The organism is Neisseria sp. Dent CA1/247, assembly GCF_022870825.1.
Lineage (GTDB): Bacteria > Pseudomonadota > Gammaproteobacteria > Burkholderiales > Neisseriaceae > Neisseria > Neisseria zoodegmatis.
The window spans coordinates 2357074-2414744 of record NZ_CP091522.1 but is presented as its reverse complement, the minus strand read 5'-3'; the positions used below and the strand labels follow the sequence as shown (position 1 = coordinate 2414744).

General features: G+C 53.1%; 53 protein-coding genes and 2 pseudogenes (1 of these 55 running past the window's edge). 17 read left to right on the top strand and 38 right to left on the bottom strand.

From position 1 onward, the window contains the following. Positions 1-173: 173 nt before the first annotated feature. On the top strand, positions 174-968 hold the full coding sequence (locus LVJ85_RS11845) for a thymidylate synthase (RefSeq protein WP_244739979.1): 795 nt from the start codon (positions 174-176) through the stop codon (positions 966-968). A gap of 127 nt (positions 969-1095) precedes the next feature. On the opposite strand, the gene LVJ85_RS11840 is transcribed toward LVJ85_RS11845, so the two are convergent. The 7 genes from LVJ85_RS11840 to LVJ85_RS11810 all read right to left on the bottom strand — a co-directional run bounded on the left by LVJ85_RS11840 (position 1096) and on the right by LVJ85_RS11810 (position 6671). Then, positions 1096-1812 carry a hypothetical protein gene (locus tag LVJ85_RS11840; protein WP_244739977.1) on the bottom strand — a complete coding sequence of 239 codons (717 nt, stop codon included), beginning with the start codon at positions 1810-1812 and terminating at the stop codon, positions 1096-1098. 96 nt (positions 1813-1908) lie between these two features. After that, complete coding sequence (locus LVJ85_RS11835; protein WP_054600441.1) at positions 1909-2691, bottom strand: acetoin reductase; 783 nt, start codon at positions 2689-2691, stop codon at positions 1909-1911. A gap of 187 nt (positions 2692-2878) precedes the next feature. Beyond that, positions 2879-3196 (bottom strand): biotin/lipoyl-containing protein, encoded by a 318-nt coding sequence (locus LVJ85_RS11830; protein WP_085363362.1) that lies wholly within the window; start codon positions 3194-3196, stop codon positions 2879-2881. A gap of 164 nt (positions 3197-3360) precedes the next feature. Next, positions 3361-4380 (bottom strand): alpha-ketoacid dehydrogenase subunit beta, encoded by a 1020-nt coding sequence (locus LVJ85_RS11825; RefSeq protein WP_244739975.1) that lies wholly within the window; start codon positions 4378-4380, stop codon positions 3361-3363. Positions 4381-4407: 27 nt separating this feature from the next. Next, on the bottom strand, positions 4408-5388 hold the full coding sequence (locus tag LVJ85_RS11820; protein WP_244739974.1) for a thiamine pyrophosphate-dependent dehydrogenase E1 component subunit alpha: 981 nt from the start codon (positions 5386-5388) through the stop codon (positions 4408-4410). A 54-nt stretch (positions 5389-5442) separates the two neighbouring features. Further along, a complete protein-coding gene (locus LVJ85_RS11815; protein WP_244739972.1) occupies positions 5443-5604 on the bottom strand; it encodes a hypothetical protein in 162 nt (53 codons plus the stop codon). Positions 5605-5615: 11 nt separating this feature from the next. After that, on the bottom strand, positions 5616-6671 hold the full coding sequence (locus LVJ85_RS11810; protein ID WP_244739970.1) for an NAD(+)/NADH kinase: 1056 nt from the start codon (positions 6669-6671) through the stop codon (positions 5616-5618). A 342-nt stretch (positions 6672-7013) separates the two neighbouring features. Here LVJ85_RS11810 and LVJ85_RS11805 point away from each other — a divergent pair, with 342 nt between their 5' ends. From LVJ85_RS11805 to LVJ85_RS11790, 3 genes are all read left to right on the top strand, one after another. Beyond that, a complete protein-coding gene (locus LVJ85_RS11805) occupies positions 7014-8285 on the top strand; it encodes an O-acetylhomoserine aminocarboxypropyltransferase/cysteine synthase family protein (RefSeq protein ID WP_244739968.1) in 1272 nt (423 codons plus the stop codon). A gap of 761 nt (positions 8286-9046) precedes the next feature. After that, a complete protein-coding gene (locus LVJ85_RS11800; RefSeq protein WP_244739967.1) occupies positions 9047-9541 on the top strand; it encodes a pilin in 495 nt (164 codons plus the stop codon). Between the two features lie 201 nt (positions 9542-9742). Beyond that, on the top strand, positions 9743-10204 hold the full coding sequence (locus LVJ85_RS11790) for a pilin (RefSeq protein WP_304653902.1): 462 nt from the start codon (positions 9743-9745) through the stop codon (positions 10202-10204). An 853-nt stretch (positions 10205-11057) separates the two neighbouring features. On the opposite strand, the gene istB is transcribed toward LVJ85_RS11790, so the two are convergent. The 3 genes from istB to LVJ85_RS11775 form a co-directional block, all read right to left on the bottom strand. Next, entirely contained in the window at positions 11058-11786 is a 729-nt protein-coding gene (gene istB, locus LVJ85_RS11785) for an IS21-like element helper ATPase IstB (protein WP_370686940.1), read from the bottom strand. After that, positions 11773-13305, bottom strand: a complete 1533-nt coding sequence (istA, locus tag LVJ85_RS11780) for an IS21 family transposase (protein WP_182073206.1) — start codon at positions 13303-13305, stop codon at positions 11773-11775. Before istA ends, istB begins: the two co-directional genes overlap by 14 nt. Positions 13306-14566: 1261 nt before the next feature. Continuing rightward, positions 14567-15859: a valine--pyruvate transaminase gene (locus LVJ85_RS11775; RefSeq protein WP_244739966.1), complete on the bottom strand. Its 1293-nt coding sequence runs from the start codon at positions 15857-15859 to the stop codon at positions 14567-14569. A 261-nt stretch (positions 15860-16120) separates the two neighbouring features. Here LVJ85_RS11775 and LVJ85_RS11770 point away from each other — a divergent pair, with 261 nt between their 5' ends. The 4 genes from LVJ85_RS11770 to LVJ85_RS11755 are packed head-to-tail and all read left to right on the top strand — an operon-like array spanning position 16121 to position 19618. After that, on the top strand, positions 16121-17002 hold the full coding sequence (locus tag LVJ85_RS11770) for a metal ABC transporter substrate-binding protein (RefSeq protein ID WP_244739964.1): 882 nt from the start codon (positions 16121-16123) through the stop codon (positions 17000-17002). After that, positions 17002-17931, top strand: coding sequence for an ATP-binding cassette domain-containing protein (locus LVJ85_RS11765; protein ID WP_304653901.1), 930 nt, complete (start codon positions 17002-17004; stop codon positions 17929-17931). Before LVJ85_RS11770 ends, LVJ85_RS11765 begins: the two co-directional genes overlap by 1 nt. Positions 17932-17934: 3 nt before the next feature. Beyond that, positions 17935-18798, top strand: a complete 864-nt coding sequence (locus LVJ85_RS11760) for a metal ABC transporter permease (protein ID WP_244739962.1) — start codon at positions 17935-17937, stop codon at positions 18796-18798. Next, a complete protein-coding gene (locus LVJ85_RS11755; protein WP_107687707.1) occupies positions 18791-19618 on the top strand; it encodes a metal ABC transporter permease in 828 nt (275 codons plus the stop codon). Before LVJ85_RS11760 ends, LVJ85_RS11755 begins: the two co-directional genes overlap by 8 nt. A gap of 461 nt (positions 19619-20079) precedes the next feature. On the opposite strand, the gene dnaE is transcribed toward LVJ85_RS11755, so the two are convergent. Beyond that, positions 20080-23514 (bottom strand): DNA polymerase III subunit alpha, encoded by a 3435-nt coding sequence (gene dnaE / locus LVJ85_RS11750; protein WP_244739960.1) that lies wholly within the window; start codon positions 23512-23514, stop codon positions 20080-20082. A 70-nt stretch (positions 23515-23584) separates the two neighbouring features. Between dnaE and LVJ85_RS11745 the strand changes: the two are divergent. Beyond that, positions 23585-23722: pseudogene (locus tag LVJ85_RS11745) on the top strand (lipoprotein signal peptidase); the annotation flags it as partial. Positions 23723-23789: 67 nt separating this feature from the next. Here the strand turns inward: LVJ85_RS11745 and LVJ85_RS11740 are convergent. Further along, on the bottom strand, positions 23790-24128 hold the full coding sequence (locus LVJ85_RS11740; protein WP_244739959.1) for a PepSY domain-containing protein: 339 nt from the start codon (positions 24126-24128) through the stop codon (positions 23790-23792). A gap of 107 nt (positions 24129-24235) precedes the next feature. Between LVJ85_RS11740 and LVJ85_RS11735 the strand changes: the two genes are divergently transcribed. Next, a complete protein-coding gene (locus LVJ85_RS11735) occupies positions 24236-24382 on the top strand; it encodes a lipoprotein signal peptidase (RefSeq protein WP_244739957.1) in 147 nt (48 codons plus the stop codon). An 86-nt stretch (positions 24383-24468) separates the two neighbouring features. Here LVJ85_RS11735 and LVJ85_RS11730 read toward each other — a convergent pair whose 3' ends face one another. From LVJ85_RS11730 to LVJ85_RS11655, 16 genes are all read right to left on the bottom strand, one after another. Further along, positions 24469-24744 (bottom strand): DUF805 domain-containing protein, encoded by a 276-nt coding sequence (locus tag LVJ85_RS11730; RefSeq protein ID WP_244739956.1) that lies wholly within the window; start codon positions 24742-24744, stop codon positions 24469-24471. 218 nt (positions 24745-24962) lie between these two features. After that, complete coding sequence (gene prmC, locus LVJ85_RS11725) at positions 24963-25802, bottom strand: peptide chain release factor N(5)-glutamine methyltransferase (RefSeq protein WP_244739954.1); 840 nt, start codon at positions 25800-25802, stop codon at positions 24963-24965. A gap of 126 nt (positions 25803-25928) precedes the next feature. Next, entirely contained in the window at positions 25929-26546 is a 618-nt protein-coding gene (locus LVJ85_RS11720; protein WP_244739952.1) for a hypothetical protein, read from the bottom strand. Positions 26547-26626: 80 nt separating this feature from the next. Then, positions 26627-27250 (bottom strand): TIGR01621 family pseudouridine synthase, encoded by a 624-nt coding sequence (locus LVJ85_RS11715; RefSeq protein WP_244739950.1) that lies wholly within the window; start codon positions 27248-27250, stop codon positions 26627-26629. A 10-nt stretch (positions 27251-27260) separates the two neighbouring features. Continuing rightward, positions 27261-27833: a TMEM165/GDT1 family protein gene (locus tag LVJ85_RS11710; protein WP_244739949.1), complete on the bottom strand. Its 573-nt coding sequence runs from the start codon at positions 27831-27833 to the stop codon at positions 27261-27263. A 219-nt stretch (positions 27834-28052) separates the two neighbouring features. Further along, positions 28053-29600: an MFS transporter gene (locus tag LVJ85_RS11705; protein WP_244739948.1), complete on the bottom strand. Its 1548-nt coding sequence runs from the start codon at positions 29598-29600 to the stop codon at positions 28053-28055. Between the two features lie 343 nt (positions 29601-29943). Further along, positions 29944-30825, bottom strand: coding sequence for a VacJ family lipoprotein (locus LVJ85_RS11700; RefSeq protein WP_244739947.1), 882 nt, complete (start codon positions 30823-30825; stop codon positions 29944-29946). Continuing rightward, the gene (locus tag LVJ85_RS11695; protein ID WP_244739946.1) at positions 30822-31100 is read right to left on the bottom strand and encodes a lipid asymmetry maintenance protein MlaB; all 279 of its coding nucleotides are present in this window, start codon (positions 31098-31100) and stop codon (positions 30822-30824) included. The genes LVJ85_RS11700 and LVJ85_RS11695 overlap by 4 nt, the downstream gene beginning before the upstream one ends. A gap of 3 nt (positions 31101-31103) precedes the next feature. After that, on the bottom strand, positions 31104-31703 hold the full coding sequence (locus tag LVJ85_RS11690) for a phospholipid-binding protein MlaC (RefSeq protein ID WP_085363383.1): 600 nt from the start codon (positions 31701-31703) through the stop codon (positions 31104-31106). Between the two features lie 34 nt (positions 31704-31737). Then, positions 31738-32247: an outer membrane lipid asymmetry maintenance protein MlaD gene (mlaD, locus tag LVJ85_RS11685; protein WP_115134343.1), complete on the bottom strand. Its 510-nt coding sequence runs from the start codon at positions 32245-32247 to the stop codon at positions 31738-31740. 18 nt (positions 32248-32265) lie between these two features. After that, on the bottom strand, positions 32266-33042 hold the full coding sequence (gene mlaE / locus LVJ85_RS11680) for a lipid asymmetry maintenance ABC transporter permease subunit MlaE (RefSeq protein WP_115134766.1): 777 nt from the start codon (positions 33040-33042) through the stop codon (positions 32266-32268). A 59-nt stretch (positions 33043-33101) separates the two neighbouring features. Then, positions 33102-33686: a cold-shock protein gene (locus LVJ85_RS11675; RefSeq protein WP_244739945.1), complete on the bottom strand. Its 585-nt coding sequence runs from the start codon at positions 33684-33686 to the stop codon at positions 33102-33104. 61 nt (positions 33687-33747) lie between these two features. Beyond that, positions 33748-34554 (bottom strand): ABC transporter ATP-binding protein, encoded by an 807-nt coding sequence (locus tag LVJ85_RS11670; protein WP_244739944.1) that lies wholly within the window; start codon positions 34552-34554, stop codon positions 33748-33750. Positions 34555-34867: 313 nt separating this feature from the next. Beyond that, complete coding sequence (locus tag LVJ85_RS11665) at positions 34868-36175, bottom strand: HAMP domain-containing sensor histidine kinase (RefSeq protein ID WP_244739943.1); 1308 nt, start codon at positions 36173-36175, stop codon at positions 34868-34870. 309 nt (positions 36176-36484) lie between these two features. Continuing rightward, on the bottom strand, positions 36485-37798 hold the full coding sequence (gene argA, locus LVJ85_RS11660) for an amino-acid N-acetyltransferase (RefSeq protein ID WP_244739942.1): 1314 nt from the start codon (positions 37796-37798) through the stop codon (positions 36485-36487). Position 37799: 1 nt separating this feature from the next. Further along, a complete protein-coding gene (locus tag LVJ85_RS11655) occupies positions 37800-38285 on the bottom strand; it encodes an MJ0042-type zinc finger domain-containing protein (protein WP_244739941.1) in 486 nt (161 codons plus the stop codon). Between the two features lie 371 nt (positions 38286-38656). Here LVJ85_RS11655 and polA point away from each other — a divergent pair, with 371 nt between their 5' ends. Together polA and LVJ85_RS11645 are read left to right on the top strand one after the other, a co-directional pair. Continuing rightward, entirely contained in the window at positions 38657-41440 is a 2784-nt protein-coding gene (gene polA, locus LVJ85_RS11650; protein WP_244739940.1) for a DNA polymerase I, read from the top strand. A gap of 138 nt (positions 41441-41578) precedes the next feature. Then, positions 41579-43234, top strand: a complete 1656-nt coding sequence (locus LVJ85_RS11645) for a pentapeptide repeat-containing protein (protein WP_244739939.1) — start codon at positions 41579-41581, stop codon at positions 43232-43234. 189 nt (positions 43235-43423) lie between these two features. Here the strand turns inward: LVJ85_RS11645 and lysA are convergent, their stop codons facing one another. Both lysA and LVJ85_RS11635 read right to left on the bottom strand, forming a co-directional pair. Further along, positions 43424-44644 carry a diaminopimelate decarboxylase gene (gene lysA / locus LVJ85_RS11640; RefSeq protein WP_244739938.1) on the bottom strand — a complete coding sequence of 407 codons (1221 nt, stop codon included), beginning with the start codon at positions 44642-44644 and terminating at the stop codon, positions 43424-43426. 2 nt (positions 44645-44646) lie between these two features. Then, positions 44647-44808 (bottom strand): lipoprotein, encoded by a 162-nt coding sequence (locus LVJ85_RS11635; RefSeq protein WP_244739937.1) that lies wholly within the window; start codon positions 44806-44808, stop codon positions 44647-44649. A gap of 75 nt (positions 44809-44883) precedes the next feature. On the opposite strand from LVJ85_RS11635, the gene cyaY reads away from it, so the two are divergent. Continuing rightward, on the top strand, positions 44884-45210 hold the full coding sequence (gene cyaY, locus LVJ85_RS11630) for an iron donor protein CyaY (RefSeq protein WP_244739936.1): 327 nt from the start codon (positions 44884-44886) through the stop codon (positions 45208-45210). Between the two features lie 153 nt (positions 45211-45363). Here cyaY and LVJ85_RS11625 read toward each other — a convergent pair whose 3' ends face one another. The 8 genes from LVJ85_RS11625 to def form a co-directional block, all read right to left on the bottom strand. Beyond that, positions 45364-46659 carry a PHB depolymerase family esterase gene (locus LVJ85_RS11625; RefSeq protein ID WP_244739935.1) on the bottom strand — a complete coding sequence of 432 codons (1296 nt, stop codon included), beginning with the start codon at positions 46657-46659 and terminating at the stop codon, positions 45364-45366. Between the two features lie 417 nt (positions 46660-47076). Next, positions 47077-47562 (bottom strand): DUF4112 domain-containing protein, encoded by a 486-nt coding sequence (locus LVJ85_RS11620; protein ID WP_244739934.1) that lies wholly within the window; start codon positions 47560-47562, stop codon positions 47077-47079. A 262-nt stretch (positions 47563-47824) separates the two neighbouring features. Further along, positions 47825-49111, bottom strand: a complete 1287-nt coding sequence (locus LVJ85_RS11615; RefSeq protein WP_244739933.1) for a sigma-54 dependent transcriptional regulator — start codon at positions 49109-49111, stop codon at positions 47825-47827. Between the two features lie 5 nt (positions 49112-49116). Beyond that, positions 49117-51228 (bottom strand): PAS domain-containing sensor histidine kinase, encoded by a 2112-nt coding sequence (locus LVJ85_RS11610; protein ID WP_244739932.1) that lies wholly within the window; start codon positions 51226-51228, stop codon positions 49117-49119. A gap of 3 nt (positions 51229-51231) precedes the next feature. Further along, entirely contained in the window at positions 51232-51825 is a 594-nt protein-coding gene (locus tag LVJ85_RS11605) for a DUF4390 domain-containing protein (protein WP_244739931.1), read from the bottom strand. Further along, positions 51791-53050 carry a 16S rRNA (cytosine(967)-C(5))-methyltransferase RsmB gene (gene rsmB / locus LVJ85_RS11600; protein WP_244739930.1) on the bottom strand — a complete coding sequence of 420 codons (1260 nt, stop codon included), beginning with the start codon at positions 53048-53050 and terminating at the stop codon, positions 51791-51793. The genes LVJ85_RS11605 and rsmB overlap by 35 nt, the downstream gene beginning before the upstream one ends. Next, positions 53047-53970, bottom strand: a complete 924-nt coding sequence (gene fmt / locus LVJ85_RS11595; RefSeq protein ID WP_244739929.1) for a methionyl-tRNA formyltransferase — start codon at positions 53968-53970, stop codon at positions 53047-53049. Before fmt ends, rsmB begins: the two co-directional genes overlap by 4 nt. 27 nt (positions 53971-53997) lie before the next feature. Continuing rightward, positions 53998-54501, bottom strand: coding sequence for a peptide deformylase (gene def / locus LVJ85_RS11590; RefSeq protein ID WP_244739928.1), 504 nt, complete (start codon positions 54499-54501; stop codon positions 53998-54000). Positions 54502-54668: 167 nt separating this feature from the next. On the opposite strand from def, the gene LVJ85_RS11585 reads away from it, so the two are divergent. The 4 genes and pseudogenes from LVJ85_RS11585 to LVJ85_RS11575 form a co-directional block, all read left to right on the top strand. Beyond that, complete coding sequence (locus tag LVJ85_RS11585) at positions 54669-55949, top strand: LysM peptidoglycan-binding domain-containing protein (protein WP_244739927.1); 1281 nt, start codon at positions 54669-54671, stop codon at positions 55947-55949. A gap of 216 nt (positions 55950-56165) precedes the next feature. Continuing rightward, positions 56166-57050, top strand: a pseudogene (dprA, locus tag LVJ85_RS11580) (DNA-processing protein DprA); the annotation flags it as partial. A 12-nt stretch (positions 57051-57062) separates the two neighbouring features. After that, on the top strand, positions 57063-57308 hold the full coding sequence (locus tag LVJ85_RS13510; protein ID WP_370686960.1) for a hypothetical protein: 246 nt from the start codon (positions 57063-57065) through the stop codon (positions 57306-57308). Positions 57309-57323: 15 nt separating this feature from the next. Then, positions 57324-57671, top strand: partial view of a DUF494 domain-containing protein gene (locus LVJ85_RS11575; RefSeq protein WP_085363403.1) — the 5' portion only. Its footprint extends 108 nt past the window's final position; only the first 348 of its 456 coding nucleotides appear in the window; its start codon is at positions 57324-57326; the stop codon falls past the right edge of the window.

Sequence of the window (57671 nt, the reverse complement as noted above, 5' to 3'; positions counted from 1 at the left end):
GGGCGGGTTTTCGCGTTGGGTGTGCGATTGGTGTACAATCGCCGCTTCACGTTGACCGTAAGAAACGCCGAATCAGCCTGTTTAAGCAGCGGTTCGGCAAATGCCGGCACTCACGGCTGAATCAGTATGATCAGGCCGTCTGAAAACACTCAGCTCTATCATTAAGGAATCCCATGAAAGCCTATCAAGACCTCATGCGCCATGTTTTGGAACACGGCAGCGATAAATCCGACCGCACCGGCACCGGCACGCGCTCCATATTCGGTTATCAAATGCGTTTTGATTTAAGCCAAGGCTTTCCGCTGCTGACCACGAAAAAACTGCATCTGCGCTCGATTATTCACGAGCTTTTGTGGTTCTTAAAAGGCGATACCAATATTAAGTATCTGAAAGACAATAACGTTTCCATTTGGGACGAATGGGCGGACGAAAACGGCGATTTAGGCCCGGTGTACGGCTACCAATGGCGCTCTTGGCCTGCACCCGACGGCAGACATATCGACCAAATCGCCAATGTGGTGCGTCAAATCAAAACCAACCCCGACAGCCGCCGTCTGATCGTGTCGGCATGGAATCCCGCGCTGGTGGACGATATGGCTTTGCCGCCGTGCCATGCGCTGTTTCAATTTTATGTGGCCGACGGCAAACTGTCGTGCCAGCTGTATCAGCGCAGCGCCGACATCTTTTTGGGTGTGCCGTTCAACATCGCCAGCTACGCCTTGCTGACCATGATGATGGCACAGGTGTGCGGTTTGGAAGCAGGGGAGTTTATCCATTCGTTCGGCGATGCCCATTTGTACAGCAACCATTTCGAGCAAGCCGAGCTGCAACTCACCCGCGACCCGCGCCCGTTGCCGCAGATGAAGCTGAATCCCGAAGTGAAAGATTTGTTTGACTTTAAATTTGAAGACTTCGAGCTGGTGGATTACGACCCGCACCCGCATATCAAAGCTGCCGTGGCAGTTTAGCCTTATCTGTATTGATTCATGTAATGAGGCCGTCTGAAAGCGAATGTAGTGAGTTTCGCTTTCAGACGGCCTCATTGCTTTTTAAGTATGCAGATAGGTTTTGTCGAAGCAGTCCGTTCAATCAAGCTCACGAAAAGTTATGACCGAGCAGGCGGCGCAGTCGGGCGGCTACTTCGGTGCCGTTTGCGCCGGACAATTCAGCAATCGACGCGGTTTTGTCGGCACGGTAGCGGACGGTGCTGCCGATAGCCGCTTCAAAACGGTTGGCGCGGTCGGTAAGCAAATGCGGGTCGGCGGCGAGGATAACGGCGTGGGAAAGGACGCGGTAGCGGTTTTCCGCGCTTTTGTCGCGTTGCCAATGTTGGGCGGTTCCGGCAATTTTGCGGCCGTTGACGGCAAGGTTGAAGCGTCCGTCGCAAAACGAACCCTCTACGGCTTGGGCGGTAGCGGTGATGCCGAAGTGGCGCAGCAATTCCGAGAGCAGGCCGCACAAAGCTTGATAATGCGCTTCCGCCGCCGGTAAGGGATTGGGTGTGTCGGCGGTATAGCCCAAATGCAGGTTGATCACGCCGGTGGCTTGCGGCACCACGCCGCCACCCGACAGGCGCACATGTACGGCCAAGCCTTCGCCGGCCAGAGTTTCACAGGCCGTCTGAAAATTCGGCCGGCCTTGCTGATAGCTGCGCGGCACGACGATGCCGTCGCCACCTTCATGTATCAGCGCCATGCTTTCAGACGGCCTGCCGACGGCTGCTAAAAAAGCGCGTTCGTTGTCGGCCCAGCTTCGGGCGGTAAGGTCGAAGCGGTGTTCGGGGTAAAAAACAACGGGCGGAATCAGCGGCATGGAGAAAGCTCCGGCGGAGAGGGTAAGGTTTAGATAGTAAAGGAAAAAGATGAGGCCGTCTGAACTATATTGCGTTTCAGACGGCCTCTTTCCGTATTAACGGAACACCATGCCGCCATCGATAATCAGGGATTGGCCGGTCATGTAGTCGGAGTCTTCCGAAGCCAGATAATGTACCAGCGAGGCGACATCTTCAGGTACTTGTGTGCGCCCCATCAGAATGCCTGCCGAGAATTTTTCAAATGCCTCGCCGGGCTTGAGGCCGAGGTGCTTGCCCATTTCGGCGTCGATGCGGTCCCACATTTTGGTGCCGGCAACACCGGGGCAGTAGCCGTTGACCGTGATGTTGTGTTTGGCCAATTCTTTGGCGGCGGCGATGGTGAGGGCGCGCACGGAGAATTTGCTGGCGCAATACACGCCCAAGAGGTCGAATGATTCGTGACCGGCGATGCTGCATGCGTTGATGATTTTATACACGCGGCTGCTGTCTTGCTTTTTCATTTGTTCCGCTGCGGCCTGCATGCCGTAGAGTACGCCTTTGACGTTGATGTTGAACACGCGGTCGAAATCGGCTTCGGTAACGTCCAGCAGCGGCAACACTTCTTCAATGCCGGCGTTGTTGATAAACACGTCAACCTGCCCGAAAGTATCGACGGCATGTTGGACGAGTGCAAACTGATCTGCCCGTTTCGACACGTCGCCTTTGAACGAAGCAACGGGCTGATTACGGTTTTTGAACGCTTGCTCGGTTTGGGCGAGTTTATTGCCGTCGATATCGGATAAGACGATATTAAAGCCGTCTCGGGCAAGGCGTTCGGCAATGCCTTTGCCCAGACCGTCGGCAGAGCCGGTAATGACTGCGGTTTTTTGTTGGGGCATGGTGTTTCTCCTTGTTTTCCAATACTGATTTGAACAATATCTTTGCTTGTTGAAACAGGCCGTCTGAAAAAGCGGATGGCCTGCTTGGTAAAGTGAGCCTGTGGTTTTCTATTCATCCCCCACTCGAAGCGGGGGATGCGGTTGTCGGGCTTCGGGCTGTAATGAATGTACTTGCGTGAAACCGGCCTTATTCATCCACTTCGTCGGCAGACGGCGGCACCCAGTTGGCGATAAAGGCGTCGATGTCGGCTTCGGGGGTGTCGGCATCGGCGAGGATGCCGATCAGGGTTTTCACCGGCAGGGTTTCGCCTGCGCCGTGGAGGATGCGCCGCAATACGCCCGAGTCGGTGGCTTCGACAGCGTTGGTGAGTTTGTCGGTGTCGATGTTGAGGATTTCCATGCCGACGCTCACGGGTGTGCCGACTTCAATCAGCCATTCGTTGATGGTGCCTTCTTCCATGGTCAGACCCCATTTGGGGATGATGACGGGTTTGATGTTACTCATGGTTGTCTCCTTTGTTTATTGTGGATGCCGTCTGAAAACGTTTCACAGAGGGCTGTATGGTTTCAAAAGGCAGGTGTTTTTGCCCGCCTTTCGTCGGGCAATTTGCCGATGGTGTTTTGGCAAAACTGACAAGCCCGCTTTGGCGAAGCTCTCCACATTCGCTTTCAGACGGCCTCAACCTTTCCTAATGTTTTGCGAACGGCTTCGGCGATTTGCTTGCCGCCGGGCAGGTAGAGTTTTTCCAGCACGTTGGAAAACGGCACGGGCGTGTGCGGCGGCGACACCATTTCGATGCCGGATTTGAGTGCGCCGAAGATTTGCCGGCACACTTGAGCGGAAATGTCGGTGGCGATGTTGCAACGGGGGCTGGCTTCGTCCACCACCACTAAGCGGCCGGTTTTTTCAACTGATTTCAACACGGTGTCGATATCGAGCGGCGAAAGGGTGCGCAGGTCGATTACTTCTGCTTCGATGCCTTCTTTTTCCAGCGCTTTGGCGGCGTCCATACTGCGCTGAACCATCATGCCGTAGGTAACGATGGTGGCGTCTTTACCTTCGCGCACGATGTTGGCTTGGCCGAAGGGGATGGCATACAGCTCTTCCGGCACGTCGCCTTTAACGGCATACAGGCTTTTGTGTTCGCAGAAAATCACGGGGTCGTTGTCGCGGATAGACTGTACCAACAAGCCTTTGGCGTCATAAGGGTTGGACGGGCACACGACTTTCAAGCCCGGCACATGGGTAAACATGGGCGTGAGCATTTGGCTGTGCTGCGCCGCTGCGCTGAAACCGCCGCCGACCATGGCGCGGATCACGACGGGCGTTTCGGCTTTGCCACCGAACATATAGCGGAACTTGGCGGCTTGGTTGAGAATTTGGTCGAAGCACACGCCCATAAAGTCGATAAACATCAATTCGGCAATCGGACGCAGGCCGCAGGTAGCGGCGCCGATGGCTGCACCGACATAGGCGGCTTCGGAAAGCGGCGTGTCGATGAGGCGGTCGCCGTGTTTGGCATACAGCCCTTTGGATAGGCCGAGTACGCCGCCCCAAGCGTCGCGTTCGCCGCTGGCGCCTGCACCGCCGACAATGTCTTCACCCATCATAATCACGGTGGGGTCGCGGCTCATTTCTTGGTCGATAGCTTCGTTAATCGCTAATTTCATGGTTAATTGGCGGGACATAATCTGTTTCTCCTGTTTTTATCGTTTTCAATAGCTTACATAAACATCTGTCAGCAAATCTTCCGGATTCGGCGCAGGTGCGGCTTTGGCTTCTTGTACCGAGCGTTCGATTAATTCATGCACTTCTTGGTCGACGGCATCGAGTTCGGCATCGGTAAGTACGCCTGCTTCGGTTACGCGGCGGCGGAAGATTTTCAGGCAGTCGTGGTTGGCGCGCAGGTTGTCCACTTCACCTTTAGGGCGGTAGGTTTGCGCGTCGCCTTCAAAGTGGCCGAAGAAACGGTTGGTTTTGCATTCCAGCAGCGCGGGGCCGCCGCCGTTGCGGGCGCGGCGGATCACTTCGCCGGCGGCTTCGTACACGGCGAAAAAGTCGTTGCCGTCCACCACCACGCCGGGGATGCCGAAACCGACGCCGCGGTCGGCGAAACTGTTGGCAGCAGTACCGTAGTCGCGTGAAGTAGATTCGGCGTAGCCGTTGTTTTCAATCACGAAAATCACCGGCAGATTCCAAATGGCCGCTAAGTTCAGGCTTTCCAGCACCGTGCCTTGATTGGCTGCGCCGTCGCCGCAGAAAGTAACGGCCACGCCGCCTTTGCCCTGAAATTTGGCGGCCAGCGCAGCACCGCAGGCCAGCGGCGCACCGGCACCGACAATACCGTTGGCGCCCATCATGCCTTTCGACAAATCGGCAATGTGCATCGAGCCGCCTTTGCCTTTGCAAAGCCCGTCGCGTTTGCCGTAGATTTCTTTCATCATGCCGATCACGTCCACGCCTTTGGCGATGCAGTGGCCGTGGCCGCGGTGGGTACTGGCGATGCGGTCGTCGTCGTTCAGGTGGAAAATCACGCCCACGCCGGTGGCTTCTTCGCCGGCATACAGATGCACGAAGCCGGGAATGTCGCCGCGCGCGAAGTCGATATGCAGCCGCTCTTCAAACTCGCGTATCGTTTTCATGCGGCGGTACACTTCGAGCAGTTGGTCTTTATCTAAAGGCAGTTTGATGCTCATGGGTTTTCTCCTTGTTTAACGGTTTTTAGAGGGCGGCGGGCAAGGATGCCCGTTCTATATATGCGTTTTCAGACGGCCTTTCGGTTGTGTTTTATGAACGGCTTCGCGGGCTTGCCGTTTTCCGTAGGGCGGACATCCCTGCCTGCCGTTGGTTTTTTGCGAGTGGAGGTTGTTTGTCGATTTTTTCAGACGGCCTGCGGCATAGCTGAAGGGCAAGGACACCCGTCCTATCCATGCCGTTTGCGCCTTTGAGCGCTCACATATTCCAGCACGGCGGGTACGTCCAGCGTGTAAAACGCCTCTTCCTGCAAAGTGATGGCGATGGTTTCGTCTTCGCGGAACGCTATTTCGCGCTCGCCGTCCAGCGCCACCAAGCCGGTTTGTCCGCTCAGGCGGTATTCTTCGTCTGCGTAGAAGCGGCGGTAGGCGGCAATGTTGATGTTTTCGATCATGCCGGGTGTGAGTACGGCCTGTACGGTAAACGCCTTGCCTGCCGCGTGCGGACCGTACGACGGCACCAGTTCCACCAGCAGCCCGCCCGTTTCGTAACGGCCTACCGGCTGCAACACCGCTGCCACCGCCGACAGCCCCACCGCCTCAATCGAAGCCTGCGTGGTGATAAACGTGCGCAGCGTGTCTGTTTCACTGATGGCTTTTGCGCCGAGAATGCCTTCGTTTAATACGGCGGCGTCGATGAGCGCGATTTCGTGCAGCACTTCCTTGCCCGAGGCGTCGTATTTGCAGATGTGCAGGCATTTGTTTGACCGCAAAGCCTCTTCACGCGGCACGTTTTCCGTGGCATACAAACCCACCGCCCAAGCAGTGACGGTCACTTCGCGCATCGGCGGAAACGCATTGTTGGTGCCGGTGGAAATACCTGCGATGGGAACGCAGCCGCAGCCTTTCACCACCGCGCGGTGCGTACCGTCGCCGCCCAGCACCAAAATGGCCGACACACCTTCTTCACGCATGATTTCAGCGGCTGCCACCGAGTCGTTGGTGTTGTTGTTTACCGTCATGTCCACCCAGCGCAAGCGCGGCAGCGGATAATCCAATTCGCTCATCACCGCCGGCAGCCGCCGCTCCAGCAGCATGCGCAAACCTTCCATTTCCGGCATCAACAACACTTCATCAACGCGGCACGCCGCCAGCGCGGACAAAATACGTACCAGCATGTTGACGCGCTCGCCCAGCGACAGCCCCGCGGCATGGGAAATAATCCGGCGTATATCGCGTGCGGAAACGGGGTTGGCAATAATGCCGACGCGAACGGTTGCAGACATGGCTTTTCTCCTCGCAGCACTTGCTGTTAAGGACAACACAGCAATCCCTATGCCTGAAAGCAGATTGATATGTAACCAAATGATTTTTATGGAAAGATTGGTTTTTTGAATTTTTCAGACGGCCTGATGTGACAGTAACATCAAGCCAATGTGACAATCAGAATGTGACAGATGTGACGTCCGGCCTTATCGTTGTGTTTCAGCGAACCCGCAAGCCCGCTTTGGCGAAGCTCACTACGTTCGCTTTAGCGAAACTCGCAAGCTCGTTTTCAGACGGCCTTAACCATTCTTCATCATGTACAATAGCAACTTTACGCACTCGCACAACACAACGGAGCAAATATGAAACTCGAAACCCAAGCCATTCACGCCGGCTACAAGCCCGAACCCACCACCAAAGCCGCCGCCGTGCCGATTTACCAAACCACCAGCTACGCGTTTGACAACACCCAACACGGCGCCGATTTGTTTAACCTCAACGTGGCCGGCAACATCTACACCCGCATCATGAACCCCACGACCGCCGTTTTGGAAGAGCGTTTGGCGGCGATTGAAGGCGGTATCGCTGCATTGTGCGTGGCCAGCGGCATGGCGGCGATTACCTACGCCATCCAAACCATTGCCGAAGCGGGCGACAACATTATCGCCACCAAAACCCTTTACGGCGGCACCTTCAACCTGTTTGCCCACACCCTGCCCAAACAAGGCATCGAAGTGCGCTTTATCGACCCGACCAAGCCCGAAGAAATCGCTGCCAACACCGATGCGCGCACCAAGCTGGTTTACTGCGAAAGCATCGGCAACCCCGCCATCAACGTGGTTGACCTGCGCGCCTTTGCCGAAGCCGCCCACGCGCAAGGCCTGCCTTTAGTGGTGGACAACACCGTCGCCTCGCCTGCCTTGTGCCGCCCGATTGAGTTGGGTGCCGACATCGTGGTGGAATCCCTCACCAAATACATCGGCGGCCACGGCACCAGCATCGGCGGCGCGATTATCGACGGCGGCAAATTCGACTGGACCAAAGGCGACCGCTTCAAAGTGCTGACCACGCCCGACGTGTCTTACCACGGCGTGAATTACAGCGAACACTTCGGCCCCGCCGCCTACATCGCCCGCGCCCGTGTCGTACCGCTGCGCAACACCGGTGCCGCCATCAGCCCGATGAACGTCTTCTTAATCCTGCAAGGCCTCGAAACACTGGCGCTGCGTATGGAACGCCACAGCGACAACGCGCTGAAAGTGGCCAGGTTCCTTCAAAAACACCCGCAAGTGAGCTGGGTGAACTACCCCGGCTTGGCCGACAGCCCCTACAAAGCCCTGATTGAGCGCGACTTCGCCGGCAAAGCCTCCGGCCTGCTCAGCTTCGGCATCAAAGGCGGCATCGAAGCCGGCGGCAAGTTTATCGACGCGCTGCAACTGTTCACCCGCTTGGTCAACATCGGCGACGCCAAATCTTTGGCCACCCACCCCGCCAGCACCACCCACCGCCAATTGAATGCCGAAGAATTGGCACAAGCAGGCGTGAGCGAAGACATGGTGCGCTTGTCTATCGGCATCGAACATATCGACGATTTGCTGGCCGACTTGGAACAGGCTTTGGCTGCTGCCCAATAAACCTCCTGCCGAAGTATGAATAAAGGCCGTCTGAAAACGAACGTAGTGAGCTTCGCTAAAACATCTGTAAAGACGAGCCGTTTCTGTAAGGGCGGATTACATATCCGCCCGCTTACTTGGCGTTACGGAAACCTTATCCATAACCAGCCACGCCTACACCTTAAACCATCACGCATACCATCCTCCAAATACTCCCCATTTCCTTCTCCACATAATATTCCCGAAAACCACACACGGGCGGATATATGTCGCCCTCTACGAAGATGCGCTTATTTCCAAACAGTATCGCTGATAAATACACATCGGGCCGTTCGGCGAAACGGTTTTCATGCCTACCGCGTTACATCCCGACAAAAAACGTCACATGACAAAATAATAAACCTCTGCCTTCCGCATTCGGGCATAAAAACGACAAAAAATGTCAGATTTTCTACAGTTAAAAATCTAAAAAGCATAATGAATTAATCATAAAATGACTAAAACATAAAATTAAAACAGATGAAAATCAATAAGATAAAATTTAATTTTCAAAAAATATCCCATTTGGCACAATCATTGCTTGATACATAACATCTGCACAAGGCGGCATCGGAAATACAAAGCGGAGCAGCCCGCAGCAGAAAATACATTCCTTTCTTTTTTTCGTAGCAGTAACAAGCAGTAAACAAAAAAGACACCGTGCCAAACACATTACGGTATATAACGATACAGACACGTTACTCATTTTATTTTTATTTGATTTTCAAACCGGAGTTTTAAACATGAAAGCAATGCAAAAAGGTTTTACTTTGATCGAGTTGATGATCGTTGTAGCGATTATCGGTATTTTGGCGGCGATTACCCTGCCGATGTATGGTGACTACACCGCCCGCGCACAAGCGACTGAAGGTTATGATTTGATTGGCGGTATGAAAACACCTCTGATTGAAGCAGTTGCTTCCAGTAGCTTGACAACCGCGTGTCCGGCTACAAAAACTATACCAACTACTGCCAATAATAATCAGCCCTCTTGGTATAGTTCATCGGTAAAAGCTGGTAAGTATGTTAAAGAAGTTTCAATCAAATCTGCAAACAATGCATGTACTGTAACTGCCGAATTTAAGCCTTCAACTGATGGTGTCAATGATAAAGTTGCAGGTAGGAAAATTTCCATGGTATTTACTCCTTCTTCTGGTGCATGGTCTTGCGGAACAAACTTAGATGACAATGTAGCACCTGCAGCATGTAAAGGTGCAAATAATGTTACACATAACTAATTAATTCTTAATAACGGCCCGCAAAAGCGGGCTTTTTATTCATCAGCAAGCGTAGCAAGCGTAGGTTGGGTTAGCCGTAAGGCGTAACCCAACTTAACTTGTTACTTTGTTGCAGTTTGCCGTTGTGTGTTGGGTTACGCCTTACGGCTAGCCTAACCTACGCATTACTGCCGAAATAACCATTTACTTTAGGGGAAACAGATGACTAAAAAAAATGCACAGGGCTACACCCTGATCGAATTGATGACCGTAGTGGGCGTTATCGGCATTTTGGCTGCTTTGGCTCTGCCCATGTACGGCCATTACACGGCGCGGGCACAGAGTGCCGAAGGGTTGTCGCTGCTGAAGGCTTTGAAAACACCTTTGGTTGAGGCGGTCTCCACCGGCAGTGTTGCCCAATGCAACAATCAGGCGGCTTGGTTTACCAATGAAGTGCGCGACGGCAGATATGTGGAAAAAATCGAGGTGTCGTCCGACGATATCAATAAACGCTGCCTGCTCAAGCTCACATTCAAATCAGACGACAGCATCAACGACAATATCAAAGGCCGCCATATCAGCGTGCGTTATTCGATGAATACGGGAACGTGGGAATGCGGGTCGGATTTAAACGAAAACCTGATCGCATCGGCATGCAGCAATGGGATGCTGACTTTGGATTGATGGTAATCAAAGCCGTCTGAAAAATCGTTTACCGACGCTTCAAATCACTAAAATCGTTCACTCTAACCACCTTCGCAGGGGCGGATTAAATATCCGCCCGTGTGTGGTTTTCGGGAATGCGTGAAGGCAATCGGGAATGTTTGCAGGTTGGTATGTGTGATGATTCGGGACGCGGGCATGGTGGGTTATGGATAAGGTTTCCGTAACGCCAAACGGCAGGCGGATATGTAATCCGCCCCTACGAATCAGGTAGACCGTTTTAAAAATTGCCATTCCATGCACACCGGCAATGCCGCCTGAAAAAATTGCACATTCCGTATTTACCCGATTTACCCGCGATGCCGTTTGAAAATAACCGCACCTTCGTAGGGGCGGATTACATATCCGCCCGTGTGTGATTTTAGGGAATGTACAGGGAAAATCGGGAATGTTTGCAGGTTGGTATGTGTGATGATTCGGGATGCGGGCATGGTGGGTTATGGATAATGCGCTTTGTCCACACGGTTGGGAAGATATAAGGGCGGGCATCCTTGCCCGCCGCAACTGCTTGATGATTCAAACCAAGTAAAAGGCAGGCAGGGATATTCCAACACAAATAAGAGAGGCCGTCTGAAAATTGGTTGATGAGTTTTCAAACGGATTCAGACGGCCTCTCATCTTTTGGATATTTTGTTTGCTGTTTCCCGTAAACGACCTGCAATGGCGGGCAGGGATGCCCGCCCTACCTGTGAAGAGGCCGTCTGAAAAACTTCTACCAAACTTTTTCAGACGGCCTCTGCTTTTGCATTCAAAATTATTGGTGTCAATTCCATTCCAAAACTGAGCCACAGTTGTGGTCTAAAATTGAGCCACCCTATGAGCGGTGTTTCATCCGGTAAGAATCATTGCCCGTCTCAAAAATATCACAGCAATAAGTCAGGCGGTCCAGTAAAGCACCCGTCATCTTTTCATCCATAAACAGTTTCACCCATTCGCTAAAGGCCAAATTGGTTGTCATGACAACACTCGTCCTTTCATGCAGTTGGCTCATCAGATGAAACAGCAGCGCACCGCCTTTCTGACTAAACGGCAGATACCCCAACTCATCAAGAATCAACAAATCGTACCGACATTGCTGCTCGGTCAGTTTCAGACGGCCTTCGTCTTTGTCTGCTTCCAATTTGTTGACCAAGTCCAGTACATTCCAAAAACGTACCCTAAATCCTTGTGTCGCCGCTTCGATACCCAATGCTGTGGCAATATGCGTTTTGCCCGTACCCGGTCCGCCTACCAACACCACATTACGCTTCTGTCTGATATAGTCCCCGCCCAAAAGCAGTTCCAATGCCGGACGGTGTATCAAACTCTGCTCAAAATCGAAGTCGGCCAAACTGCGGTGTTGCGGAAACCTTGCCTGGCTAATCCGGTTTTGGATACTCCTTGCGGTTTTGGCTATATGTTCGGCAGTCAACAACCGCTCCAGAATATCCAGCGTACCCCGTTTGCGACGGATGCCGTCCACTACGATTTCATCCCACTGCTCCGCCATCGCACCGAGTTTCAATTCTTTCAACAGTCCGGCCAGACGTTCATGCTGCATGATGCTTCTCCTTCATCGTATCCGTTTGTTTGCCCGACAGACTCAGTAAGCGGTCATAACGGCTGCAATCAACTGACGGCGGGACGGTAAGCGGGATGTCCCTAATATGGAAACGGGGTGGAGGCGGTTCTTTCAGACGGTTGATGATGTTCAAGACTGCCTCCGGAGTCGGCATACCTTCGTCCAATGCCAATTCCGCTGCCGTCAATGCCAAGTCGGCATCGTATTCGGCCATCAGGTTCAGCAGTTTGACCATTACCCGGTCTCCTTTGGGCTGCTTAAGCAAACAGGCTTTCAGACGCTCTATGACGGGCGGCAGTACCCAGCCGATAAAAGCCCTGCCGTCTCTTAACGCTCCGGGTTTCTTTTGCAGATAGGGCAAAAAATGCCAAGGGTTATAGCTGATGCCGTCTTTCACAAAGCTGCGCGGATGTTCGGCAATACAGTCGGTATCGCTACAAAAGCGGACGGTCTGTGCGCCGATATAAACCCTAACCGTATTGCCCGCCCATTCGACCGGCACGCTGTAACGGTGGCGTTCGACGGTAACCAAAGATTGGTTGCTGACTTTGAGTATCTCCAAACGTTCTGCCGGATAGGGACGGAAAGCAGCCAACGAATGCTTCTCCCTTTCCCATATGTCGTTAACCGGCTGCCTGTATTCGGGATGTTTGTGCTGCCGCATCAGCCGCAGGCATTGCTGTTGCAGGTAGTCGTTGAGAGAGGTAAAGGAATCAAAAGCCAAAGTCGGCTTGAACAATCTTTCGCGCAGGTGGCGTATCTGCCGCTCGACCTGGCCTTTCTCCCAGCCGGAAGCCGGGGTACAGGCAACCGGTTCAATGAGAAAGTGGGTCATCATCTGTAAAAACTGTGCGTTAAACTCTCTCTCCTTGCCTTTGCCGATGCGGGTAACGGCGGTCTTCATATTGTCGTAGATACCGCGGGCAGGTACGCCGCCGAAGAAAGCGAATGCGCGGTTGTGCGCATCCATCAACATGTCGGCTTTCTGATTGGGATAAGCACAAACGAAAAAAGCCCTGCTGTGGCATAAGCGGAAATGAGCGATATTTACCTTAACGGTCTGTCCGGCCAAACAAACGGTTTCGATACTCCAGTCAAACTGATAAGCATCACCCGGAGCAAAAGCCTGAGCCATAAAGACCGGAACCGGCTTGGGTTGGTGCTGTTGGCGGAATTTGCGGATAAATACGGCAACGGCACTGTACTGTCCGGCATAACCGGCATCTTTGAGGCGTTCGAAATGTCGACGGGCAGAAAGGTGTTGCTGTTTGGGCAGCCGGGCTTCTTGGAGCAACTGTTGGGTCAACACGTCAAGAAAAGGACCGAGCTTGGGGTAATGGGTTTGTTCTCTGCGGTAGACGGGGGGTTCGACTGTGGCGTGCTGCAGATATTTGGCGACTGTATTGCGGGAGAGTTTGAGTTGTTTGGCGATTTCACGTTGTGAGAGTTTCTGTCGGTGAAAAAGCCGGTGCACTTTTGCGATGGTTTCCATGCATAACATCCAGGTTGGGCTCCGCTGTGTGATAAAGCGGAGCAGTTTATAACAAACGGAGAGTGGCTCACTTTTGGAGCACAACTCCCCGTTTCCCTGGCTCAGTTTTGCACGATATTTAACATTATTGGGGCTATGTGCCGGTGTGCAAAATCAGATGATGTTTCACTCCGTTCTAAAACAAACCGTTTCGCTTAAAACATCCATCACGCGTAGGGCGGGCATCCCTGCCCGCCGTTTATTTGATGATTCAAACCAAGTAAGAGACAGGCAGGGATATTCCAACACAAATAAGAGAGGCCGTCTGAAAATTGGTTGATGAGTTTTCAAACGGATTCAGACGGCCTTTCATCTTTTGGATATTTTGTTTGCTGTTTCCTGTAAACAACTCGCAACGGCGGGCAGGGATGCCCGCCCTACCTGTGAAGAGGCCGTCTGAAAAACTTCTACCAAACTTTTTCAGACGGCCTCTGCTTTTGCATTCAAAATTATTGGGGCTATGTGCCGGTGTGCAAAATCAGATGATGTTCCACTCCGTTCTAAAACAAACCGTTTCGCTTAAAACATCCATCACGCGTAGGGCGGGCATCCCTGCCCGCCGTTTATTTGATGATTCAAACCAAGTAAGAGACAGACAGGGATATTCCAACACAAAAAAGAGAGGCCGTCTGAAAATTGGTTGATGAGTTTTCAAACAGATTCAGATGGCCTTTCGTCTTTTGAATAGCTTATTTCCAGTTTCTGTAAGCAGCCCGAACCGGCGGGCAGGGATGCCCGCCCTACCTGTGAAGAGGCCGTCTGAAAAACTTCTACTAACCTTTTTCAGACGGCCTCTGCTCTTGTATTCAAAATTATTTGGGCTATGTGCCGGTGTGCAAAATCAGATGATGTTTCACTCCGTTCTAAAACAAACCGTTTCGCTTAAAACATCCATCACGCGTAGGGCGGGCATCCCTGCCCGCCGTTTATTTGATGATTCAAACCAAGTAAGAGACAGGCAGGGATATTCCAACATAAATAAGAGAGGCCGTCTGAAAATTGGTTGATGAGTTTTCAAACAGATTCAGACGGCCTCTCATCTTTTAGATATTTTGTTTGCTGTTTCCCGTAAATGACCTGAAATGGCGGGCAAGGATGCCCGCCCTACATGGTTATTCTATATAGCGAACAGAAAAGCCGTATACAACAGGCCGTCTGAAAACCTTACAACGGGTTTTCAGACGGCCTCATTCATGCTTCTCAATATTTGTTAAAGCTGCGTTGCAAAACCTCAACGCGCTTCGTCGTAAACCGCCCGCACGGTTTCGCCGATGGCGGCGATGCCTTTGCGCAGGGTTTCTTCGTCTTGGGCGATGCTCATGCGGATACATTCGTGGGCATGGCGGTAATTTTTGATGTCGAGGCCGACGAAAAAGTGTTCGCTCGGAATAATCAGCGTGCCGGCGGCTTTCAGGCGTTCATAGAGGGTTTGCGAGGAAACAGGCAGCCCTTCAAACCACAGCCACAGGAAAATCGCGCCTTCGGGTTTGTGGATTTTCATCGGATAGCCGGCCAGCTCTTTTTTCAGCAGCGACACGGCGAGGGCGGCCTGCTTGCGGTAAAACGGCTGCACCACGGTATCGGAGAGGGTTTTCAGACGGCCGTCGCGCAGCAGCGGGGTGGCGACGGCGGCACCGAAGCGGGTAGGCGCAAGGTTCACAATTGCGTTCAAGGCGGTAACGGCTTTCACGACTTCGGGGCTGGCGACGATGATGCCGGTGCGCACGCCGGGCAGGCCGATTTTGGAGAGACTGAAGCAGAGAATGATGTTGTCGTGCCAAGTCAGCGTGGCTTTGCTGTAAATGATGTTGGGGAAGGGCATGCCGTAGGCGTTGTCGATAATCAGCGGAATGCCGTGGGCTTGAGCCAGCTTGTCGAGGCGCGCCATTTCGTCGTCGGTGAGGACGTTGCCGGTGGGGTTGGTGGGGCGCGAGCAGCAGATGGCACCGATTTTGCCGGCTTTCAGTTCGGGCAGGTTTTCCAGTGCTTCAAAGTCGACGCGGTATTTGTAGAAGCCGCTTTCGCCTTCGTACTCGACTTCTTCGATATGCGGTGCAACGGAGATGAAATGTTTGCCTTCTACATGCGCATCGGCATAGCCGACGTATTCGGGCGCGAGCGGCAGCAGGATGGATTTGTCGGTGCTGCCGTTTTCGTCGAAGCGTCCGCCGAAGAGGTTGAAGAGATAGAAAAAGGCGTTTTGCGAGCCGTTGGTTAAGACGATGTTGTCGGCGGTGATGCCCCAGCCGTATTCGCGGTTGAAAAACTCGACCAGCGTGTCGATAAACGCCGCATCGCCCTGCGGGGTGGAGTAGTTGCCGATGCTTTCTACGGCGGCTTCGTTATCGACCAATTCTTGCAGCACTTGCTTGTAAACGCGGTTGATTTCGCCGATACGCGCAGGGTTGCCGCCGCCGAGCATGTTGACGGGCTTGTCGCTGTTGAGCGCTTTGCCCAAATCGTCCATCAATTGCAGGATGCCGCTGTTGCGGGTGAATTTTTGGCCGAAAGCGGAGAATTGCATGGCAGGGTTCCTTTTTTATATCGAAGTGAAAAGATTATAACCCTGTCTGCCGTTTTCTGTATGGGGAATAACGGTTTGGCAGTTTGTTTGTGCTGCTTGCGGTTGCATGGTTTGGCGGCTGTTCTTCGAACGGTTATCCGTAGATTTTATACCATTATTGAAAATAGTTCTCATTATTGATAGTATAAGCCAACCGGCAGATACGTTTTATCCATCTGCCGCTTCATTATTCTATTTATAGCTATCATCAGGAGAATCATCATGCGCCGTTTAGCTACTGCAACATGTTTGTTGTTAACCGTTTTGGCAGCCTCACCCGCTTATGCGAAATTGAAAGTGGTGACCACTTTTACCGTGATTCAGGACATCGCGCAAAACGTGGCGGGCGATGCGGCGACGGTGGAGTCGATTACCAAGCCGGGGGCGGAAATTCACGATTATCAGCCCACGCCGCAGGATATTGCCAAAGCGCAGTCGGCCGATTTGGTGCTGTGGAACGGCATGAATCTGGAGCGGTGGTTCGAACGCTTTTTCCAAAATGTGAAAAACAAACCTGCAGTGGTGGTGACCAAAGGCATCACGCCGATGTCGATTCACGAAGGGCCGTACAAAGGTATGCCCAATCCCCATGCTTGGATGTCAACCAGCAATGCTTTGGTTTATATCGAAAACATCAAAAACGCTTTGGCGAAATACGACCCGAAAAATGCGGCAGTGTACGCCAAAAATGCGGCGGCATACAGCAGTAAAATCAAACAGCTCGACAAGCCTTTGCGCGCCAAGCTGATGCAGGTGCCGCAAAACCAGCGGTTCTTGGTAAGCAGCGAAGGTGCGTTCAGCTATCTGGCGAAAGACTACGGCTTCAAAGAAGTTTACCTGTGGCCGATTAATGCCGAACAACAAGGCACGCCGCAGCAGGTGCGCAAAGTGATCGACGTAGTGCGCCAAAACAAAATTCCGGTGGTGTTCAGCGAAAGCACCATTTCGCCCAAGCCGATGAAACAGGTGGCGAAAGAAACCGGTGCCAAATACGGCGGCGTATTGTATGTGGATTCGCTTTCCGCCAAAAACGGCCCGGTGCCGACTTATACCGACCTGCTGAATACGACGGTATCGACGATTGTTAAAGGATTCGGAAAATAATGATGCTTTCCAACGCTGCTTCGATTCACGTTAACGACGTTACCGTGCGCTACAACAACGGCCACACGGCCATTTATGATTTTTCGCTGGATTTGCAAGGCGGCATGACCTGTGCGCTGGTGGGCGTGAACGGCAGCGGCAAATCCACTTTGTTCAAAAGCCTGATGGGTTTGCTCAAGCCGCGCAAAGGCGATATCCGCTTGTGCGGGCTGCCCATCACCAAGGCGCTGCAAAGCAATCTCGTGTCTTATGTGCCGCAGAGTGAAGAAGTGGATTGGCAGTTTCCCGTTTCGGTTTACGATGTGGTGATGCAGGGGCGCTACGGCTACATGAATATGCTGCGCATTCCGAGTAAAACGGATAAGCAGCAGGTTCAGACGGCCATGGAGCGCGTCGACATCGCCCATCTTGCCGAACGGCAAATCGGCGAACTTTCCGGCGGCCAGAAAAAACGCGTTTTTCTCGCCCGCGCATTGGCGCAAGACAGCAAGGTGATTCTGCTGGACGAGCCGTTTACAGGCGTGGACGTGAAAACCGAAAACATGATTATGGATCTTCTCGGTCAGTTGCGCGCGGAAGGCCGTCTGATTTTGGTTTCCACACACAATCTGGGCGTTGTGCCCGACTTTTGCGACCGCGTGGTAATGATCAACCGCACCGTGCTGGCGGCGGGCGCGACCGAATCGACGTTCAACCAACGCAATCTCGAAGATGCTTTCGGCGGCGTGTTGCGCCATTTCCAACTTGCCGGCAGCGATTTGCATGAAGATGAAGACAAACGCGCCGTAACGGTATTAACCGACGACGAACGCCCGGCCGTGTTCTACGGCAAAACCAAAATCGACCCGCCCGCGTCGGCGGCGAAATATGCCGGCAGCCGCGACGAAGAAGCCGGGCAAACGCCGACGGAAAACGGCAAAGAGGGCTGAACCATGCTGGATGTGTTACTGGAGCCGCTCGCTTACGAGTATATGGTCAAAGCCGTGGTCATCAGCGCCGCCGTGGGCGGGATATGTGCGTTTTTGTCGGCTTATCTGATGCTCAAAGGCTGGTCGTTAATCGGCGATGCCTTGTCGCATTCGGTGGTGCCCGGCGTGGCCATCACCTATTCGCTTTCGCTGCCTTATTCGGTGGGTGCTTTCATTTCGGGCATCTTGGCGGCGTTGGCGATTTTGTGGATCAAAGCGGTGAGCAAATTGAAGGAAGATGCCATTATCGGCTTTATTTTCACCACGTTTTTCGCACTCGGCCTGTTTATCGTTTCCATCAACCCCACCGCCGTCAACGTGCAGGAAATCGTGTTGGGCAATATTTTGGGCATTGCGGATGAAGACGTGGTTCAAGTCGGCATCATCATGGCGGTGTGCTTGGCTTTTTTATTGCTGTTTTGGAAAAACCTGCTGCTGGTGTTTTTCGACGAAACACAGGCCGTTGCCGTGGGCTTGTCGCCGCTGCGCTATAAAATCCTGTTTTTCACCCTGCTCAGCGCCTGCGTGGTGGCGGCGCTGCAAACCGTGGGTGCGGTGCTGGTGATCGCTATGGTGATTACCCCGGGTGCCACCGCTTATCTGCTCACCGACAAATTCAGCAAGCTGGTGTCGATTGCCGTGGCATTGGGCTTTTTTACCGGCGGCATCGGTGCGTATGCCAGTTATTTTCTCGACGGAGCCACCGGCGGCATCATTGTGTGTTTTCAGACGGCCTGTTTCCTGCTGGCCTTTATCTTCGCACCCAAATACGGATTGCTGAAACAGAAACAAACCGTCGCAGTGCAAGGAGAAGCGGAACATGTCTGACATCATCAATTGGTTTGTCGAACCGCTGTCCCTGCCTTTTATGCAATATGCCCTGTTTACCGCGCTGATCGTGTCGGTGGTGTGCGGCATTTTGTCCTGCTATCTGGTGCTGAAAGGCTGGTCGCTGATGGGCGATGCCATTTCCCATGCCGTGCTGCCCGGCATCATCGTTGCCTTCGTTACCGGCATTCCGCTGGTGGTGGGTGCATTCGTTTCCGGGCTGGCCTGCGCCGTGGGTGTGGGCTATCTGAAAAACAACAGCCGTCTGAAAGAAGACACGGTGATGGGCATCGTGTTTTCAGGCATGTTTGCTTTCGGTTTGGTTTTGTTTACCAAAGTGGAAACCGATCAACATCTTACGCATATTTTGTTCGGCAACATTCTCGGCGTGAGCTATGAAGAGCTGATCCGCACGCTGATTATCTGCACCCTTGTTTTTGCGGTGGTAATGTTGAAAAAGAGGGATTTGATGCTGTATTGCTTCGACCCCGTACAAGCGCGCATCGTCGGTTTGCCGCCCCGCGTTCTCCACTACGGGTTGCTGATTCTGCTGGCGCTGACCATCATCAGCGCGATACAGGTGGCGGGCGTGGTGCTGGTCATCGCCATGCTGATTTCGCCCGGCATCACCGCCTCCCTGCTGACCCGGCGTTTCGACCGCATGATGGTTATCGTGGTGGCGTGCTCCGTTGTCACCGGTTTGGCCGGCACGATACTGAGCTACCATTTGGATGCCGCCACAGGGCCGGTGATTATTTTGTTGCAGGCGGCGCTGTTTTTGTGTGCGTTGGGGTATTCCAAATTGCGGGAGAGTTTATAGCTGTTTAGCAGAATGAAGTGAATGGGAAGAGGCCGTCTGAAAAATGCTTTTCAGACGGCCTCTTCACAGGTATGGCGGGCATCCTTGCCCGCCGTTGGGCATTGTTTGGGAGAGAGGCGGGCAGGGATGCCCGCCCTACGGTTGGGGTTTGCTTGAGGTAGTGTGAAACGGTTCGGTTTGGAACAGGGCGGGTGCATCATCTGCATTTGCCAACCGGCACGGAATTGAAATACTTTTGAATACAGAAACAGAGGCCGTCTGAAAAATCTGTTAGAAATTTTTCAGACGGCCTCTTCGCGGGTAGGGCGGGCATCCTTGCCCGCCGTTGGGCATTGTTGGGAGGGAAAGGCAGGCAGGGATGCCCGCCCTATGGGGCTGCCGTCAATAAAAGGCCGTCTGAAAAACCGTTTTATTACCACAAACAGTTTTTCAGACGGCCTTTCCCATAATTCCCCCAAACCTTACCAATTCACCCGCACGGAGCGTCCGCCTAAAAGGGTTTCCAGTTTGCCGAAGAGTTCCGCGCTCGGCGTTACCGTCCATTTGGGCGGAATCTGCAGGTCGCCGGCGGCTGCGGCGTTGCTGTATGAGAGGCGCAACGGGATATGGCCGGTGTCGGGCAGGCGGTGGGCGTTCAGCAGTGCCACTAAGGCGGGGATGTCGTGTTCGGGTTTGAGGCTCAGGCTCAGGCTGCGGGCGTAGCGTTCGCGGGCGGTTTGCAGGGTCATCACTTGATTGGCCATGATGCGCAGGGCATCGCCGCCGCTGTAATCGTCGCGGCTGATTTTGCATTCCATAATCAGCACTTGGTCGGCTTTCAGACGGCCTGCGCTTTCTTCCAGCACGGGGCCGGTAATCATCACTTCCACTTGGCCGCTTTGGTCTTCGAGCGTGGCGAAGGCGATTTTGCCGCGTTTGCCCATCATGGTGCGCACGGCGGTGGTGAAGCCGGCCACGCGCACGTTGTCTTGCGGTTTCAGACGGCTTAGGCGGGTGGGGGCGATTTGGCGCACTTCTTCGGCGTAGGGGCCGAAGGGGTGGCCGGAAAGGTAGAAGCCGAGTACTTGTTTTTCTTCGGCGAGTTTTTCCGATTCGCTCCACACGGGGGTTTCTTCCATCTGCACGGGCTCGATGGCATCTTCTACGAAGTCGAACAGCCCGCCCTGATTGGCGTTGGCGGCTTTTTGTTCGGCGTTGCTGATGGCTAAGTCGATATTGGCGATCAGCATGGCGCGGTTGGGGTTGAGGTTGTCGAACGCACCGGCGCGTATCAGCGATTCCACCGTGCGTTTGTTGAGGTGGGCTTTGTCGACGCGTTCGCAGAAATCGAGCAGGTCTTTGAATTTGCCGCTCTCTTTGCGCGCCTGCATGATGGCTTCGACCGCGCCTTCGCCCACGCCTTTGACGGCACCGAGGGCGTAGCGGATTTGTTTTTGGTTGTTGGGCGTGAACAGGTAATCCGATTCGTTGATGTCGGGCGGCAGGAACGAAATGCCGTTGGCGCGTGCGTCGTCGTAGAAATGTTTGAGCTGGTCGGTGTTGTCCAACTCGCTCGACATGGTGGCGGCCATGAATTCGGCGGGATAATGCGCTTTCAGCCACGCGGTTTGGTAGGAAATCAGCGCGTAGGCGGCGGCGTGCGATTTGTTGAAGCCGTAGCCGGCGAATTTTTCCATGTAGTCGAAAATTTCGTCGGCTTTTTTGCGGGAAATGTTTTTTTCTTCCGCGCCTTTGGCGAAGATTTCGCGGTGTTTCACCATTTCTTCGGGTTTTTTCTTACCCATGGCGCGGCGCAGCAAATCCGCACCGCCGAGCGAGTAGCCGCCGATCACCTGCGCGGCCTGCATCACTTGCTCTTGGTAAACCATGATGCCGTAAGTCGGCTCCAGCACCGGTTCGAGCAGCGGGTGGATGTATTCGAAATCCTGCCCTTTCATGCGGGCGACGAAATCGGGAATGTTGTCCATCGGGCCGGGGCGGTAGAGCGATACGAAGGCGATCAACTCTTCAAATTTGGTAGTGTTCGCCGTTTTCAGCATTTTTTTCATGCCGGTCGATTCAAACTGGAAGACGGCGGTGGTGTTGGCATCGCGGAAAATTTTGTAGGCGGCTTGGTCGTCGAGCGGAATGGTGTTGACGTCGATTTCTTCGCCGACGGTGTTTTTAATGTTTTCCTGCGCCATTTCGATAATGGTGAGGTTGCGCAAGCCCAAGAAGTCGAATTTCACCAAGCCCACGTCTTCCACGTCGCCTTTGTCGTACATCGACACGGGCGAGGCGGATTCGTCGGCCTGATACACGGGGCTGAAGTCGGAAATCTTGCCCGGCGCAATCAACACGCCGCCCGCGTGCATGCCGAGGCCGCGGGTGAGGTCTTCCAGCTTTTTCGCCAGCACCATCAAATCTTCCGCGCCTTCGCTTTCAATCAGCTCTTTGATTTCCGGCTCCATTTCCATGGCTTTGTCCAAGCTCACGGGGCGGTTGGCTTCGAGCGGAATCAGTTTCGACAAGCGGTCGCACAGGCCGAACGGCAGTTCCAGCACGCGGCCCACGTCGCGGATCACGGCTTTCGACGACATGGTGCCGAAAGTAACAATCTGGCTCACGGCATCGGCACCGTATTTTTCGCGCACGTATTCAATCACGCGGCCGCGGTTGCTTTGGCAGAAGTCGATATCGAAGTCGGGCATGGAAACGCGCTCGGGGTTTAAGAACCGCTCGAACAGCAGTGCGTATTTCAGCGGGTCGAGGTCGGTGATTTTCAGCGCGTAGGCCACCAGCGAGCCTGCGCCCGAACCGCGCCCCGGCCCCACCGGGCAGCCGTTGTTTTTCGCCCAGTTGATGAAGTCTTGTACGATGAGGAAGTAGCCCGGAAAGCCCATTTGGATGATGATGCCCAATTCAAAATCCAAGCGCGCCTGATATTCGGGCATTTTTTCGGCGCGTTCCGCTTCGTCGGGGTAAAGCTGCACCATGCGCTCTTGCAGACCCTCGTTGGAAAGTTGGGTCAGATAATCGTCGAGCGACATGCCGTCGGGCGTGGGGAACAGCGGCAAAAAGTTTTTGCCCAGCGTGAGCGTGAGGTTGCAGCGTTTGGCGATTTCTACCGTGTTTTGCAGCGCTTCGGGCAGATCGGCAAAACGCTCTGCCATCTGCTCCGGCGAGGCGAAATATTGGCTCGGCGTGAATTCATGCGGGCGTTTTTTGTCGGCCAGCACCCAGCCGCCGGCAATGCACACCCGCGCTTCGTGGGCGCTGAAATCTTCTTGGTTGAGAAACTGGGTCGGATGGGTGGCGACTACGGGCAAATCCAATTCCGCGGCGATTTCCAAGCTGCCGGACACCGAAGTTTCCCATTGCGGGCGTTCGGGCAGGCGTTGCAGTTCGAGGTAAAAAGCATTGGGAAACCACGCCGCGTATTTCTGCGCCGCCGCTTTGGCCGCGTCGGGGTGGCCGTTGATCAGGTTGACACCCACTTCGCCGTAATGCGCGCCCGATAAGCAAATCAGGCCGCTGTTGTCGCCCTCGGCCAGCCACGCCTGCCGCAGCTCGGCATGATCGACGTTGCGGTCTTTGCCCACATAGGCGGCGGTGAGCAGTTCGCTCAGGCGCAGGTAGCCGCTGTCGTTTTTTACAATCAACATGGCGCGGAAAGGTTTGTCGGGCGCGGCGGGGTTTTCAATCCACACGTCCGCCGCCGCCACCGGTTTGATGCCCGCGCCGCGGCAGGCTTTGTAGAATTTCACCAAGCCGAACATGTTCATCAGGTCGCTCACGCCCAGCGCGGGCAGGCCGTCTGAAACGGCTTTTTTTACGGCATCTTTGATGCGCACCGTGCCGTCGGTAATCGAAAATTCGGTGTGCAGGCGCAGGGGGATGTAGATGGGGTCGGTCATGGCGGGAAGGTGCGGCAAAAAATAAAGGCGTATTGTAGCAGGGTTTGGGCAAAGAATTAGGCCGAGACCTTTGCAAAACCCTCATCTGCGGCGCATTTCTGCGTTGTGCGCTGCTCGCTCGTTTGCCTATCTGTATGATATGTCTGCACTCGCTGTGCTGCTACGCCTTGAACTGCATCCACATCTGAGGGTTTTGCAAAGGTCTCGAGGCCGTCTGAAAAACGGCAAACGGTTTTTCAGACGGCCTCTAAAGGTGTGGTGCCGATTATGCGGGCTTACATTTGCACCGGCATATGATTGCTGTGATAGTGGTATTTTTTATGGCCTTTGGTGTGAACGCCTAAGACTTTGCCGTCGTCGGCATCAACAATAACTTTGTGCTTCAACCCGTCGGCCAATACTTCCACTTCATAATGGCCGCCGGTGTGGTAGTCGTATTCAAACTCCACTTCTTTGGCGTAACCGCCGGTTTGCGCCACGGCTGCGGCTGCGGCTTCTTTGCCGGAAACGGGAGAGAAAAAGCCTAATGAAAAGATGCCGAGAAAAACGGCGGCTACAACGCCTATGGCAATGAATAAAGCAACGGCGTTCAGAATTTTGCGTGTGGTGTACATAATTATCCTCCTCATCACTGAGTGAAATGAGTTAAAACTCTATGATGAGGTACATATTAAAAGCAGACAGTTAGTAGAGAATTAGGAAGTGTAAAAGGCGGAGACCTTTGCAAAACCCTCATCTGCGGCGCATTTCTGCGTTGTGCGCTGCTCGCTCGTTTGCCTATCTATATGATATGTCTGCACTCGCTGCGCTGCTACGCCTTGAACTGCATCCACATCTGAGGGTTTTGCAAAAGTCTCTGGCCGTCTGAAAACGGTTTGCACGGATACGGCGGGGAAAGTTGCCGTGTTTCGGTGCGATGTGTTTTCAGACGGCCTTTGGTGTTACGGAGCGGGATTAAGCCACGCCTTTGGGATTGGGGCCGTATTGGTTGGTGCCGGGTTGGCTGTCGAGGCAGGCCCAGTAGATCAACAGGATCCAGCCGATTACGGGAATGAAGCTGAGCAACAGCCACCAGCCGCTGCGGCCGATGTCGTGCAGGCGGCGCACATTAACGCCTATGCTGGGAAGCAAAACGGCCAGTGAGTAAATCGTGGCAAAAATAGTGGTGCCCGCCAAATTGTCCACGATAGAACAAATGATGGAAGCGATGACGTTAAACAACGTAAACATCTAAAATTCCTGACGGTGGGCGCGACCGTTAAAAACAGCGTATTTCTTTAATACTTCTATGTACCAATTCATCATTACATTCCTATGTTATTAAGATTTTTTGACATGAAACGGCCGTGTAAGGCCGGTGCAATGCGGAATAATGATAACAAAGTCGGCAGCAAAAAATAAATTTTTATTCAGAATTTAACGTTATTTTATTCAGTAAATACAGCTATTTATGAATATTGGGTATGATTTTGGCCGAATCTGCCCACGGTAAGCCGGTTTAAACCTGCCAAGTCGTTAAGGGTTTCGACGTCTTTGAAACCGCCCTGTTCAAACAATGCCCTGACGGCGGCGCCTTGATTGTAGCCGTGTTCCACCATCAACATGCCGCCTTGCTTGAGATACAGGGGCGATTCGCTGACCAGCACGCGGATGCAGCTGAGGCCGTCTGAAAAATCGGTGAGCGCGGTTTGCGGTTCGAAACGCAAATCGCCTTGGCTCAGATGTTCGTCTCCGGCTTCGATGTAGGGCGGGTTGGACACGATGATGTCGTAAGTATGGTGTTCAGACGGCCTGCCCGCTTCAAACCACGAGCCTGAAACCCATTCGATGGCGGCGCCGAGACGTTGGGCGTTGAGCCGGGCGGTGTCGAGGGCTTGCGGGCTGATGTCGGATGCGCGCACGACGGCGTCGGGTCGTTCGAGTGCGACGGTAACGGCAATGGCGCCGCTGCCCGTGCCTAAATCCCATACTTTGCCTTGCGGCGGCAGATGTTGCAGCACGGCTTCGACCAAGTGCTCGGTTTCGGGGCGGGGGATTAAGACGCCGGGGTTGACATGAAACATGCGCCCGTAAAATTCGCGTTCGCCCAAAATATAGGCTATCGGCTCGCCTTCGATGCGGCGCCGGGCGAGAGCGTTGAGTGTTTGCAGGGTGGGTTCGTCCAATTCATCGCCGCCGCGGGTAATCAGTTGGGCGCGGGTGAGGCCGGTGCTGTGTTGCAGCAGCATCCGCGCTTCGAGTTTGGGCAGGGGGCAGCGGTTTAGCCACTCGTTGATGGTTTGCGGCATTTCAGACGGCCTCATGTTTGGAAAAGAAAGGTTGGCATTATAAAGAAATTGATTGAGGCCGTCTGAAAAGGAAGTTTCAGACGGCCTCTATCGGCGGGTACAAAGCTATCGAAGCTGTGGCGCGGTTTAGCGTTTCATTTCGGCTTTCATGGCGCGGATGCTGGCTTCACGGTCGCGCACGTCGCGTTCCAAACGGGCGATTTTGGCTTGGTCGCCTTTTTTGCGGGCAACGGCCAATTGTGCCTGCGTGCGCGTAAGCGCGGTTTGCTCGGTACGGATTTCGTTTTGCAGAATCTGATAGCGCGACATCTGCTGCTGCGCGGGCGCGGTGGTAACTTTGGGTACGACGATCACCGGCGCGCGACGCGCACCTTTGCCGGATTTTTGGTTGCGCAGTTTGATTTCCATCGCCGAATTGGCGGTGTTGGTTACGGAAGTAACCGGCGCGTTGGGGTCGATTTTAATGTCGTCGTAGGGGCCGGGTTTTTCGCTCGTCCAAATTTTTTCGATTTCTCCGGCATCTTTTTTCACGGTGGGCGCGGCGGCAGACGGGGCGGGCTGTTCTTCGATATCTTCAATCACGGTGATATTGCTGCCGTCCATTTTGGAAGGGTTGCAGCTGCTGTTGATTTTCTCGGAGGAAAACACGGCTTTGCCGCCGTCTTTGCAGATGTAGGTAACGGCATGCGCGGGCAGGGCGGCGAGGCCGAGGGTAAACAGTGCGCTGTAAACAAATGCTTTCATTGATGGTGTGCGGAACGGAAAATTAGGTGGGAATTATACCTATAATGTATGTAAATGTAGGTTTGAGAATGAAACGGACTTCACAGGCCGTCTGAAAGATACGGCTGCCACGCGGCATCGGCGGGCGCGGTGATGTCGAAGTGTTCGCCATGATAGTCGAAACTCAAGTTGAGGGCGTGGAGAAACAGATGGTCGGCAGGTGTGCCGCCGTAGAGGGTATCGCCCAAAATCGGGCTGCCGATGCTTTTGAGGGCAACGCGGAGCTGATGCGTGCGGCCGGTATGCGGATGCAATTCAAACAGTCTGATGCCCGGCACGGCGCTGCGGCTTTTAAATTCCGTTACTGCGGCGTGTTCGCTCGAGCGTGTGAGCTTCCATGTGCCGCGCCGTGATTTTTCCATGCCGCCTTTGATCCAGCCTTGTTTTTTCAGCGGTTTGCGGTCGCTTAAGGCGATATAGGTTTTCTGCATGGTGCGTTCGGCAAACTGTTGCGCCAACACGGAAGCAGCGGTTTCGTTTAAGGCCAGCAGCAAAACGCCGCTAGTGGGCTTGTCCAAACGGTGTACCAGCCACACGCGCGGCACACCGAGTTGGGCGGCCAGTGGTTGCGTGAGGCCGTCTGAATCTTGGTCTTGATGAACCGATACGCCGGCCGGTTTGTTAATCGCCACAAAATCGGCATGGCGCAGCAACACGGGAAACATGGGCGATAACCTACTTTAAAGCAATGCCGCTGCCGAGCAAGGTAAACACGCCGAGTGCGCAGAACAATACGCAGGCGCCGATGCGCACGGTTTGGGCGGGCAGGCGTTTGATTAAGGTTTCCCCCAAATAGACCACCGGTACGTTGGCCAGCAGCAGCCCGGTTACACTGCCGGTGATCACCCAAAACATTTCCTGATATTTGGCCGCCATCAGCATGGTAGCGACTTGCGTTTTGTCGCCGATTTCCGCGATGAAAAACAAAATCGTGGTCGCGCCGAACGCACCGTATTTGAGCCAGCGGCCGTCTAAATCGTTTTGCCGGCCGGGTAGCAGCAGCCATGCGCCCACCGCAATAAAGCTGAGGCCGACCGCCCATTTCAAAGCGTCGGGAGAAACTGCTTGTGCCAGCCCGACGCCGATTACTGCGGAAAAAAGATGGTTGAACAGGGTGGCCATAAACATGCCCGCCACGATGGCGTTTTTTTGGGAAAAGCGGGTTGCGAGAAACAAAGCCAGCAGCTGCGTTTTATCGCCGATTTCGGTGAACGCGATGCTGAATACAGATGAAACGAAAGCTTCCATAAATTCAATCAGATACTCAAACCGTGCGGGCTTGGTCGAAACAAGTGAAGGCGGCGGCTTCTTTCAGAGCTTGCGTAGAGCATCCGATATGCCATACGAAAGCGGGCGCGCCAAAAATTCGCGATTATAGGGCGGTTCGACAGCGAATACAATTCGATATTTATGCAAAACAAAAGATGCGGAGCAGTGTGGTTGCTCCGCATCTTCTTTCAGATGTTTTCAGACGGCCTTATCATGGTTTTCATGCCGGTGCTGAAACAGCTTTTTCTCGGCAAGATAAACCAGCAGAAGCACGGGCACGCCCATCAGCGCAGTCAGCGTAAAGAAGCCCGGATAGCCGATGTTATCGACCATAGCGCCCGAGTAGCCGCCCAGCGTTTTCGGCAACAGCGTCATCAGCGAGCTGAAAATAGCATACTGAACCGCGGTGAAACGGATGTCGGTCAAGGCTGATAAAAAGGCTACAAACACCGCGCCGGCCAAGCCCGCAGCCAGATTGTCGAAGCCCACCGCCAGATACATAAATACAACATCGTGCCCGCGGTACGCCAGCGCCACAAACATCAGGTTGGTCAGCGCGGCCAACACCGCACCGGCCATCATCATTTTCATCAGTGCGAATTTCTGTGCCAAGAAACCGCCCAAGAAGCCGCCCACGACCGCCATCAGCACCCCGAAAGTTTTGACTGCGGCGGCGATTTCTTCTTTGCTGAAACCCATGTCTTGATAAAACACATTGGAAATCACGCCCGCCACGATATCCGAAATGCGGTACACGCCGATTAAGGCCAGCAGCAGTAATGCCGATTTGCCGTAGCGCTGGAAGAAATCGGTAACGGGATGAACCCAAGTATCGACGGCAAGCTGCTTCGGCACCAGCCCGCTTTTCACCGTGAACATGCCGACGATAAGCGCAGCGATGGTCGAAAGTACCAATCGCAATCCTTCAACGCCCAAGCTGCTGAGCGGGCCGCCGCCTTGTGGCAACACTTTGCCCAGTTGCGAAAACGCCGCCACAAAAGCCGTTACCGACAGCACAAACAGCAGCACCAAGCGCAAATTATCAGACGCGGGGCGCGAAGCCGTGTGCGAGGCAGACGACGCAGGCTCGCGTATCAGCAGCGTTGTCAGCACACCCACGCCCATGACCGCAGCCATAATCAAATACGTTTGCTGCCAAGCCGCATAATGATAAGCCTGCTCGTGCGAACCGAGTTTTGCGGCCAAAAACAACGCGCCCGCGCCCGCCACAATCATACCCAAGCGGTAGCCGGCGTTGTAGGTTGCCGCCGTTACCGACTGCATCGCCGTATCGTCGCCCGCTACTTCGATTCGGTAGGCGTCGATTACTACGTCTTGTGTGGCCGATGAAAAGCCGAGCAATACTGCCGCCGCCGCCATCACGGTCAACGCCGCCGAGCCGACCGGATTCACCATCGCCATCCAACAAATAGCGGCGATAATCAGCAGTTGCGCCAACAGCAGCCAGCCGCGCCGCTTGCCTAAACCGCGCGTCAGCAGCGGCAGCGGCAGCGAATCGATCAGCGGCGCCCAAACAAACTTAAACGAATAAGCCAAAGCCGCCCAGCTGAACATGGTTACCGTGTTGCGCTCCACGCCTGCTTCACGCAGCCATAGCGACAAACTGGAAAAAATCAGCAATAAAGGGATGCCGGCGGAAAAGCCGAGAAAAAACATCGTGATCGCACGGCGGTCGATATAGGCGCCGGCCGCGGCCAGCCAGCTTTTGGATGAAGTCTGCGTCATAGATACCTTAAAACCGCATGACGGCGGTTTGGGAAAAATAAAAACGTATTGTAGCAATAAGGCTTGAGGCCGTCTGAAAATGTTGGAAAGCTTAGAGCAAATGTTTATGGCTTTTGAACGGTTCAGACGGCCTAAAAAGCTGTGCGCTTGATGATGGGCGTTGCATAATATTGGCGGCTGGATTGCACAAAGCATTGTTTGTCTTTGGCTTGGTATGCTCATAAAGGAAACCGCACCTTACTGGAATATAAGGTGCAGTTTCTATTTTCAGACGGCCTCAAAGAGGGAAAGCCTATCTATCAATGGTAGGCAATCAAGAAGCTGTTATCGCTTAATACAGCTCTTAATAATAAGAAGCACCGGATATGCTGCTTTCCGGCTCCCACAAGGTTAGTATTTCCGTGTGTTCTGCGGGAACATCCAAGCTGCTGCGGGGCAGGTCGGTAACGGCTGCTTCGGGTTCTGCGGGTACATATTCCTGCGTTTCGGGTGCGCCTGATTCTTCGCCGACCAGCTCGTCGATATCGATGTCGTCATCGCTGCCTTGAGGCAAGCGTGCGCCGGTTTGCTTGGCGCGCATTCTCATGAAGATGTCGCGGGTATAGGCGTATTTGTCGATTGCGGCATCTTGCAGGCTGTCGGTCAGGTCGAGATAGCGGTCGCGGGTGTCGATGCCGCCGACGACTGAAGAGCCGATGCGCCCAGCAGTGGTTTCAAAAATGGCATTTTTCACCGGATACGCGTAAGTGATGGTGGAGCCTATGCTGTCGCGCAGAGTGGAAGGGCCGGTAAGCGGGTAAACGAAATAATTGCTGTTTTTCCAGCCCCACGAGGCAAAAGTGTCGCCTAAGTTGTTTTTGTTGTTGGGAATGCCGCCGGCGTCGGCAACATTGATCAGGCCGCCCAAGCCGAAAGTGGTGTTGACGCCGACGCGCACCAAATCTTCGCTGGCGCGTTTGATGTCGAGCCGCAATAGGTTGCTGCCCATGCTGACGACGTCGCGCAGATTATCGAAAAAGTTGGTTACGCCTTGGCGCACCGGGCGCGGCGTAACGGCGCGGTAGCCGCGGGTAATCGGCGTCATTACATATTTGTCGGCCGTGTCGTTGATTTTGAACATCACGCGGTTGTACGGCTCATAGGGATCGGCAGGATTGCGTTCGGCCCATACAGGCTGTGCAACGGCCAAGACCGCGACTGCCAAACACAGGTTTTTTTTACTCATGGTGCGACCCATTCTTTGATTTCGTATAGCTCGGCCAATGCTGCGACCGAATCGGGCAGGCCGCGCAAGGCAACAGACGAGGGTTTCAAACGTAATGCCGTCAGCAGCAGCGACACGCAAGACGAATCGGCACGGCTCACTTCCGACAAATCGACGGTATGCGTTTCGTTCAGACGGCATTGCTGTTCGAAGCGGGCGTAATTGGCAGGCGTAACCGTTTTCACGGTTACTTCGCCTTTCACATACAGCACACCGTCGCGTATTTCGGATTGCATGGTTTATTGACCGCCGTTTTTAGACTTCAGCTCGGCAATCAGGCCGTCGATGCCTTTGCTCTTGATGGTTTCGCCGAATTGGTTGCGGTAAACGGTTACCAAGCTCGCGCCTTCGATGGCGACGTTATAAGCGCGGTATTTGCTGCCGTTTTGGTAAGTGGTGAAGTCCATATTGACGGTTTTGCCGCCCGGAGGGGTAACTTCTGCGCGGACAACGATTTCTTTGCCGCTGCGGTTTACCACCGGATTGTCTTTAACCACGACTTTGGCGTTTTTGAATTTCAGCATGGTGCCGGAGTAAGTGCGGATCAGCAGGGTTTGGAATTCTTTCGACAAAGCCTGTTTTTGCGTTGCCGTCGCTTCGCGCCAAGGGTTGCCGACGGCCAGTGCGGTCATGCGTTGGAAATCGAAATAGGGCAGGGCATAGTTTTCGGCCTGACGGCGCACGGCGGCATCGTTTCCGCCGTTGGCGTTTTTAAGGATGCTCAATACTTGGGTGGCGTTGTTGCGCACTTGGTTAACTGCGTCGGCCGGAGCTGCAACGGCCAAGTTGATGCTCAAAACGGCCATGCCCAAGGCTGTGAATAAAGATGATTTTTTCATGGATTCTTTTCTTTCTGTTTAAATATAAAACGGATTATTCGGCCGCTGTTTTCGCGGCTTCCGAGGCGCTTGAACCGCCTGAGTTTTTCTCGGCAAAATTGGTCATGAATTTGCCGATCAGGTTTTCCAATACCATAGCCGAGCCGGTAATGGTAATGGTGTCGCCTGCCGCCAAATTCTCTTCATCGCCGCCTTGCTGCAAACCGATATATTGTTCGCCCAGCAGGCCGGAGGTGAGAATCTGCGCCGATACGTCGCTGCTGAATTGGTATTGTGTGTTCAAATTCAAGCTGACTTTTGCCTGATAGGTTTTCGGATCCAGCCGGATGCCGCCGACTCGGCCGACCAAGACGCCGGATGCTTTGACCGGTGCGTTGACTTTCAAGCCGCCGATGTCGGTGAAATCGGCGTAAACCGTATAAGTCTGCCCCGAGCCGCCGCCCAGCGCCGCGCCGCCTGCCACGCGAAACGCGAGGAAACCGACGGCGATGACGCCCAGTAAGACAAATAAACCTACCCAAAATTCCAAAACATTCTTTTTCATCGTATTACTCGTTGTGTGTTATTCGGTAAACATCAATGCGGTCAGGATAAAATCGACCGCGAGCACGGTCAGCGCGGAAGACACGACGGTGCGCGTGCTGGCGCGCAAAATGCCTTCCGACGTCGGCACGCAATGGAAGCCTTGATGCACGGCAATCAGGGTAACGGCCACGCCGAAGACGCAGGATTTGATCAAGCCGTTGATAACATCGTATTGCAGCGAAATATTGCTCTGCATTTGCGACCAGAAAATGCCGCTGTCCAAGCCCAGATATTGCACGCCGATTAGATACGCGCCGTAAATGCCGGCCACATTGAAAATCGAAGCCAGTAAAGGCATAGACAACACGCCCGCCCAAAAGCGCGGTACGACCACGCGGGCAACGGGGTTCACGGCCATCACGTTCATGGCTTCCAGCTGCTCGGTGGTTTTCATCAGGCCGATTTCACTGGTCATCGCGCCGCCTGCGCTGCTGGCAAAGAGAATGGCCGCCAACACAGGCCCCAACTCGCGCAGCAGGCTGGCAGCCACCATAAAGCCGAGCACGTCGGCAGATTTGAATTTGGAAAGTTGCGTATAGCCCTGCAAGCCCAGCACCATGCCGACAAACAAGCCCGATACGGCGATAATCAGCACCGACAGCACGCCGGCAAAATACATTTGCCGCACGCTCAGGCGGAAGCGGCTCAAAGCTGTGCCCGATTTGGCGAGTATCTGTATCAGAAACAGACACACGCTGCCGAGCGCGCGGATGAAGTGAAGGGTATTTCGCCCTATGGTTTGGATAAAATTCATGTTTCTTTATCTATTCGGTCTCTTCAGACGGCCTGTTTTGTGCGTTAAGCAATATGGCCCTATTCATAGCGTGCAGCTAAGCGGTTGAGTATTTTCCTGATAAAGGCTGAAAGTCTCGGCATGGTTTTCAGTTTTTCGGCTATGGGTGGAGAATATTGGTAGTAATTTCTGATAAATATTTTCCCCAATTTTGTCCGATCTAAAGTTTCATCGCGAAAACGTCGCAAGGCAACAACCTCTTTAGCATGGGGGTCTCCGTATACTGCAGTAGCAATAAAGCAGCTAAACTTTTTATAAGTCTTGCCGCAAAAGGGACATACAGAGCGGTCAAGGCTGCCATTATGGTAGAGTAAACGGGGAATCATTTTTTTGCCGCATCCGCTGCATTTTACCCGTTCATCGTTTTTTTCTCTTTGTGCTTGTCTTTCAGCTTCTCGCAGTGCCGCCGCACTTTCTAGTATCGTTACATTGCGGGCGATTGGCCCGCGCTTACCCTGAGAAGAGTCAAATGCAACAGTATCGCCATTTTGAGGTAAATCACTCCCTTTTATATGTCTTACTGTAAAGTAATGTTCTTTGCCTTCGTCTGAGACAATAAATCCATAGCCTTTATCTGTTGAAAACCATTTTACTTTGCCATTCATCTTCTAAACTCCCTTTTTGTTTGAATCAGAACATAAATTTCGTAAGTGGCCGTCTGAAAACTTATTGCGCTCCCAGCAAATCTTGGCGCAGATCGGTTTGCGCCGGATAGCGGAACGGCACCGGCCCGTTGGGCAGTCCGCCGATAAACTGCTGCACCCACGGCGAATCGAGTCTGCGCATTTCTTCCGGGCTGCCGGAAAACACTATCTCGCCGTGCGCCAGAAAAATCACTTGGTTTACAATCGCCAGCGACTGCTCGATGTCGTGCGTTACCATCACGCTGGTGGAGCGCAACGCTTTGTTGGCGCGGCTGATCAAGTGGGCAATCACGCCCAGCGAAATCGGGTCAAGGCCGGTAAACGGCTCGTCGTAAATCATGATTTCGGGGTCGAGTGCGATGGTTCTGGCTAAGGCTACGCGCCGTGCCATGCCGCCGGAAAGTTCAGACGGCATCAGCTTTTCAATGCCCCGCAGGCCGACGGCATTCAGCTTCAAAACCACCAAATCGCGGATAACGGCTTCGGGCAGCTTGGTCAGCTCGCGCATGGGGAAGGCGACGTTGTCAAACACGGATAAGTCGGTAAACAGCGCGCCGTGCTGAAACAAAACGCCCATGCGGCGGCGGTGTTCGTATAATTCGGCCGCGCTCAGTTTGGCCAAATCGCGCCCCTCTACCAGCACTTGGCCTTGCTGCGGGTGGATTTGGCCGGTAATCAGGCGCATCAGCGTGGTTTTGCCGCTGCCCGAACCGCCCATCACGGCTGCAAAATTACCTTGTCGGATGGTGAAGTTGATGTTTTGAAGAATCGGGCGGTCGCCGTAGGCAAACGCCACGTTTTTCATTTCAATGAAGGGGCTGGTGGTCATGCGCGTGAAATGTGTTGAAAGGTTTGTATTTTAATAACTTAAGGTAGGCATGGGCAATTTTTCAGACGGCCTTTTCATGCAAAAATACACTACTGTATGTAAATTACTGAAATCATTCCGCTTATCATAAAATAAAAATAAGGCAAAAAATACAACAAGCTAAATCAAGTAATGATGAACGGCATTGTAGTGTTTTAAACGGTATTCGGGCTGAAAAACGGGTGATTCGGATTGCAGCAAGCTCTTTTATGGATGCGCTTGAGTTGAACAATGCGGCTGTTCCCGATGCTTGATACGGGCGCAGCCGCAAATGTTAAGCGTTTGTGCATTCTTGCGGAAGCCAAATGCTGACTTTCAAGCCGTGCTCGAAGCGGGTTGAATCCGACAGGGAAATGGTGCCGCCGTAGCGCTCGGCAATCGTTTTGGCAATCGACAGCCCCAAGCCGCTGCCTTCGGTGCCGCTGCCCAATACGCGGTAAAACGGGTCGAACACGCGCTCGCGTTCTTCGAGGGGAATGCCGGGGCCGTTGTCTTCCACTTCCAAACGCAGGCCGCCGTTTTCGATTTTGGCAGTCAGATCGACTTGGCCGTTTTCGGGCGTGTAGAGGATGGCGTTTTCCAGCAGCGTTTTCAGCAGCGTGTAGATTTCGGTTTCGTCCACGCAAATATTGACGCTTTCGCAGTCGGCGCCCAAGTCGATGTTTTTGCCTTCGGCCAAGGGGTATAAATCCTGTATCAGTTTTTGGCAGAACTTGGCTAAATGGATGTTTTGTGCGGGTTGCTGGTTTTCATGCGCCTGCGCCCGCGCCATTGAGAGCAGCTGTTCCAGCAAACGGCGGTTGCGCCCTATGCCTTCGCGCAAGTCTTCAACCAGCGCGGCGGTTTCTTCCGGCAACCCTTTGCCCGACAAACGTTCGGCCTGCAAGGAAAGTGCGGTCATGGGCGAGCGCAGTTCGTGGGCGGCGTCGGCGATAAAACGCTGCTGCTGGCGGATGCTTTCGCCCACGCGGTGAAGCAGATGGTTGATGGCTTCGGTAAAGCCGTAGATTTCCATCGGAATTTTGTGGGTGGAGAGCGGGGAAAAGTCGTTGTCTTTACGGTTTTCGGCCTGTTCGGAAAGCCGGGAAATCGGGCGCAGGCTCAGGTGGATAATCAGCATGGTCAGCAATACGGCCACCGGCACCAAGGTCAGCAGCGGCAGTACGGCAAACCACGCGCTGTCGAAGGCTACGTCGTCGCGGAACTCTGTTTCTTGGATAAACGCCACCAGCGTGTTGTCTTCATAGCGGTGGATGTAGGCGCGGTAAGACTTTTTCTTTTGTTTGTCGGTGATATTGAAAAAGCCTTCTTCGGGGTCGGACGGAATATTGAAGCGGCTTTCGTCGTCAACGGGCTGGATGTAGATGCGGGTGTCGTTGTCGATGTCGGTGTAGCCTGCTTCTTCCGGCAGCTCGTCTTTTCTGGTGAGCAGTGCGGCCTGCTTGAGCATGTCGTCTTGAAGCTCTTCCGCTTCTTCAAACATGGTGTAGAAAGTAACGACCCCTGAAATCAATGCGGTGGCAAGGATAATCAGGGTCAGAAAGACGGAAAGGCGTGCCTGAATGGATGGGTGGCGGAACATAATATATGTATTTTCTCGGTAGGATTGCCATGCAATCGTTCAATTAACAGCCGTGCAGTTTTCTGTTTATACAGCATATTTTGCCACAAGAGGTGGATTTTTTCAGACGGCCTCAATCAATGGAGCGAATACGCTGCCGAAGGGTAGGGTGAAATTCGGCAAGCATACACGGCGGAAATTAGGTATGGATTAGGTATGGCGTAAGTTTGGGAGCGGTTGCGATTGGCGGATTGGTTTGGTAAGGCAATCCAGTGCTGCCGACCGATATTTTTCAGACGGCCTCTTAAGCCTATGCCTGTGCTGTCATCGTTAGAGCGGATAGACAAACACTTTGGATTGGCGTTTGCTTTCGTGATATTCGTGTCGGCGTTCTGGGGGCAGGTCTTCGGGTGAGGCCGTCTGAAAACCGCGTTCGATAAACCATTCGCCGGTGTGGGTGGAGAGGGCGAACAGCTTGCGGATGTTGCGGGTGCGGGCTTGGGCGAGCAGGTGTTCGAGCAGCAGTTCGCCGTAGCCGCTGTCTTGCGCTTCGGGGGAAACGACCAAGCAGGCCAGTTCGCCGGATTGCCCGTCGGAGAAGGTTTTGAGCGCGACGCAGCCGTAAATTTGGCGGTCGTGTTCCAGCACGGAAAATTCGCCGATATGGTTTTCGAGATATTCGCGGCTGCGGCGCAGCAAGATGCCTTGTTCTTCCAGCGGGCGGATGAGTGCGGCGATGTCGGGTATGTCGCCGCTTTGGGCTTGGCGTATGCTCATGAAGGCGTTGTGTGCCAGCGAAGTGCCGACGCCGTGGCGGGTGAACAGCTCGGCAATCAGGCTGCCGTTGCTGAGGCCGCTGAGTATTTGGGTGCGCTGTACGCCGTTTTCGACGGCATTGACGGCGGATTGGAGCAGGCGGCGTTGCGACGGGTGGATGCTGCCGTTGTCCAACATGCTGCGGGCTTCTTCGGCGGAAAGGTTGGACAACACATTGCCTTGCGCGTCCAATATGCCTTCTTGGCCCACCATGTAAATCAGTTTTTCGGCTTGCAGGGCGATGGCTGTGCTTTCGGCGATGTCGCCCATGCTGAGGTTGAAGGTTTTGCCGCTGAGCGAATGCCCCAGCGGGCTGATGAGCACCAGCGCGCCTTCGTTGAGGTTGCGTACGATGCTTTCGGTGTTGATTTTGCGAACGACGCCGGTGTAGCCCATGTCGATGCCGTCGATCACGCCGAGCGGGCGGGCGGAAACAAAATTGCCCCCGGCGATATTGAGGGGTTTACCGCGCAAAGGGGTTTGGGAAAGGCCGAAGGACAGGGCGGCTTCGATGTCGCTGCGCACCATGCCGCAGGCTTGTTTGGCGTAAACCAGCATGGTGTCGTCGGTGATGCGGCGGCCGTTGTGGTATTGCGGCGTGATGCCGGCGGTTTCGGATAAAACGTTGATTTGTGTGCGCGAACCGTGTACCACCACCAAACGCACGCCCAAGCTGGCGATTAAGTTTAAATCGGCGGCGAGCGTGGGCAGCGCGGTGCCGCCGAACAGGCTGCTCGCTATGCCCACAACCAGCGTTTTGCCGCGCAGGTAGTGGATATAGGGGGCGGCTTCGCGGAAGTCGCGGATGAAATCAACGGAGGCGGTCATCTCAATTCAGTAACAGCACTAGGTAAAAAAGCTGCATGATCAATACGGTTAGTGCAACCAATGTGGCCAGCGTCCAGTTGAAGCCGTCTTTTTTCGGCTCTTGCTGCGGCATGTGCACGGGCATCGGGCCGGACGCGGGTATAGCGGGCGCAGGTTGGGCAGGGCCTTTCATTTTGGCTGCGGTGGCGGCTTTGGCGGAATTGCGGGCATCGGTAACCAGCATGTTGTCGAGCAGGTCGGCAATTTCATGCTTGGACAGTGTTTTGCGCGTGCGCACCTGCGGGCCGATGGAGTGAACCAGCTTGGTATCGGTAACGGCATTCAGCAAGAGGCTGGGGTCGATGTTTTTCGGTGTTTCGGCGATGTGGTTTTTCGCCTGAAACAAGCCTTCGCACTTTCGGCACACGACGAAACCTTGCGCAACATTCAGTTGCGTATCTTTAACCCACAAACGGGTTTTGCAGTGAGGACAGACGCAGACGGGCATAGTGTTGTAATTGAACGTTTATTATTAAAGGATTGGGCATTTTAAGGTTTTTCAGACGGCATGGGAAGCAAGCCGGGGCTGACGGTAGGGATTGGGGGCTGTTCGGCGCGATTTGTGTGTTTTTATTACCTATGATTATGAAATTTCGCTCGTGTGCGGCGTGCGTTTGCTTTGTTTGAAAACGGTGTTGCGCCGCCGCCTTTTTTGAATGGAACGAAATATGTGAAGTGTGGAACCGACCACATGCCGTCTGAAAAGTAAGTGTTCATGTTTTTCAGACGGCCTTGGGTTGGTAGGGCAGGCTTGCCGCCGTTTGCTATTGATTCCGTTATAATCCACCCATCTATAACCTTTTCAGACGGCCTCATACCATGTCCCAAACCCTCCTCCTTGTCGACGGCTCTTCCTATCTCTACCGCGCGTTTCACGCCATGGCACCGCTTACCGCGCCCGACGGCACGCCCACCGGCGCGTTGTACGGCGTGCTCAACATGCTGCGCCGCCTGCGTGCCGATTATGTGCACGACTATTGCGCGGTGGTGTTTGATGCCAAGGGCGAAAACTTCCGCCACAAAATGTATCCCGACTACAAAGCCACGCGCCCGCCGATGCCCGACGAACTGCGCCCGCAAGCCGAAATGCTGCCCGAACTGGTGCAGCTGATGGGCTGGCCGGTGTTGATTGTGCCGGATGTGGAGGCAGACGACGTGATCGGCACGCTGGCCAAGCAAGGCGAGGAAGCGGGCTGGAACGTGGTGATTTCCACCGGCGACAAAGACATGGCGCAGCTGGTGTCCGAGCACGTTACCCTTGTCAACACCATGAGCAACGAAAAGCTCGACATCGACGGCGTGAAAAACAAATTCGGCGTGCGCCCCGATCAAATCATTGATTATCTGACCTTAATCGGCGACAAAGTGGACAACGTACCCGGCGTGGACAAATGCGGGCCCAAAACCGCCGTGAAATGGCTGGAACAATACGGTACGCTGCAAGGCGTGATGGAACATGCGTCTGAAATCAAAGGTAAAGTAGGCGAAAACCTGCAAGCCGCGCTGCCGCAACTGCCCCTTTCTTACCAACTCGTTACCATCAAAACCGATGTGGATTTACATGGCGATCTTTCAGACGGCCTCGAAAGTCTGCGCCGCACCACGCCGAAATGGTCGCAACTGGCGGTGGAATTCAAACGCCTCAACTTCCGCACTTGGCTGAAAGAAGCCGAAGAGCGCATGCACGAAGGCAACGGCGATTTGTTCGGCGCGGCGCATATCGGCGAACAGGCCGCATTAGCCGCAGAGAGGCCGTCTGAAAAAGAAATCGGCATCGCCCAAGCCCCTGCAACGCTGGATTATCAAGCCATTACCACCGAAAGCCAATTCGCCGCCCTGTTGAGTAAATTGTCGCAAGCCGACACCATCGGCATCGACACCGAAACCACCAGCCTCAACCCGATGGAAGCGCAGCTCGTCGGCATCAGCATCGCTTTCAAAGCAGGCGAAGCCGTGTATATCCCGCTCGGTCACACGCCCACCGCCGCGCCCGAACAGCTTGATTTGCAAGACGTATTAGGCCGTCTGAAACCCCATTTGGAGAATGCGGAACTCAAAAAAATCGGCCAAAACCTCAAATACGACCAACACATTTTTGCCAACTACGGTATTGCCCTGAACGGCATTGCCGGCGATGCCATGCTCGCATCTTATATTATCGAAAGCCACTTGGGGCACGGCCTCGACGAACTTTCCCAACGCTGGCTCGGCCTGCCCACCATCACCTACGAATCCCTGTGCGGCAAAGGCGCGAAACAGATTTCGTTTGCCGATGTCGGCCTCGAACAAGCCACCGAATACGCCGCCCAAGATGCCGATTTCGCCCTGCGTATCGAAGGCCATCTGAAAGCACAAATGGACGAAAAACAGCTGGAAATGTATCAAAACATGGAGCTGCCCGTGGCCCAAGTGCTGTTTGAAATGGAGCGCAACGGCGTACTCATCGACAAAAACGAACTCGCCCAACAAAGCCACGAACTCGGCACCCAACTGCTGGCACTGGAGCAGCAAGCCTACGAAGCCGCAGGTCAGCCCTTCAACCTCAACTCGCCCAAACAACTGCAAGAAATCCTGTTCGACAAAATGGGCATTCCCACCAAAGGGCTGAAAAAAACCGCCTCCGGCGGCATTTCCACCAACGAAGCCGTGCTCGAACAACTCGCGCCCGACTACCCGCTGCCCAAAATCATCTTACAAAACCGCGGTTTGGCCAAACTCAAGTCCACCTACACCGACAAACTGCCCGAAATGATCAACCCGCACACCGGCCGCGTGCATACCACCTACGCCCAAGCCGTCGCCATCACCGGCCGCCTCGCCAGCAACAACCCCAACCTGCAAAACATCCCCATCCGCACCGAAGAAGGCCGCCGCGTGCGCCGCGCCTTTACCGCACCCGCAGGCAGCGTGATTGTGTCCGCCGACTATTCCCAAATCGAGTTGCGTATCATGGCGCATTTGAGCGGCGACAAAACCCTGATCGAAGCCTTTAAAAACGGCGAAGACATCCACCGCCGCACCGCCGCCGAAGTGTTCGGCGTCGCACAAGAGAGCGTGAGCAGCGAACAGCGACGCTACGCCAAAACCATCAACTTCGGCCTCATCTACGGCATGGGCCAATACGGCCTCGCCAAATCACTGGGCATCGACAACCTTTCCGCCAAAAACTTTATTGACCGCTACTTCGCCCGCTACCCCGGCGTGGCCGACTACATGCAGCGCACCAAAGAACAAGCCGCCGCCCAAGGCTACGTAGAAACCCTGTTCGGCCGCCGCCTCTACCTGCCCGACATCCACAACAAAAACGCCAACGCCCGCGCCGGAGCCGAACGCGCCGCCATCAACGCCCCCATGCAAGGCACCGCCTCCGACCTTATCAAACGCGCCATGATCGCCGTCCGCAACTGGCTCGTTTCAGACGGCCTCCAAAGCAAACTCATCATGCAAGTGCACGACGAACTGGTGCTGGAAGTGCCCGAATCGGAACTGGATTTAGTGAAAACAAAACTGCCCGAGATTATGGCAGGCGTAGCCAACGGCATGCTGGGCGTGCCGCTGGTGGCCGAAGTGGGCGTGGGAGAGAATTGGGAAGAGGCTCATTGATTTGAATAAATAAAAGGCCGTCTGAAAAATAATTTTTCAGGCCGTAGGTCGGATACTTGTATCCGACTTTTTGAGGGAAGCTGAAACACTTTGTCGGATTTAAGAATCTGGCCTATGGTTGCTAAAAAAGGAAAATACATGATGGAACAATCAAAAATTAAAGCCCTATTTGACAAGAAAAAAATATATTTAAAAAAATTTGTAGAGTCGATACAACCCTATTGGAATCAACTTTTGGCAAAACCGCGACACGAACAAATTCTATTGGTGTTTACTATAGAGGCAATCTTGGCAGTTGTTGTTGTCCTTTTCACGTTGCCGATTATTTTGGCTTTATCTTTTATCACTATTGAAAAAATTCTCACCACTACTGGCGTTTGGACATTAATTACCTTATTGATTTCCAGCCCTATTGCATTTTTTGTTTGGAAATTCCGTGATGAAAATACTGTTCATCAACTGGAAAACCAACGTAAAGATGTGAATTTGAAAGAATTTCAGAAAATTGCCGAATGGGTCAGTGGTTTACATTTGGTAGAGGATAAAATCGTAGAGAGGACTAAAAAGATAGAAACCCCAGTAGAGAATAATTCATCCAGGCAAGAGGGAAATCAGGAGGAAACAACGGATACAACTCCTGAAACCGAAACCAGCCGTGAATACGGTGAAGCAGGCCAATCTCGACATATTCCCAGCCATAGCCGCCAAGACGGTGCAGTTGGTTTACAGGTGGCAGCTGTCTATATGCTGAAGCCATTTTATTGCGGTGATCATGGTGACGGCTTCCGTAAACCCGCACTCAACCTGCTGACTTCGGCATGGTTGGCTTTATTTAAGCAGGTGGAAGATGATGAGGAAAATAACCAGAAGCCAGATTCTGAAAAGCTGAAAAACAGTCCTTTAGCCATTGCACTGACCGAAGTGTTGTTAGCAGATGGCGGTATACATCTGCGCCGTTATCCCGAAGTATTTCCCAATCTCTATTTACCCTATTTGAATTTGCATTTGTCTGGATTGGATAAGGAAGTGTTGAAGTTGCTTTCGGAAGATTTGAATTGCAGCAGAATCAATTTGAAATACGCTTATTTAAAAATGGCCGAGTTGAATGGGGCTAAGTTGAGCGGAGCTAAGCTGAATGGAACTAAGTTGAACGGAGCTAAGTTGAACGAAGCTAAGTTGACTGGAGCTGACTTGACTGGAGCTGACTTGAACGGGGCTAAGTTGAATGGGGCTGATTTGATCTCGGCTAACTTGAACGGTGCTAACTTGAACAAAGCTAAGTTGGACAATGCTACGTTGAATAACGCTAAGTTGAACAACGCTACGTTGAATAAAGCTAAGTTGAACAATGCTAAGTTGAAGGGGGCTGCGTTGAAAGGGGCTGATTTGACTGGGGCTGAGTTGAAAAACGAAGCTGACTTGAACGGTGCTGATTTGAAAGGGGCTAAGTTGGCCGGTGCTAAGTTGGACGGTACTAAGTTGAACGGTACTAAGTTGGACGGGGCTAATTTTTATTTAGCCCAATTATTCAACATAAGAACTAACCATCATACCTCTTGGCGAGGAGCTCTATTCGATACAGACAATATTCAAGAAATTTGTACGTATCTTGACGATGAAAGCCTGAAATGGATTATTCAAGTACCCAAATTAGCAGCAGTCCCCAAGGCTAGAAGGACACTCTTCAAATTTGAAAGAAATGGATATCAGTATGTACATCAAATACCTAGATCATTAACTGTTGAAAAATTACAAGAGCTTAATCCTCAATGGATTATTTCACTTAAAGAGTGAAACTCTGCTTTCATTAAGTAAAGCAAGCCGTAACCTACATGTAGCAACACAGTTGCTACTAATGTATTGATCAAGCCTCGAGAAGCAAAAAGACCGTCTGAAAATAAACCGCCCTTTAAACTTTGGGCAATTCATTTTCAGACGGCCTTCCTGCATCTCAACGATTTAAATCACTATGGCCGATATCCGTTATAAACAGGCTTGCTCGTTGGCAAGTTGCTGCTCGATGGTTTCGCGGCGGCGGATGAGTTTGGCTTCTGCGCCGTTTACCAACACTTCGGCGGCGCGGTTGCGGGTGTTGTAGTTGCTGGCCATGCTGCTGCCGTATGCGCCGGCGCTGCGGATGGCGAGCAGGTCGCCGGCGGTGCAGGCGAGGGTGCGGTTTTGGCCGAGGAAGTCGCCGGTTTCGCAGATGGGGCCGACGATATCGGCGGTAAACGGTGCGGTGTTGCCGGGTTCGACGACTTCGATGCGGTGGTAGGCTTCGTAAAGGGCGGGGCGCATGAGGTCGTTCATGGCGGCATCGACGATGACGAAATTCTTTTCTTCGCCTTGTTTGACAAATTCGACGCAGGTCAGCAATGTGCCTGCGTTGCCGACCAGGCTGCGGCCGGGTTCGAGCATGAGTTTGAGGGGGCGGCCGGCCATGAGTTTGGCGACGGCTTGGGCGTAGGCTTTTAAGTCGGGCACGTCTTCGTTGTTGTACACGATGCCGACGCCGCCGCCTAAGTCGATGTGTTCGAGCGTGATGCCTTCGGCGGCGAGTTTATCGACCAGCAGCAGGGTGCGTTCGCAGGCTTCGACGAGGGGGCTTAGGTCGGTGAGCTGGGAGCCGATATGGCAGTCGATGCCGACGATTTTCAGACGGCCTAAACGGGCGGCGTGGCGGTAGGCTTCTAGGGCGTCGGCGTAGGCGATGCCGAATTTGTTGGATTTGAGGCCGGTGGAAATGTAGGGGTGGGTTTTGGCATCGACATCGGGGTTGATGCGCAGGGAAATGGGGGCGGTTTTGCCGAGGCGCTCTGCTACGGCTTGGATGCGGTCCAGCTCGGGCAGGCTTTCTACGTTGAAGCACAATACGCCGGCGTTGAGGGCGAATTCGATTTCTGCTTCGCTTTTGCCGACGCCGGAAAAGATGGTTTTGCCGGCATCGCCGCCTGCAGCCAATACGCGGGCGAGTTCGCCGCCGGATACGATGTCGAAGCCGCTGCCGAGTGAGGCGAAGTGTTTGAGTATGCTCAGGTTGCCGTTGGCTTTAACGGCGTAGCAGATCAGCGGTTGCAGGGTGGAGAAGGCATCGGTGTAGGCTTGGAAGGCTTCGGTGAGCGCGGATTGGCTGTACACGTAGAGCGGGGTGCCGAATTCGTCGGCCAAGCGGGTAAGCGGGATGTTTTCGCAGTGTAGGGTCATGATTATTGTGTGGGGGCGGTGGGTTCTTTGGTTTCGAATTGCAGGCCGGTCTGTATCACGCCGAAGCGGGCTTTGTCGTTTTCTTTGGGCAGGTATAGATCGCCTTTGTAGCCGCAGCCGCTTAAGACGAATGCGGCGGAGAGTAAAAACAGGACTGGTTTCATGATAGTTCTTTCATCACACGGGTGAATGTGGCAAGATTCGGTATCTTAAACAAAAACGTACCAATATACAAAGCCATGATGACCGAAAGCGAATTTTTACAGCATTCCGATGCTTTATTTACCCATATTGAAGACCAAATCGACGAGGGCGGCTGGGATTTCGACTGCCGCCTGAACGGTAATGTGTTAACCATCGAAGCGGGCGACGGTACGCAGATTATTGTGAACCGGCACACGCCCAATCAGGAATTGTGGATTGCGGCGAAAAGCGGCGGCTATCATTTTGCGGAGAAAGACGGCCAATGGCTGGCAACGCGCGACGGCAGCGAGTTTTTTGCGGTGTTGAATCAGGCGCTGACTGCGGCGGCGGGTGAAGAGGTGTGCGTAGAGGCGTATCGTTGATGTGCTGTTGATGGTTAATGAAGATGATGAAGAGGCCGTCTGAAAATGTTCAGACGGCCTCTTGGTTTGTGAGCGGCCTTTAGTCTGGAGTTTGATTGGATATCTGCTTTTATTTTTAAGAGAGCGGATATGGTTTTTCAGACGGCCTGATGTTTACGGTTTGCGTTGTTCAAACAACCAATCGCGTATGCCTTCAATGGCATAGGCAATCCGCCAAGTGTTGGCGTGGCTGGCGGTGCCGTTGTCGGTTTGGCCGGCGGGCGCAACCGTGCCTTTTTGCAGCACGGTGTAGTGGATATTGGCATTTTGTCCGCGCATGGCAGAAACTTCGGCATCAAGTTCGGACGGTGTGGCCATGCCGCTCCACATTTTTTTGGCCACTTTCGCGCCGTGTTTTTGCAAAGAGGCGGTAATGGCATTCATGTTTTTATGGACTTTTTCATCGTCTTCCGCCACGACAATCCACATTTTGTTTTTAGCCAGCGGCGCGGCGGTTTTGGCGGCTTCCCATTGCGGGGCGATGAGGTAGGAAGCGGCAAAGAAATCGGGATTTTTGGCGTTCATGGCCATCTGCATCATGCCGCCGGCGGATTGGCCGGTGGCGTAGCGGCGTGCAGGGTCGATGCTGTATTCGGTTTCCAAATGTTTGATCAGGTTAACCACGGCTTCCGGTTCTTTGCCCGTTGCTTGGCGGCTCATGGATTTGCGGTCGAATTGCGGAGCCAGCACCAGCGCTTCGTGTTTGGCCTGTGATTCGGGAGAGGCCCACACTACTGCGCCCAAGCCTTGCTTCAAGGTGTTTTTTACGTCGTTACCGGCCACGGCAGCATCGTGGATAAACAAAACCAGCGGGTAGGATTTTTTCGCGTCGTAATTTTTCGGCACGAAAAGGTTGTAGTTGAGTGAAATGCCGGTAAGCGGGTCGGCAAATTGAGCCTGCTTGAAGTCGTCCACAATCAGATTGGCGGCTTGTTTGGTTTCGCGCTCTTTGCCGTCGGGGATAATCACGTTGCCCGCAGTATCGGCCACATCGCCGGTTTGGGTGATTCTCAATTCGGGGCGGCGGCGGATGATGTCGCGGCCTTCAACGCCGAAGGCTACGGCGTCTTCGTCTTTTTGGGAAAGCTCTACCACTACATATTTGCCGTCTTTTGCATCGGATGCGGTAACGGGCGCGTCGTTGCCGTAAACTTTAGTTACCGTGCGGCCTGCGACGGCGAAGTCTTCCACATCAAGCGATTCATTGCTCACGGGCTGGTTGTATTGAACCACGGCTGCGGTAATTTTCTGCCCGTCGCCGAATACCTCGGTTACCGCGGTCACGTCTTCCACCGTTTCGGCAGCGGTTATGTTTTCGGCGGGTTTGGTTGCGGGTGCAGACATTATCTGACAGCCGGACAATGCGGCAAGGCATCCTGCGGCGGCTAAAGCAGTAGTGAGTTTTTTCATAAGCAGACTTTCGGAAAATCGGGCAGGGCAGTTCCGTTGGGGTGCGGGATAGGGCTGCATCTCTTCTTCAAAGCCGTGTAAAACAGCGGCTGCTGCGGCTTGGCTTGAACGCGGCGGGGCGATATACAGGCCGTCTGAAACGGAAGTTTACTGCCTTTCAGTTGCGGATATAAACCGTTTAACTATACTCAGCCGCTACATGTTTGTGTTTGTTTGTCGGCGGAGCGGTGGATTTATTGTGCTAAGCGTTGTTTTAGACAATACAATAGGCCGTCTGAAACCCTATTCAGACGGCCTATATGCCAACAAGTTTCTTAATTTCTGCTTTATATCATTAAAAAAGCATATTTCATCTCTGCCCGTGGTTTTAGCGCAAGGAAAAGGCGGCAATCCGGGGTCAGTGTTCCGTTAGCGCTATCAAGCGAAAAGCGTCGGCAGCCAATGGTAAAGCCATACCATCAAAGCCCACGACCATTTCAGCAGCAACACGATTCCCGCCAACAGCAGCAAAATGCCCACTGCCGCCATCGCCGCTCTGCGGTTGACTTGGCTGATTACGGCTTTGTCGCCCAATGCGAAACCTTCAATCAGGGCAAAATTGCGCTTGTGCGACTTATTGATAAAGTCCAACACGTCGCCCAGAAAAGGAATCAGGCCGATCAGAATGTCCATCAGGCTGTTGAACAACACAACCACAGTCAATCTGACCGAACGCAGTTTCACCGCCGCCAAATACAGAAACACGGCGTGAAAACTCTGTGAAACCACATCGCCCGCCACGGGGATTAAGCCCAGTATGCCGTCGATATAGTAGTCGTCAAGATAACGGCTGATTTCTTTCGCCGCATGGTAGCTGCGGCTTCTTTGCAAAGCATCGTGTCTGATGGGAGTAGGGTGGTTCATGATTATCTGATTATCTTTAGATTTATTTAAAACAAACAGTTGTGTGCGCTCAATGTACGGCTGGGTGGCGGATACATGGTGCGCCGAATAGGTTGCCGATGGTTGAGGCCGCAATATTATTCAACGCAATACCTGAGGCCGTCTGAATAAGATGACTGGCGGTAAAAATATGGAATATTCATAAGAATCCCCGAGCATGTTATCAAACACGTTCGGGGATTTTGATAAGGCATAGGAGGCCTTCTGAAATGTTTAGCGGGCTTTAATCATCATTAGATTTGTCGCTGTTGCGGCGGGAGAAATTGATGCCCAGCTGTTTCAGTTTGCGGTAGAGGTGCGTTCTTTCCAAACCCACTTTCTGCGCCACGCGGCTCATGTTGTGGCTTTCTTGAACAATATGGTATTCAAAATAGCGACGTTCCAACTCTTCGCGCAATTCGCGCAAAGGCATGTTGAAATTGAAGCCGCCGACCATTTCGGAAACGGGCGCGCGGTTCATTTGTCCGCCCAACACCGCATTGACGGCTTGCTCTTCCACCGCGCTGTTTTCGGCGGTAATCGCCAGATTTTTTACCACGCTTCGCAATTGGTCGAGGTTGCCCGGCCAATCGTACTGGCGCAAGATGTTCAAGGCGCCGGTGCTGAACTTAACCAAAGGAATTTTTTGTGTTTCGGCCAATTCGCTCAGAATCTGGTCAACCAAAAACACGATGTCGTCGGCTTGGTTGCGCAAAGGCGGAATCTGAATCACATAAGGCGCAAGTGCTTCTTGCAGTTTGGCATCGATGGTGGAGTTTTCGGCAGATTCGGTCAGCGGACGGCTGCTGGCGCAAATAATGCGTACATTGCTGCGCTCGGCTTTGGTCAGCAAAAAGGCAATGCCTTGCTGAATGCTGCGGCTGTATTGTGCGATGTCGCCCAAATACAAAATACCGCCGCCGGCTTTTTGCAGCAGTTCCAAAGGAATATCGACGATGTGTTCGGTTTTGCCCGGCTCCACCCACGGCGTGCCGTTTTTATGGAAATAACGTGCTACCAATTCAAACGGAGAACCCGGTTCGCCGCAAAGTAAAACGGGTTTGTTTTGTTTCACAACGGCTTCAAGCGCGCGGTTTAGCTCTTGAATGGAAGGGCTGTTGCCGAGTTTGTCGAGCGATAAGCCCGATGCGGCCTGCATTTCGCCGTATTTCAGCGCGCGGTCTACGGTGCTGAGCAGTTTTTGCAGGGCGATGGGTTTTTCCAGAAAATCCAATGCGCCGATTTTGGTGGCTTCAACTGCGGTATCGATACTGGCGTGGCCGCTCATCATTACCACAGGCATATTGAGCTGGCCGTTTTTCGCCCATTCTTTTAATAGCGTGATGCCGTCGCAATCGGGCATCCAAATATCCAGCAACACCATAGCCGGACGGGTTTGGTGGCGGAGCTGGCGGGCTTCTTCGGCATTCTCGGCGAGGGTTACGGTGTAGCCTTCGTCTTGAAGAATCTCGGAGAGAAGATCGCGGATGCCGATTTCATCATCAACAATTAAAATATCAGTACTGCGCATAATGTTTATACCAATCTGGGTAAGACTATATTAACAGCGGCGCCGCCTTCAGGCAGGTTGGAGAGGCTGATGCGGCCGCCATGTTCTTCGATAATTTTCTTCACCACGGGCAAGCCTAAACCGGTGCCCGTCGGTTTGTCGGTAACATAAGGCTCGAATGCGTGCTGCAGCATTTCTTTGCTGAAACTTTTGCCGTTGTTGCTTACGGTCAGCAGCACTTGGTCGTCGTCGGCAGCTTGTGTGGATACACGCACGCGGGGCGAAGGTTCGTCTTCGGCGGCTTCGGCTGCATTCTTGAAAATATTGTGCAAAACCTGCCGCATGGCGGTGGTGTCGGCGGCGATTGAAAAAGATATATTACTCAAATCGGCCTCGAATGTACACTTACTGCCCTCATAGAGCAGCAAAACTTCCTCAATAATTTGGTTTAAATCAAGCTGTTCGAGTTTAAGTGCGGGCGCTCGGGCATAGTTTCGGAACGCTTCGACCATTTCTTTCAATGCCGCAACCTGTTTGACTATCGTATCTGTAGAGCGCGTGAGAATCTGCGCGTCCTGACCGCTGAGCTTGTCATGCAATTTCCATGCCAATCTTTCTGCCGAGAGTTGGATGGGGGTGAGGGGGTTGCGGATTTCGTGCGCCAGCCGTTTGGCTACTTCGCCCCAAGCCGCTTCTTTTTGCGCTCTAACCAAGGCGGTGATGTCGTCAAAGACCATCACGATGCCGTTATCGTTGTCGTCGGGCAGAATGGTGGCTTTGGCCAGTAATATGCGGGATTCGTCGGGAGCGGCATAGCTTAGCTGTACGGGTTTGTCGACCGGCGCGGTGTCGATAATCGAAGCAAAGGTCTCGGCCAGCACTGACTGCTGCGGAGATTTCCCCTGCCATTCATACCAGCTGCTGCCGATCATGCTTTCCAAGGAAATGCCGAGGATTTCTTCCGCACTGTGGTTGAATGTTTTCAGACGGCCTTTATCGTCTAGGGTAACGACGCCGGTAGTCAGGCTTTCCAACACGCACTCAAGATAATGGCGCGCGGCTTCTTGTTGCAGGCGGTTGCGTTCGTTGGCTGCTTGGGCAATGCTCAACTGCTCGGTCATGTGGTTGAAGAGATGGGTTAATCTGCCGAATTCATCGTTGCGGAAAATCGGCCGTTTTTGCGAGAAATCGCCTTGTGCTACGGCACGCGCGCCTTCTGCCAACGACAATATCGGCTCCACAAAACGGCGTGCGAAATACAGCGCCATCACCAAAGCCAGCATAATCGCCAGCAAGGTGGCTACCAGCAGGGTTACCAGAAAGAAGCGTTGCAGGCCTTGTTTGGCGTAGGTCAGCTCGGCGTATTTGGCGCGGGCGGCTTCAATCAGGATGGCATCTTTGGCTACATCGGCAGGCACGGCTTGGCGGAAGAATAAAGCGCGGGAACGGTTGGTGCCGTCGTCCAAAATCATCCAGCCTTGTGCGTAAAGTGCGTTATTCAGGTTTTCGATGCTGCTGGCCGAGCCGGTATCGAGCAATGTTTTGCGTGAGGATTCGTCGAGCTTTGGTTCTGGCAGATTACTGATGTTGCGCACGACATCTGCTTGATTGTTTTGGATGTTGTAAACGGCGAGTTGGTCAAAACGTTGGTTGCCGGGCAGGTTTTTCAGCGTTTGAGGGAGGTTTTGCCCTAAAGAAGAGGCGCCGATTAAGTCGATTTGGATGGGTACGGCTTGGCGCACGGCGTTGTCGAGCGAGAGATTTAAAGCCGATTTACTCAAATTCAGGCCGCGCTCCAAGGCTTCGTGCGTATCGTTGCCGAACCAGGAATTGATGCTGTTGGAAATAAATTGAGCCGATACGCCAAACAGAAACAGCCCGGGCAACACCGCAACCAGTGTAAACATACCGGCCAGCCTGCGGGCGATTTGAGAGCCGAATACGCCTTTGCGTACGTCGCGCAGCAGCAGCCGCACATAGCGAACCAGCAGCCCCAGCAATACGACAACTAAAGCGCCGCTGGCTGCAATAATCCACCAAAAATAATGACTTAGGTCGCTATCGTTTTCCGTTGCCAGTGTCAGAATATACAGAGAAATAAAGGAAAGCAGTCCGGCAATCAGAAGAAAGTGACGCATGGCTTACTCCTTCGTGATGGTGAGGGACTGCCAGCCGGAATCCAGCTGCCAGCTTTTCGAAGTCAGCGCATTAATCTGAAAAGGTTTGGGAAGTTGGGAGGTGCTTAATGAAAGCCTGATTTCGGCTTTGGTCTCTTTGGGCGAAACGCCGCTAAGCGCCCCGTTGTGCAGCACGCGCCAGTTGGCTACGGCGCCGACACCGCGCAAGGCTGTCTCCAAGCTGTTGTATTCTGTGGAAAAAGTGCCCACGGTAACGCGGTAGCGGTTGGTTAGCGGATGGTAGGAAAGTTTGTATTGAATGGTGTTGCCGCTGCCGACCAGATGCTCGAGTTTGAAACGGTAGGAGGCAATGGTAGGCGCGGAAAGCTGGTAATTCAGCGTGAAATTCAAAGGCACGCCCTGATTGAGGGCTTGTTTGAGCTGGTCGGGCAGTGTGGTTGCGAAACGGCTGCTGACCGACATTTGCCCCGATGAGGTTAAGGTGGCTAAAGAGCGGGTTGCACTTATCCCTTCTGCGGCCGTCTGAAAAGATAAGGCCAGCAGAATGGGCAATAACAGTAGTTTACTGTTTTTGAATAAGCGCGTAATAAAAGCCATCTTGCTGTTTGTTGGGTAAAAGCACATGCGACTCTACACATCGGGCGTCGGCATGGCGGTTTAAAAATTTTTGCAGCTGCTGTTCGTTTTCTTCTACGAATATCGAGCAGGTTGCTAAAAGCATTCTGCCGTTTTTCGTCAGGGTTTGCCAGAGTGCGTCGAGCAACGCTTCCTGCTGGCGCGCGGTTTTGACGGCATCGCCGGGGCGGCGCAGCCATCTGATGTCGGGATTGCGTTTCAACACGCCCGAGGCGGTGCAGGGTACGTCGGCTAGGATGGCATCGAAAGGCCGGCCGTCATACCATTTTTCAATGTCTTGTGCGTCGGCACATAGGAGCGCTTCGGCACGGGCATTCAATCTATTTAAGTTGTCGGCCACCCGTTTCAGACGGCCTTCATCAATATCCAAGGCAGTCAGGTTGCAGTCGGCAAGTTCCAATATGTGGCCGGTTTTGCCGCCGGGTGCGGCGCAGGCATCGAGAATGCGTTCGCCGTTTTGCGGGTTCAGCAGATAGCCTGCTTGCTGTGCGCCGAAATCTTGTACCGATACGAGGCCGTCTGAAAAACCGGGCAGGCGGCTTACCGGTACGGCTTCCGCCAACATGACGGCATAGTCGTCTAAAGCGGTGGCGGCGATGCCTTCTTGCGCCAACAGTTTCAGATAAGTTTGGGCGTCGCTTTTACGGCGGTTGACGCGCAAAGTCATCGGCGGGTGCTGCTGCCATGCGGCAACCATGTTGTGCCAATGTTTCGGATAATGGTTTTGCAGATAGCGAACCCACCATTCGGGCAAGTTGTATTTGGCAACATTGTTGTGTTTGCAGCCGGCATTCAGTTTTTCGCGTTCGCGCAGGAAGCGGCGCAATATGGCATTGGTAAACGAACGGTATTGCCCTTTGCCGATTTTGGCGGCTGTATCAACGGCTTCGTTGACCACCGCATGAGGAGCGTTGGCGGTGTGGTTCAGTTGATACAGTGCGGCAATCAGGAGGCTTTCGAGTTTGGGTTCGGTAATGGGCTTATTGAGCATTTTGCCCAACATATAACGCAAACTGCCGCCGTAACGTTGGCAGCCGTAGGCAATGTCTTGCAGGGCGCCGTTTTCCTGCGGGCTTAGTTCCGGATGCGCGGCACGCACGTTTGCCAGTACATCTTGCAGGTTTTGCCCGGATGCAACTGCTGTTATTGTATCTGCCGCCAACTTTTGCGCCAAAGCCATACTCACAGGCGTTCTCCCGTTTCAATACGGTTTCCCGTCGCAAAAGCAGCTATATTCATGCGTTTGCTGCCTGCCGGCTGTAATTCGGTAATTTTCAGGGCGTGTTGTCCGCACGCGACAATCAGGCCGTCTGAACGGCATTGCAGCACTGTGCCGGCTTCTCCCTGACCTTCCACTACTTCGGCTTGCCAGATTTTCAGAGGTTTGCCTTGGTATTCCGCCCAGGCGGCGGGCACGGGGTTGAATGCCCTGATTTTGCGCTCGATGATATGGGCGGGTTCGCTCCAATTGATGCGGGCTTCTTCTTTGTTTAATTTGTTGGCATAGGTAACGCCGTTTTCCGGCTGGGGCATGCTGTTCAGACGGCCTTCTTGTTGCAGGCGTTGCAAATCGGCCACGATGGCTTGCGCACCGATATGCGCCAACGCGTCGTGTACTTTTCCGGCAGTATCGGTGTTTTGAATGGTGTAGCGGTGTTCGCTGACCACATTGCCGGTATCCAAGCCTGCGTCCATCTGCATGATGCAAACGCCTGTTTCGGCATCTCCTGCCTCAATAGCGCGTTGGATGGGCGCGGCTCCACGCCAGCGGGGCAGCAGCGAGGCGTGGATGTTTAAGCAGCCATGCGTAGGAATATCGAGTACGGCTTGAGGCAGAATAAGGCCGTAGGCCGCTACCACCATTACATCAGCGTGTTGTTTATGCAACAGTTCTTGCGCGTCTTCATGGCGCAGGCTTTGCGGTTGGGCTACGGTTAAACCCAGCTCCAGAGCTGTTTGCTTTACGGGGCTGGGCTGAAGCTGCATGCCGCGTCCTTTGGGGCGGTCGGGTTGGGTCAGCACCAATGGAATGTCAAAGCCTGCCTCGGCGATGGCCGATAAGGCGGATGCGGCGAAATCGGGCGTGCCGGCAAAAATCACTTTCATAGTTTAAAAGGCCGTCTGAACAAGAGTTTACAGGTTGTGCTTGGCACGTTTTTTCAGCTTGGTTTTGATGCGGTTTTGTTTCAATGTGGATAGATATTCCACAAATACTTTACCTGCCAAATGATCCAACTCGTGCTGAATGCAGATGGCAAGCAGGCCGTCGGCTTCCAGCGTAAATTTTTCGCCTTTTTCATTCAAAGCTTCTACTGTTACACGTTCCGCACGGGTTACGGTGTCGTAGATGCCGGGTACGGACAGGCAGCCTTCTTCATAAGTGGTTTCGCCGTCTTTGTGGGTAATGGTCGGATTGATGAATACCCGCGGTTCGTTTTGCTCTTCCGACAAATCCATCACGACCACGCGCTCATGCACGTTGACTTGCGTGGCAGCCAAGCCGATGCCGCGTGCTTCGTACATGGTTTCCAGCATGTCGCCGACCAGTGTTTGGATACGCCCGTCGATCTCGGCTACCGGTTTTGCAACAGTGTGCAGACGTTCGTCGGGATACTGGAGAATGTTAAGTAATGCCATAGTTGAATCTCTAATGTAAAAATATGTGTGTTTAATGCTATGATAACGGCAATATTCAGTGATAAAATATTACGCAGATTTTATTACATGTCCAATCCGCAAAGAGCCATTACGCTCATTGTTAAAGTTAATTAAAGACAATCAATTCGATTTCAAGGGGAGCAGTCATGCAAAAACGTATTATAACCCTGCTTTGCACCTTAGGCTTGGCATTTTCAGGCCACGCCGCGGCAGCCGGACTGAAGGTTCGCCCCGATGCGCCTAAGCGTTATGTGGTCAAGCAAGGGGATACATTATGGGGTATTTCAGGCAAATACCTTTACAGCCCGTGGCAATGGAACCGCCTGTGGGGTGCCAACCGCAGCGAAATCCGCAATCCGCACATGATTTATCCGGGGCAGGTGCTGGTGTTGCGTTATGTGAACGGCCAACCGCGCTTGGGTTTTGATAACGCCGCGTCCTATAACGACGGCATTCCGGTGGTAAAATTGGCGCCGCGCGTACGCGAAGTGTCTTCGGGTTACGGCATCCAAACCGTTAATGTGAATTTCTACCGTATGTTTATGCAGCATCCGCAAGTGATTCCGCAAATGCAGACGCAAGATTCGCCCCGCCTGATCGACGGCCCCGACAACCGCATTCTGTACAGCAAAGGCGACCGTGTGTACGCATACGGAATCACCGAGCCGGGTCGTTATTTGGTGTATCGAGCGCGAAAAGATATTGTTGATCCCGAGACCAAGAAATATTTGGGGCAAGAAGTGGTGTTCAGCGGCATCGTCAGCACGTTGCCCTACACCAACAGCGCTTTGGATGCGCGCAGTGAGAAAGATGCGGAATCTTTGCCTGGCAACGAATACTACACCCGCTTGCATCCGTTGGTAAAAGTGCCCACCCAAACTGCGCAACCTATGGTTGTAGAAGAAGCTATATCAGAAGTGCGTAAAGGCGATTTCTTGGTCAAAATGACCGACGAGCGCGACAGCTTCCAAATGATGCCGCACGCGCCGAGCCGTCATATTGATGCTAAAGTGGTTTCTATTTTTGACGGTGTGAGCGAAGCCGGCCAATTCCAAACCATAACTTTGAATAAAGGCGAAGCCGACGGCTTGGATAAAGGCACCGTGTTAAGTCTGTACAAACGCAGCCGCCAAGTGAAGGTAGATTTGGAAAAGGGTGAGAAAGGCCGCAGAAGTGTGGTGAAATATGTTTCTATCCCGGCCGAAGAAGTGGGTTTGGCGATGGTTTACCGCACCAGCGAGCATTTGGCTTCAGCCATCATATTGGAGAGTTTAACCAATATTAACATTGGGGATGCCGCTTCCGAACCGGGTCAAGACTTGGACAACATGGCAGATGATGTGAAACATGTACCGAATGCGCCACAAGAGTCGCATGATACGGAACATAATGAATACAACATTAAAAGCAATATAAACCCCTATTAAAACAAGCCGGTTAAAGGCCGTCTGAAAAAAGCACACAGCAATGTGTGCTTTTTTATTGGTATTTTCACGACACATTTTTCACTTTGCTAACCTGTTTTTCGTAAATTATTCTTGAAAATGGTTAACAAACCATTACAAATTATATAAAATGTGAAACATAAAAATATAACGCACATTACTATTTTATGTGCATATGCAAACATTACGGGGTTTGCCATGAATGATTCAGAAAGATTCGCTTGGATACAGCTTGCACTAACACCGTATATCGGAGCAGAAAGTTTTTTAGCGCTGATAAAGTATTACGGTAGTGCGCAAGCTGCTTTGGCGGCACCGGCTGAAAGAGTGAGGCAACTGGTTCACCACAAACAGGCTGTTGCAGCATGGGAAGGAGAGAATGCGCAAGCCGTCAAAGCCGCAGAAGCAGCTTTGGAGTGGGAACAACAAGCAAATTGCCGTTTGATGTTGCTGTGCGATAACGACTTCCCCGTTATGCTGACTGAAGGTATTACACCTCCGCCATTGCTGTTTTTACGGGGGCGCGTTGAGCTTTTACACCGTTCTTCTGCTGCCATTGTTGGAAGCAGGCATGCGACACCGCAAGCTATGCGGATTGCCCGCGATTTCGGTAAAGCATTGGGAGAGCAAGGTATCAGCGTTGTTTCAGGTATGGCTTCCGGTATTGATGCGGCAGCCCATCAGGGCGCGCTGGAAACACAAGGCGGCACCATTGCGGTATGGGGTACGGGGATAGATAGAATCTACCCGCAGGCAAATAAAGATTTGGCTTATCGGATTGCTGAAAACGGGCTGATTGTGAGCGAATTTCCGCTTAACACCCGTCCGCTGGCAGGCAATTTTCCGCGCCGTAACCGTCTCATCGCGGCCTTGTCTAAAGCAGTATTGGTAGTGGAAGCGGCACCGGAATCCGGTTCGCTGATCACTGCCAGGTTGGCCGCAGACATGGGGAGGGAAGTGATGGCCGTGCCCGGCTCTATTGACAACCCGCACAGCAAAGGTTGCCATAAGCTGATAAAAGAAGGTGCGAAATTAGTAGAATGTTTAGACGACATTTTGCTCGAATGCCCGCAATTGTTGCAATCGTTGCCTCCGATGGAGACAAATAAGCAAACAATTCGGCAGGAAAAGCAGAAAAAAGAAAACCATACCCAAACACACACAACGGGGCCGTCTGAACATCCGCTTTTAACTGCACTGGGATATGACCCTGTTCATCCCGACACTCTGGCGCAGCAGTTAAACCTGCCTGCTGCCGACATATACGCGCAGTTGCTTGAACTTGAACTGGAGAAAATCGTCTCCCCGATGCCGGGTGGACGCTATCAAAGAATCAAATAACAACAAGGATATATCATGGCTGATGTAATCGCCTTTTTAATCAAACACTTTTACGACTTAGATGCTTGCCCTCCACCTTCTGATTTAGGGCAGATTCTGGAAGACATCGGTTTCAATGATATTGAAATCAATCAAGCCTTGATGTTGCTGGAAGTGTTGGCAAACAGCCCGGAAGTAGAAGAAACTCAATACCGCAGCGGTGTTATGCGCGTTTATTGTTGGGAAGAATTGGAGTCTTTACCGCAAGACGTGGTTAATTTGCTCTATTTCTTAGATCACGCCCAAGCCATTAATGGCGAACAACGTGAATTTGTCGTGCATGCTCTGCTGCACTTGCCGCCGGATGAAATTACCGTAGATATG

Bases quoted from the DNA above. Each gene is read 5' to 3' on its own strand.
- polA (WP_244739940.1), top strand. From the start codon at position 38,657: ATGTCCCAAACCCTCCTCCTTGTCGACGGCTCTTCCTATCTCTACCGC.
- LVJ85_RS11820 (WP_244739974.1), bottom strand. From the start codon at position 5,388: ATGAGCATCAAACTGCCTTTAGATAAAGACCAACTGCTCGAAGTGTAC.
- LVJ85_RS11800 (WP_244739967.1), top strand. From the start codon at position 9,047: ATGAAAGCAATGCAAAAAGGTTTTACTTTGATCGAGTTGATGATCGTT.
- LVJ85_RS11765 (WP_304653901.1), top strand. From the start codon at position 17,002: ATGATGCTTTCCAACGCTGCTTCGATTCACGTTAACGACGTTACCGTG.
- LVJ85_RS11790 (WP_304653902.1), top strand. From the start codon at position 9,743: ATGACTAAAAAAAATGCACAGGGCTACACCCTGATCGAATTGATGACC.
- LVJ85_RS11715 (WP_244739950.1), bottom strand. From the start codon at position 27,250: ATGTTTCCCGTGTTGCTGCGCCATGCCGATTTTGTGGCGATTAACAAA.
- LVJ85_RS11775 (WP_244739966.1), bottom strand. From the start codon at position 15,859: ATGCAATTCTCCGCTTTCGGCCAAAAATTCACCCGCAACAGCGGCATC.
- LVJ85_RS11710 (WP_244739949.1), bottom strand. From the start codon at position 27,833: ATGGAAGCTTTCGTTTCATCTGTATTCAGCATCGCGTTCACCGAAATC.
- lysA (WP_244739938.1), bottom strand. From the start codon at position 44,644: ATGACCCTACACTGCGAAAACATCCCGCTTACCCGCTTGGCCGACGAA.
- LVJ85_RS11670 (WP_244739944.1), bottom strand. From the start codon at position 34,554: ATGACCACCAGCCCCTTCATTGAAATGAAAAACGTGGCGTTTGCCTAC.
- LVJ85_RS11835 (WP_054600441.1), bottom strand. From the start codon at position 2,691: ATGCCCCAACAAAAAACCGCAGTCATTACCGGCTCTGCCGACGGTCTG.
- LVJ85_RS11700 (WP_244739947.1), bottom strand. From the start codon at position 30,825: ATGAGTAAAAAAAACCTGTGTTTGGCAGTCGCGGTCTTGGCCGTTGCA.
- LVJ85_RS11635 (WP_244739937.1), bottom strand. From the start codon at position 44,808: ATGAAACCAGTCCTGTTTTTACTCTCCGCCGCATTCGTCTTAAGCGGC.
- def (WP_244739928.1), bottom strand. From the start codon at position 54,501: ATGGCATTACTTAACATTCTCCAGTATCCCGACGAACGTCTGCACACT.
- LVJ85_RS11615 (WP_244739933.1), bottom strand. From the start codon at position 49,111: ATGCGCAGTACTGATATTTTAATTGTTGATGATGAAATCGGCATCCGC.
- LVJ85_RS11810 (WP_244739970.1), bottom strand. From the start codon at position 6,671: ATGTCTGCAACCGTTCGCGTCGGCATTATTGCCAACCCCGTTTCCGCA.
- LVJ85_RS11610 (WP_244739932.1), bottom strand. From the start codon at position 51,228: ATGCGTCACTTTCTTCTGATTGCCGGACTGCTTTCCTTTATTTCTCTG.
- LVJ85_RS11675 (WP_244739945.1), bottom strand. From the start codon at position 33,686: ATGAATGGCAAAGTAAAATGGTTTTCAACAGATAAAGGCTATGGATTT.
- prmC (WP_244739954.1), bottom strand. From the start codon at position 25,802: ATGCCGCAAACCATCAACGAGTGGCTAAACCGCTGCCCCCTGCCCAAA.
- mlaE (WP_115134766.1), bottom strand. From the start codon at position 33,042: ATGAATTTTATCCAAACCATAGGGCGAAATACCCTTCACTTCATCCGC.
- LVJ85_RS11625 (WP_244739935.1), bottom strand. From the start codon at position 46,659: ATGAAAAAACTCACTACTGCTTTAGCCGCCGCAGGATGCCTTGCCGCA.
- LVJ85_RS11705 (WP_244739948.1), bottom strand. From the start codon at position 29,600: ATGACGCAGACTTCATCCAAAAGCTGGCTGGCCGCGGCCGGCGCCTAT.
- LVJ85_RS11830 (WP_085363362.1), bottom strand. From the start codon at position 3,196: ATGAGTAACATCAAACCCGTCATCATCCCCAAATGGGGTCTGACCATG.
- dnaE (WP_244739960.1), bottom strand. From the start codon at position 23,514: ATGACCGACCCCATCTACATCCCCCTGCGCCTGCACACCGAATTTTCG.
- cyaY (WP_244739936.1), top strand. From the start codon at position 44,884: ATGATGACCGAAAGCGAATTTTTACAGCATTCCGATGCTTTATTTACC.
- LVJ85_RS11645 (WP_244739939.1), top strand. From the start codon at position 41,579: ATGATGGAACAATCAAAAATTAAAGCCCTATTTGACAAGAAAAAAATA.
- LVJ85_RS11690 (WP_085363383.1), bottom strand. From the start codon at position 31,703: ATGAAAAAATCATCTTTATTCACAGCCTTGGGCATGGCCGTTTTGAGC.
- fmt (WP_244739929.1), bottom strand. From the start codon at position 53,970: ATGAAAGTGATTTTTGCCGGCACGCCCGATTTCGCCGCATCCGCCTTA.
- LVJ85_RS11730 (WP_244739956.1), bottom strand. From the start codon at position 24,744: ATGTTTACGTTGTTTAACGTCATCGCTTCCATCATTTGTTCTATCGTG.
- LVJ85_RS11845 (WP_244739979.1), top strand. From the start codon at position 174: ATGAAAGCCTATCAAGACCTCATGCGCCATGTTTTGGAACACGGCAGC.
- LVJ85_RS11740 (WP_244739959.1), bottom strand. From the start codon at position 24,128: ATGTACACCACACGCAAAATTCTGAACGCCGTTGCTTTATTCATTGCC.
- LVJ85_RS11825 (WP_244739975.1), bottom strand. From the start codon at position 4,380: ATGTCCCGCCAATTAACCATGAAATTAGCGATTAACGAAGCTATCGAC.
- LVJ85_RS11695 (WP_244739946.1), bottom strand. From the start codon at position 31,100: ATGCAATCCGAAATACGCGACGGTGTGCTGTATGTGAAAGGCGAAGTA.
- mlaD (WP_115134343.1), bottom strand. From the start codon at position 32,247: ATGAAAAAGAATGTTTTGGAATTTTGGGTAGGTTTATTTGTCTTACTG.
- LVJ85_RS11720 (WP_244739952.1), bottom strand. From the start codon at position 26,546: ATGAAAGCATTTGTTTACAGCGCACTGTTTACCCTCGGCCTCGCCGCC.
- LVJ85_RS11605 (WP_244739931.1), bottom strand. From the start codon at position 51,825: ATGGCTTTTATTACGCGCTTATTCAAAAACAGTAAACTACTGTTATTG.
- LVJ85_RS11665 (WP_244739943.1), bottom strand. From the start codon at position 36,175: ATGTTCCGCCACCCATCCATTCAGGCACGCCTTTCCGTCTTTCTGACC.
- LVJ85_RS11755 (WP_107687707.1), top strand. From the start codon at position 18,791: ATGTCTGACATCATCAATTGGTTTGTCGAACCGCTGTCCCTGCCTTTT.
- argA (WP_244739942.1), bottom strand. From the start codon at position 37,798: ATGACCGCCTCCGTTGATTTCATCCGCGACTTCCGCGAAGCCGCCCCC.
- istA (WP_182073206.1), bottom strand. From the start codon at position 13,305: ATGTTATGCATGGAAACCATCGCAAAAGTGCACCGGCTTTTTCACCGA.
- LVJ85_RS11840 (WP_244739977.1), bottom strand. From the start codon at position 1,812: ATGCCGCTGATTCCGCCCGTTGTTTTTTACCCCGAACACCGCTTCGAC.
- LVJ85_RS11770 (WP_244739964.1), top strand. From the start codon at position 16,121: ATGCGCCGTTTAGCTACTGCAACATGTTTGTTGTTAACCGTTTTGGCA.
- LVJ85_RS11585 (WP_244739927.1), top strand. From the start codon at position 54,669: ATGCAAAAACGTATTATAACCCTGCTTTGCACCTTAGGCTTGGCATTT.
- LVJ85_RS13510 (WP_370686960.1), top strand. From the start codon at position 57,063: ATGGAGACAAATAAGCAAACAATTCGGCAGGAAAAGCAGAAAAAAGAA.
- LVJ85_RS11655 (WP_244739941.1), bottom strand. From the start codon at position 38,285: ATGCCCGTCTGCGTCTGTCCTCACTGCAAAACCCGTTTGTGGGTTAAA.
- LVJ85_RS11805 (WP_244739968.1), top strand. From the start codon at position 7,014: ATGAAACTCGAAACCCAAGCCATTCACGCCGGCTACAAGCCCGAACCC.
- LVJ85_RS11760 (WP_244739962.1), top strand. From the start codon at position 17,935: ATGCTGGATGTGTTACTGGAGCCGCTCGCTTACGAGTATATGGTCAAA.
- LVJ85_RS11620 (WP_244739934.1), bottom strand. From the start codon at position 47,562: ATGAACCACCCTACTCCCATCAGACACGATGCTTTGCAAAGAAGCCGC.